At 46.7% G+C, this 57,671-nt stretch carries 53 protein-coding genes, 1 tRNA gene and 1 pseudogene (2 of these 55 cut by a window edge); 26 read left to right on the forward strand and 29 right to left on the reverse strand.

Going from position 1 to position 57,671, the window contains the following annotated elements; translation table 11 throughout:
- On the reverse strand, positions 1-1,443 hold the 5' portion of the coding sequence (locus QUA57_RS05675) for a WD40 domain-containing protein (RefSeq protein WP_333059984.1). Its footprint begins 714 nt before the window's first position; 1,443 of the gene's 2,157 nt are visible here — the first part of the coding sequence; it begins with the start codon at positions 1,441-1,443; its stop codon lies beyond the left edge, outside the window.
- A gap of 378 nt (positions 1,444-1,821) precedes the next feature.
- Here QUA57_RS05675 and QUA57_RS05680 point away from each other — a divergent pair, with 378 nt between their 5' ends.
- From QUA57_RS05680 to QUA57_RS05700, 5 genes are all read left to right on the forward strand, one after another.
- Complete coding sequence (locus tag QUA57_RS05680) at positions 1,822-2,982, forward strand: sulfate ABC transporter substrate-binding protein (protein ID WP_333059983.1); 1,161 nt, start codon at positions 1,822-1,824, stop codon at positions 2,980-2,982.
- Between the two features lie 89 nt (positions 2,983-3,071).
- Complete coding sequence (gene cysT, locus QUA57_RS05685; protein WP_333059981.1) at positions 3,072-3,932, forward strand: sulfate ABC transporter permease subunit CysT; 861 nt, start codon at positions 3,072-3,074, stop codon at positions 3,930-3,932.
- On the forward strand, positions 3,922-4,800 hold the full coding sequence (gene cysW, locus QUA57_RS05690; protein ID WP_333059979.1) for a sulfate ABC transporter permease subunit CysW: 879 nt from the start codon (positions 3,922-3,924) through the stop codon (positions 4,798-4,800). The genes cysT and cysW overlap by 11 nt, the downstream gene beginning before the upstream one ends.
- Before the next feature lie 157 nt (positions 4,801-4,957).
- Positions 4,958-5,317: an NIL domain-containing protein gene (locus QUA57_RS05695; RefSeq protein ID WP_333039208.1), complete on the forward strand. Its 360-nt coding sequence runs from the start codon at positions 4,958-4,960 to the stop codon at positions 5,315-5,317.
- 669 nt (positions 5,318-5,986) lie between these two features.
- Positions 5,987-11,263 carry a DUF4347 domain-containing protein gene (locus QUA57_RS05700; RefSeq protein ID WP_333059978.1) on the forward strand — a complete coding sequence of 1,759 codons (5,277 nt, stop codon included), beginning with the start codon at positions 5,987-5,989 and terminating at the stop codon, positions 11,261-11,263.
- Between the two features lie 145 nt (positions 11,264-11,408).
- On the opposite strand, the gene QUA57_RS05705 is transcribed toward QUA57_RS05700, so the two are convergent.
- Positions 11,409-11,789, reverse strand: a complete 381-nt coding sequence (locus QUA57_RS05705; RefSeq protein ID WP_333039203.1) for a cytochrome c — start codon at positions 11,787-11,789, stop codon at positions 11,409-11,411.
- Positions 11,790-11,969: 180 nt separating this feature from the next.
- Here QUA57_RS05705 and petG point away from each other — a divergent pair, with 180 nt between their 5' ends.
- Complete coding sequence (gene petG / locus QUA57_RS05710; protein ID WP_006632329.1) at positions 11,970-12,089, forward strand: cytochrome b6-f complex subunit V; 120 nt, start codon at positions 11,970-11,972, stop codon at positions 12,087-12,089.
- Between the two features lie 234 nt (positions 12,090-12,323).
- Here petG and QUA57_RS05715 read toward each other — a convergent pair whose 3' ends face one another.
- The 10 genes from QUA57_RS05715 to QUA57_RS05760 all read right to left on the reverse strand — a co-directional run bounded on the left by QUA57_RS05715 (position 12,324) and on the right by QUA57_RS05760 (position 21,558).
- A complete protein-coding gene (locus tag QUA57_RS05715) occupies positions 12,324-13,406 on the reverse strand; it encodes a glycosyltransferase family 1 protein (RefSeq protein ID WP_333059977.1) in 1,083 nt (360 codons plus the stop codon).
- Between the two features lie 94 nt (positions 13,407-13,500).
- Positions 13,501-14,571 (reverse strand): glycosyltransferase family 1 protein, encoded by a 1,071-nt coding sequence (locus tag QUA57_RS05720; protein WP_333059976.1) that lies wholly within the window; start codon positions 14,569-14,571, stop codon positions 13,501-13,503.
- 164 nt (positions 14,572-14,735) lie between these two features.
- Positions 14,736-16,865, reverse strand: coding sequence for a glycosyltransferase (locus tag QUA57_RS05725; RefSeq protein WP_333059975.1), 2,130 nt, complete (start codon positions 16,863-16,865; stop codon positions 14,736-14,738).
- Between the two features lie 10 nt (positions 16,866-16,875).
- Complete coding sequence (locus QUA57_RS05730) at positions 16,876-17,409, reverse strand: hypothetical protein (RefSeq protein WP_333059973.1); 534 nt, start codon at positions 17,407-17,409, stop codon at positions 16,876-16,878.
- A 346-nt stretch (positions 17,410-17,755) separates the two neighbouring features.
- The gene (locus QUA57_RS05735; RefSeq protein ID WP_333059972.1) at positions 17,756-18,826 is read right to left on the reverse strand and encodes a glucose-1-phosphate thymidylyltransferase; all 1,071 of its coding nucleotides are present in this window, start codon (positions 18,824-18,826) and stop codon (positions 17,756-17,758) included.
- 283 nt (positions 18,827-19,109) lie between these two features.
- Positions 19,110-19,820, reverse strand: a complete 711-nt coding sequence (locus tag QUA57_RS05740; RefSeq protein ID WP_333059971.1) for a M15 family metallopeptidase — start codon at positions 19,818-19,820, stop codon at positions 19,110-19,112.
- A 9-nt stretch (positions 19,821-19,829) separates the two neighbouring features.
- Positions 19,830-19,973, reverse strand: coding sequence for a DUF433 domain-containing protein (locus QUA57_RS05745; RefSeq protein WP_333059970.1), 144 nt, complete (start codon positions 19,971-19,973; stop codon positions 19,830-19,832).
- A 240-nt stretch (positions 19,974-20,213) separates the two neighbouring features.
- On the reverse strand, positions 20,214-20,876 hold the full coding sequence (locus QUA57_RS05750) for a class I SAM-dependent methyltransferase (RefSeq protein ID WP_333059969.1): 663 nt from the start codon (positions 20,874-20,876) through the stop codon (positions 20,214-20,216).
- 88 nt (positions 20,877-20,964) lie between these two features.
- The gene (locus tag QUA57_RS28630; protein WP_445304457.1) at positions 20,965-21,267 is read right to left on the reverse strand and encodes a hypothetical protein; all 303 of its coding nucleotides are present in this window, start codon (positions 21,265-21,267) and stop codon (positions 20,965-20,967) included.
- 138 nt (positions 21,268-21,405) lie between these two features.
- Entirely contained in the window at positions 21,406-21,558 is a 153-nt protein-coding gene (locus QUA57_RS05760) for a hypothetical protein (protein WP_333059968.1), read from the reverse strand.
- 22 nt (positions 21,559-21,580) lie between these two features.
- Here QUA57_RS05760 and QUA57_RS28635 point away from each other — a divergent pair, with 22 nt between their 5' ends.
- From QUA57_RS28635 to QUA57_RS05810, 11 genes are all read left to right on the forward strand, one after another.
- Positions 21,581-21,811, forward strand: coding sequence for an HlyD family secretion protein (locus QUA57_RS28635; RefSeq protein ID WP_445304458.1), 231 nt, complete (start codon positions 21,581-21,583; stop codon positions 21,809-21,811).
- A gap of 281 nt (positions 21,812-22,092) precedes the next feature.
- Positions 22,093-22,230, forward strand: coding sequence for a 50S ribosomal protein L34 (gene rpmH / locus QUA57_RS05765; protein ID WP_006632320.1), 138 nt, complete (start codon positions 22,093-22,095; stop codon positions 22,228-22,230).
- A 42-nt stretch (positions 22,231-22,272) separates the two neighbouring features.
- On the forward strand, positions 22,273-22,677 hold the full coding sequence (gene rnpA, locus QUA57_RS05770; protein WP_333039176.1) for a ribonuclease P protein component: 405 nt from the start codon (positions 22,273-22,275) through the stop codon (positions 22,675-22,677).
- Positions 22,649-23,041, forward strand: coding sequence for a PH domain-containing protein (locus tag QUA57_RS05775; protein ID WP_333039175.1), 393 nt, complete (start codon positions 22,649-22,651; stop codon positions 23,039-23,041). The genes rnpA and QUA57_RS05775 overlap by 29 nt, the downstream gene beginning before the upstream one ends.
- A 203-nt stretch (positions 23,042-23,244) precedes the next feature.
- Positions 23,245-24,393 (forward strand): membrane protein insertase YidC, encoded by a 1,149-nt coding sequence (yidC, locus tag QUA57_RS05780; protein ID WP_333039172.1) that lies wholly within the window; start codon positions 23,245-23,247, stop codon positions 24,391-24,393.
- A gap of 11 nt (positions 24,394-24,404) precedes the next feature.
- On the forward strand, positions 24,405-24,878 hold the full coding sequence (locus QUA57_RS05785; RefSeq protein ID WP_333039170.1) for a R3H domain-containing nucleic acid-binding protein: 474 nt from the start codon (positions 24,405-24,407) through the stop codon (positions 24,876-24,878).
- A 97-nt stretch (positions 24,879-24,975) separates the two neighbouring features.
- On the forward strand, positions 24,976-25,488 hold the full coding sequence (locus QUA57_RS05790) for a YceD family protein (protein ID WP_333059967.1): 513 nt from the start codon (positions 24,976-24,978) through the stop codon (positions 25,486-25,488).
- 18 nt (positions 25,489-25,506) lie between these two features.
- Positions 25,507-27,015: an AAA family ATPase gene (locus QUA57_RS05795; protein WP_333039166.1), complete on the forward strand. Its 1,509-nt coding sequence runs from the start codon at positions 25,507-25,509 to the stop codon at positions 27,013-27,015.
- Between the two features lie 197 nt (positions 27,016-27,212).
- The gene (locus tag QUA57_RS05800) at positions 27,213-27,674 is read left to right on the forward strand and encodes an SH3 domain-containing protein (protein ID WP_333059966.1); all 462 of its coding nucleotides are present in this window, start codon (positions 27,213-27,215) and stop codon (positions 27,672-27,674) included.
- A gap of 456 nt (positions 27,675-28,130) precedes the next feature.
- Positions 28,131-28,307 carry a hypothetical protein gene (locus QUA57_RS05805; RefSeq protein WP_242724391.1) on the forward strand — a complete coding sequence of 59 codons (177 nt, stop codon included), beginning with the start codon at positions 28,131-28,133 and terminating at the stop codon, positions 28,305-28,307.
- A 529-nt stretch (positions 28,308-28,836) separates the two neighbouring features.
- Entirely contained in the window at positions 28,837-30,414 is a 1,578-nt protein-coding gene (locus QUA57_RS05810) for a peptidoglycan-binding protein (protein ID WP_333059965.1), read from the forward strand.
- Between the two features lie 177 nt (positions 30,415-30,591).
- Here the strand turns inward: QUA57_RS05810 and QUA57_RS05815 are convergent, their stop codons facing one another.
- The 4 genes and pseudogenes from QUA57_RS05815 to lipA form a co-directional block, all read right to left on the reverse strand.
- Positions 30,592-31,119: a transcriptional repressor gene (locus QUA57_RS05815; RefSeq protein WP_333059964.1), complete on the reverse strand. Its 528-nt coding sequence runs from the start codon at positions 31,117-31,119 to the stop codon at positions 30,592-30,594.
- 270 nt (positions 31,120-31,389) lie between these two features.
- Positions 31,390-32,655: an RNA polymerase sigma factor SigC gene (sigC, locus tag QUA57_RS05820; protein ID WP_333039158.1), complete on the reverse strand. Its 1,266-nt coding sequence runs from the start codon at positions 32,653-32,655 to the stop codon at positions 31,390-31,392.
- Positions 32,656-33,161: 506 nt separating this feature from the next.
- Entirely contained in the window at positions 33,162-33,347 is a 186-nt protein-coding gene (locus QUA57_RS05825; protein ID WP_333059963.1) for a hypothetical protein, read from the reverse strand.
- Positions 33,348-33,439: 92 nt separating this feature from the next.
- Positions 33,440-34,315, reverse strand: a pseudogene (gene lipA, locus QUA57_RS05830) (lipoyl synthase); the annotation flags it as partial.
- A gap of 91 nt (positions 34,316-34,406) precedes the next feature.
- On the opposite strand from lipA, the gene QUA57_RS05835 reads away from it, so the two are divergent.
- Positions 34,407-34,480: transfer RNA gene (locus QUA57_RS05835), tRNA-Pro, on the forward strand.
- A 478-nt stretch (positions 34,481-34,958) separates the two neighbouring features.
- Positions 34,959-36,080 (forward strand): EAL domain-containing protein, encoded by a 1,122-nt coding sequence (locus QUA57_RS05840; RefSeq protein ID WP_333059962.1) that lies wholly within the window; start codon positions 34,959-34,961, stop codon positions 36,078-36,080.
- Between the two features lie 75 nt (positions 36,081-36,155).
- Here the strand turns inward: QUA57_RS05840 and QUA57_RS05845 are convergent, their stop codons facing one another.
- Both QUA57_RS05845 and xth read right to left on the reverse strand, forming a co-directional pair.
- Complete coding sequence (locus QUA57_RS05845) at positions 36,156-37,031, reverse strand: SDR family oxidoreductase (protein ID WP_333059960.1); 876 nt, start codon at positions 37,029-37,031, stop codon at positions 36,156-36,158.
- A gap of 172 nt (positions 37,032-37,203) precedes the next feature.
- Entirely contained in the window at positions 37,204-37,989 is a 786-nt protein-coding gene (gene xth / locus QUA57_RS05850; protein ID WP_333059957.1) for an exodeoxyribonuclease III, read from the reverse strand.
- Positions 37,990-38,405: 416 nt separating this feature from the next.
- On the opposite strand from xth, the gene QUA57_RS05855 reads away from it, so the two are divergent.
- Positions 38,406-40,919 (forward strand): GTPase, encoded by a 2,514-nt coding sequence (locus QUA57_RS05855; protein WP_333059954.1) that lies wholly within the window; start codon positions 38,406-38,408, stop codon positions 40,917-40,919.
- A 14-nt stretch (positions 40,920-40,933) separates the two neighbouring features.
- Positions 40,934-42,691, forward strand: a complete 1,758-nt coding sequence (locus tag QUA57_RS05860; protein ID WP_333059951.1) for a GTPase — start codon at positions 40,934-40,936, stop codon at positions 42,689-42,691.
- Positions 42,692-43,103: 412 nt separating this feature from the next.
- On the opposite strand, the gene QUA57_RS05865 is transcribed toward QUA57_RS05860, so the two are convergent.
- The 3 genes from QUA57_RS05865 to QUA57_RS05875 form a co-directional block, all read right to left on the reverse strand.
- Positions 43,104-43,532 (reverse strand): heavy metal-responsive transcriptional regulator, encoded by a 429-nt coding sequence (locus QUA57_RS05865; protein WP_006632299.1) that lies wholly within the window; start codon positions 43,530-43,532, stop codon positions 43,104-43,106.
- A 103-nt stretch (positions 43,533-43,635) separates the two neighbouring features.
- Entirely contained in the window at positions 43,636-43,929 is a 294-nt protein-coding gene (locus tag QUA57_RS05870; RefSeq protein ID WP_333059948.1) for a hypothetical protein, read from the reverse strand.
- Between the two features lie 354 nt (positions 43,930-44,283).
- Positions 44,284-44,454 carry a hypothetical protein gene (locus QUA57_RS05875; protein WP_172186391.1) on the reverse strand — a complete coding sequence of 57 codons (171 nt, stop codon included), beginning with the start codon at positions 44,452-44,454 and terminating at the stop codon, positions 44,284-44,286.
- Positions 44,455-44,621: 167 nt separating this feature from the next.
- Between QUA57_RS05875 and QUA57_RS05880 the strand changes: the two genes are divergently transcribed.
- The 3 genes from QUA57_RS05880 (at position 44,622) to speA (ending at position 48,846) form a co-directional block, all read left to right on the forward strand.
- Positions 44,622-45,212: a DUF3611 family protein gene (locus QUA57_RS05880; protein ID WP_333034942.1), complete on the forward strand. Its 591-nt coding sequence runs from the start codon at positions 44,622-44,624 to the stop codon at positions 45,210-45,212.
- Positions 45,213-45,370: 158 nt separating this feature from the next.
- Entirely contained in the window at positions 45,371-46,519 is a 1,149-nt protein-coding gene (locus tag QUA57_RS05885) for a helix-turn-helix domain-containing protein (protein WP_333059945.1), read from the forward strand.
- Between the two features lie 317 nt (positions 46,520-46,836).
- Positions 46,837-48,846: a biosynthetic arginine decarboxylase gene (gene speA / locus QUA57_RS05890; protein WP_333034940.1), complete on the forward strand. Its 2,010-nt coding sequence runs from the start codon at positions 46,837-46,839 to the stop codon at positions 48,844-48,846.
- Between the two features lie 122 nt (positions 48,847-48,968).
- Here the strand turns inward: speA and QUA57_RS05895 are convergent, their stop codons facing one another.
- The 8 genes from QUA57_RS05895 to QUA57_RS05930 all read right to left on the reverse strand — a co-directional run bounded on the left by QUA57_RS05895 (position 48,969) and on the right by QUA57_RS05930 (position 56,110).
- A complete protein-coding gene (locus tag QUA57_RS05895) occupies positions 48,969-50,132 on the reverse strand; it encodes an NDP-sugar synthase (RefSeq protein WP_333034939.1) in 1,164 nt (387 codons plus the stop codon).
- A gap of 318 nt (positions 50,133-50,450) precedes the next feature.
- A complete protein-coding gene (locus QUA57_RS05900; protein ID WP_333059942.1) occupies positions 50,451-51,266 on the reverse strand; it encodes a segregation/condensation protein A in 816 nt (271 codons plus the stop codon).
- Positions 51,267-51,339: 73 nt separating this feature from the next.
- Entirely contained in the window at positions 51,340-51,729 is a 390-nt protein-coding gene (locus tag QUA57_RS05905) for a LapA family protein (protein ID WP_333034937.1), read from the reverse strand.
- A gap of 201 nt (positions 51,730-51,930) precedes the next feature.
- Positions 51,931-52,755, reverse strand: coding sequence for a DUF3153 domain-containing protein (locus QUA57_RS05910; RefSeq protein ID WP_333059940.1), 825 nt, complete (start codon positions 52,753-52,755; stop codon positions 51,931-51,933).
- Between the two features lie 242 nt (positions 52,756-52,997).
- Positions 52,998-54,302: a metallopeptidase TldD-related protein gene (locus QUA57_RS05915; RefSeq protein WP_333059938.1), complete on the reverse strand. Its 1,305-nt coding sequence runs from the start codon at positions 54,300-54,302 to the stop codon at positions 52,998-53,000.
- A 196-nt stretch (positions 54,303-54,498) separates the two neighbouring features.
- On the reverse strand, positions 54,499-54,978 hold the full coding sequence (locus QUA57_RS05920; RefSeq protein WP_333059935.1) for a hypothetical protein: 480 nt from the start codon (positions 54,976-54,978) through the stop codon (positions 54,499-54,501).
- Between the two features lie 203 nt (positions 54,979-55,181).
- Positions 55,182-55,703 carry a tetratricopeptide repeat protein gene (locus QUA57_RS05925; RefSeq protein WP_333059932.1) on the reverse strand — a complete coding sequence of 174 codons (522 nt, stop codon included), beginning with the start codon at positions 55,701-55,703 and terminating at the stop codon, positions 55,182-55,184.
- A gap of 47 nt (positions 55,704-55,750) precedes the next feature.
- A complete protein-coding gene (locus tag QUA57_RS05930) occupies positions 55,751-56,110 on the reverse strand; it encodes a single-stranded DNA-binding protein (RefSeq protein WP_190663675.1) in 360 nt (119 codons plus the stop codon).
- 330 nt (positions 56,111-56,440) lie between these two features.
- On the opposite strand from QUA57_RS05930, the gene QUA57_RS05935 reads away from it, so the two are divergent.
- Together QUA57_RS05935 and mreC are read left to right on the forward strand one after the other, a co-directional pair.
- Positions 56,441-57,448, forward strand: coding sequence for a rod shape-determining protein (locus QUA57_RS05935; RefSeq protein ID WP_006632285.1), 1,008 nt, complete (start codon positions 56,441-56,443; stop codon positions 57,446-57,448).
- Positions 57,449-57,535: 87 nt separating this feature from the next.
- A protein-coding gene (gene mreC / locus QUA57_RS05940; RefSeq protein ID WP_333059930.1) for a rod shape-determining protein MreC crosses the window boundary here: on the forward strand, positions 57,536-57,671 show its beginning. 671 nt of this gene lie beyond the right edge of the window; 136 of the gene's 807 nt are visible here — the first part of the coding sequence; the start codon lies at positions 57,536-57,538; its stop codon lies beyond the right edge, outside the window.

Genomic DNA, 57,671 nt, shown 5'->3' on the forward strand with positions numbered 1-57,671 from the left:
GAACTTAATTGTTTCGTCGGAACTGCCACTGACCAACATTTTTCCATCATAGCTAATAGCAACCGAATTTACGCGATCGGAATGTCCCGTCAGAGTGCCAATTAATTCCGCTGTTTCTAAATTCCAAATCTTAATAGTTTTATCCCAACTACCGCTAGCCAAAATTTTGCCGTCAGGGCTAATCGCCAGAGAATTCACAAACGATGAATGTCCTGGCAGCGTATATACACACCGCCATTTCTGATGTTTTAATTTGTGAGCTAATTCCTTCACCCGCTTAGCTGCCGCCTCAGCTTCCTCTCTGCGTTTGAGTTCAGCCTCCTCCAAACGCTGCCGTTCCGCCCTAGCTTTCGCCTCTCGCAGCGCCAGCCGCCGCATCTCTCCCTTATAGACTATTCGCTGCTGCTCCTGAATTTCTTTAAGAGTTTCAATATACGGTTGAGCCCAATCTTTAGAAAACCATTCCTGAGCAAATTCCGCCTCTAATTTAAATAACTCAGGTTCGTGAGTAAAATCGATATTTAAATAATACAAATCCGCTAAAAAAGCTGCCAATAACTTGTGAATAGTCACAATTATTTGCCGAATAATCCGCAGGCTCAGCTTTTTATCTTTCCCCTCCGCCTCCAACTGGTTATAAACCTCTTCCCAATTCCAAGGCTGCATCGCCACCAGAGAAACGCTCTGATTGATTACTCCCCAAAAACCAACATGAAAATTAACTTCATAATCGCTGATATCGCTGTACAGTATAGCTGTCGGTACGGGAGACAACACCGTCTGCAACCGCTCCACATCAATATCAGAAATCGATTTTTTGAAATAGTCTCCGTAAAACTGAACCGGGCACAACTCTCCATGGGGGGGGTAGTGCTGGTTCAAAAAAGCTCTTAACTTAGCCGGCAGCTCGATATTCAGATTGTGGCGAAACGAATCGGGGCAATCTTCGCTAATTTTTGCGGGAGCAACTAACAGCAGCAATCGGTGCTGTTGCTGCTGCAAAATCTGTTCAGTTTCCTGCCTGCTCAAATTAGAAAACCAGTTGTCCCTGTCCCAAATAGTTTGAATTTCGCTCAGCTTAACTCGAATTGCTTCTGATTGAAACTCCCGCATTAAGTCGCGGCAAAGTCGGCTAATTGCCCGCTTATCTCTTACTTCTTGTGCCTTAATTCGATTAGCCCGTTCTTCCTTTACCCTTTCTTCTGCGCCGGCGATCGCGATTAATTCTTGTTCTCTGGCCTGCTGCCGCTGCAAATATCGCACTTGGGCTTTAATCCAGCGCGGGTCTTTTTTGATTTGCTGGTTCAAAGCTGAAGAACCAGACGGCTCAATTTCTGCATACCGTTCGTTGACAGCGCTTGCTCCCAATCTTTCTCCCAATTCAGAGGCTACAGGCTTCAACAGTTCAATTAGGGTGTCTGAGACTGGGCGGGGTAAGGACATACCAGTTAAAACTTTTTCTTACTTAAGGGCGATCGCGCGAGTCAGGCATATCTCGCTGGGGCGGGGACTCTTGGCAGGGCTATTAGATTTGGGCGATCGGCCGATGGTATATGTAAGGCGTATCGTGCAGGCGTATCGTACAGCCGCGCCAGCTTAGCACCTTAACTCAATAATAGTATTTATACGCTTTACATTTTACCCCAAATCTGGATCGAAAGCACCGAGGGAAAAGACATCAGAATATGCGATCGACCCTGAGTTCCTCCAATTCTTTTTTTTTGTTGCCTTTTGACTCGCTCTTGTCTATAATCGTACTTCACAACCATAATTACGGTATTCCGACCCAATAACCGTACTTTCTCTAGAGGAACAAATATAATGAGTCCGTGGCAACGCCTAAATCAACACCTTCGCTGGCGACAACAGTCATCAGCCAGCACAAATCAATCATTTACTGCCCTGAAAAGATTTGTGTCCCTATTTTTAGTCGGAATAACATTAAGTCTGGCCGTTGCATCCTGCGGCCAGGGAACCACCAACAACCCCGCAGCCACTCCAGGAGGTACTACTCCAGGCGGTGCTAGCCCAGCAGCCAACAAAGGCAACGTAGAATTAACCCTAGTATCCTTCGCCGTCACCAAAGCCGCCCACGAAGCGATAATTCCCAAATTTGTAGAACAGTGGCAAAAAGAAAAAGGTCAAACCGTCACCTTCAACCAAAGCTACGGCGGTTCCGGTTCGCAAACTCGGGCCGTAATTGATGGTTTAGAAGCAGACATCGTACACCTAGCCCTCGCCCTCGACACCGCAAAAATCGAAAAAGCCGGACTAATTCAACCTGGGTGGGAAAAAGAAGTTCCCAACGAAGGCATAGTCAGCAAATCGGTAGGAGCAATAGTTACCCGCGAAGGCAATCCCAAAGGCATCACAACCTGGGAAGATTTAAGCAAAGACGGAGTAAAAGTGATTACTGCCGATCCCAAAACATCAGGCGTTGCCCGTTGGAATTTCCTCGCACTTTGGGGCTCGGTTGTTAAAACCGGAGGAGACGAAACCAAAGCATTAGACTTGACTACTAAAGTCTACAAAAACGTCCCGATTCTGACTAAAGATGCCCGCGAAGCCACTGATGTATTTTTCAAACAAGGGCAAGGCGACGCCTTAATTAACTACGAAAACGAGATTCTTCTGGCAGGTGAGAAAGGCGAAAAACCGACTTATAGTATTCCCGAAGTCAATGTTTCGATCGACAATCCGATTGCCATTGTCGATAAAAACGTTGATAAACACGGTACTCGCGAAGTCGCCGAAGCATTTGTCAAATTTCTCTACACCCCAGAAGCTCAGCGAGAATTTGCCAAAGTAGGCTTCCGCCCAGTAGATGCGACAGTAGCCGCAGAACCAGAATTTGTCAAAAAATATGCCCCCATCAAAACCCTATTTACAGCTCAAGACTTAGGAGGTTGGGGAGATATTCAGCAGAAATTCTTCGATGACGGAGCTGTTTTTGACAAAATCCAAGGTTCAATTAAACAGTAAAAAAACAGAATGCCCAGAGCCCCGACTTCCCGGAAGTTGTCGGGGCTCTAAAAGATTCACTATTCTTGACAACTCAAAACTATTCACTTATGGCTGTATCATCTCCAACCAGCAACCCTGAGTCTCCGATCGAAAATATCAAAAGGGCGATCGGCAAAATAACATTACCTTGGGGAATCACCCTAGGCTACCTCAGCTTAATGCTATTGCTCCCAGTTGCAGCAATGCTGCTGAAAGCCAGCACAGCAAACCCCGCCGAATTTTGGGCAATTGCCACCAGTCCGATCGCTCTTTCCGCCTACGATGTCACCTTCTTTACGGCCTTAATGGCGGCATTAATTAACGGAGTATTCGGGACATTAATTGCCTGGGTATTAGTCCGCTACGACTTTCCCTTAAAACGGGTTGTCGATGCAGCAGTCGATTTACCTTTTGCACTGCCCACCTCCGTCGCGGGTTTAACTCTCGCCACAGTTTACAGCGATAACGGCTGGATCGGCGGGCTGTTTGCACCCTTGGGAATCAAGATCTCATTTACTCGCTTGGGCGTAGGAATAGCCATGATCTTTATTTCCTTGCCCTTTATCGTGCGGACTGTACAGCCAGTTTTAAACGAGATGGAAAAAGACATCGAAGAAGCAGCTTGGTGCTTGGGTGCTTCTCAATTTCAAACTTTCTGGCGAGTAGTTTTACCCCCGTTATTTCCGTCTATTTTAACCGGAGTTGCCCTCGGATTTTCGCGAGCGGTTGGTGAGTATGGCTCTACTGTAATTGTAGCTTCTAACATACCCTTCAAAGATTTAATCGCTCCAGTATTAATTTTTCAAAGATTAGAGCAGTACGACTATGCAGGAGCAACAGTTATCGGCACTATCCTGTTAGGTATTTCCCTAGCAATGCTGTTCGCAATTAATCTATTACAAGCATGGAGAAGACGCTATGACGGCTAATATCAATTCACCCGCTGATTACAAATTTCCGCCTGCAGGTTCTAGTCGGAGTCAGGAGAAAGCCTGGGTAAAACCAACTTTAATCGGAATTGCGAGCGGCTATCTTGCTCTCGTCTTATTCATCCCCATGCTCAACGTTTTTTACCAAGCTTTCCGAAAAGGATTTGAGCCATTTCTTTCTAACTTAACCTCGCCCGATTTTCTGCATGCAGCCCAACTTACCCTGATAATTTCTCTGATAGTTGTGCCTGTAAATACAGTCTTCGGTTTGTGTGCAGCCTGGGTAATTGGTCGCAATAAATTTCCCGGCCGCACGCTATTAATCAGCATTTTAGACGTGCCGTTTGCCATATCACCCGTAGTTGCAGGTTTAATGATTGTACTGCTTTACGGTCGGGTGGGATGGTTCGGGCCGTGGCTGGAGGGGGCCAATATCAAGGTTATTTTTGCCTTCCCTGGAATGGTGCTGGCTACTGCTTTTGTTACCTTGCCTTTTGTGGCCCGCGAAGTAATTCCTGTTTTGGAAGAAGTGGGTACAGATCAAGAAGAGGCGGCGAAAACTTTGGGAGCAAATGACTGGCAAATTTTCTGGAATGTCACGCTTCCCAGTATTCGCTGGGGGTTGCTTTACGGAGTAATTTTGACCAATGCTAGAGCAATGGGAGAATTTGGAGCCGTCTCTGTGGTATCGGGAAATATTGCTAAAAAAACCCAAACTTTGCCTTTGTTTGTAGAGGATGCTTACAAGCAGTACGCGACGCAAGCAGCATTTTCAGCGGCGGTCATTCTAGGTTTTTTAGGAGTTATTACCCTCGTGCTTAAGGAGATTTTGGAACGAAAAACTAGCATTAAGGATGTTGAAGAATAATCATCAGTCATTAGGGTGTAGGCTAGACGCAGTTGTTAGTCATTAGTAGGGTGCGTGGCTATCGACAATCTGCTTGAAATCTCGAAAATTTCGCAGATCCGCACTCTACAAGATATTGCTGCAAAATGTAAACTGAAACAAACATTAGGAGGCCCAAATGTTAGCTCACAACACTAGCGAATCTGAATTTGAGGCGATCGGCAATTTTCACAGAACCCAAGAATCAGATATTCCCAAATCTGATAGTGGTGACAGCAGACCAACTCAAACCCGCATTCGCATTCGTGTTCCTAAAGAGTACCATCAGGAACCTGTGATATCTAACTTGATTTCTGAATACGGTTTGACGGTGAATTTTAATGCAGCTTTGTTAGGTGTCAAAACTTTAGATGATGGCTGGTTTGATTTGGAGCTTAATGGTACAAGTAAACAGATTGAAAGTGCTCTGCTTTATCTCAATGATTTAGATGTGGAAATCTGGAGCAATTCCAATAATCCCGATGAAGAAACTTGGTAATTAGTGAGTCTTGCACGCACCCTAGTGGAAGAGGACTTAATATTCTGGACTGCGACGCCAAATTTTCTTTCTTCGAGCCGGTTTATTGAGTCTAGTAGTCTCCAGGAATGTTAGTCATGAGCCAGCATATCTATTCCGGTAAAATAACCGTTATCAAGCTTCTAGTGAGGAATGCAAGCCTTCATAAAACTCAGAGGACTTGCATTCCTCCCTACCAAGCAATTTGATTGGGATTGTTTGATCGCACATACTGATAATTCAGCAGCTAACAACTACCCAATAACAGCAGCTTACAGCTAATAACTGTGACTGATTACTCTTGACTAACAAATATCGATCGCCATCGGTTCATTATTCGATTGACAATTTTTATAAAATCTGGTATTTTATCCCTCTCTGGCATATCAATAAACAGCGCGCAAGTCTTCTCCAACATTGTTGTAACAGCCGGAACAATATCCCCCTTTAAAACTTCTAAACAATCAAACTAACTCAGTTAGGGCAGGGGAGCATAAAAAAAGGTTTTTGTCAATATTAAATTTAGGTCAAAGTTAGGTTAGGTGAAATTAGGGGCGATCGACTCTCATCCGCCCTGGAAAAAGATCGATCGCTGCTGCGGTTGCTTTGTGCTATGAATTTGATGTGTGCGTGTACCAGGAGAATTTAAACGTGGAACTCTATAAAGAACCGAAACACCAGATAGTTTTTGCAGATTCACAAGTTAAAGATTGCGAAAGTTTAACAGAAACGGTCACTCCCGATACAGAAATTGTTATTCTGAAAGGCGATCGCGACGGCATCGAGCAAATCGCCGAAACACTTAAACAGCGGACAAACATTGCAGCCGTCCACATTTTGTCTCACGGCGCAGCAGCCAGCTTGCAACTGGGAGCCACAGAGCTTAATCTCAGCAACATTGAAACCTACCGCAATTATTTAGAAACCTGGTTTGCTTTGCCAACAACTGAGGCAAACTCTAACTCTCCAATTACAGCTAAACCCGAAATTCTGCTTTACGGTTGCAACGTCGCCGCCACAGAAGCAGGTGTGGCTTTCGTGGAAAGGCTGAGCCAGCTCACGGGAGCAAATATTGCCGCTTCCGATAACTTGACCGGCAGTGCGGCACTGGGTGGAGACTGGGTGCTGGAAGTGACTACGGGCAAAATACAAACACCTTTGGCATTTTCTGCAGAGGCCAAGGAAGCTTACAGTGGCGTGTTAGCAACCTTTACCGCTACCGACTTTACCAGTCTCAACAACGCCATCCTTTTTGCTAATGTCCTGCCGGATGCTGATGATATCAACATCACTGGTCCTATCACCTTCAGTCCCGGACAAGTTCTGCCTGTAATTAGTAACCCTGTTAACTTTGTTGGCAGCACTACAACTGGGATTACGATCGACGGCGGTGGTAATAGCCGACTATTTTTCGTTGACACCACTGCCACAGTCACCTTATCTAACCTCACACTTCAAAATGGAGTAGCAATTGGCAAACCGGGAACTCTTGGTGGTGGTGGTGGCGCTGGCTTAGGTGGCGCACTTTTTATCAACAAGGGTACTGTCAAAATTGACAGCGTTACCTTTGCTAGCAATACAGCAACAGGTGGTGCAGGTGCAGCCGGAAACGGTGGCGCTGGTGGCAACAGCGACTTAAGCACTGGTAGCGTAGGCGGTACCCCTGGTGCGGCCGGGGCTGGTGGTCTGGGTGGTACTCCCGATGGTACTGGTGGTAATGGTGGCACCGCTGGTAATGGTAGCTCAGGCTTCCCTGGTGGCGCTGGTGGCACTGGTGGCATTGGTGGTACTGGTGGAGCCACCAACGGCGCTGGAGGCAATGGTAGTGTTGGTGGTACTGGCGGTACTGGAATCTTCGGTGGTGGCGGTGGTGCTGGCGGTATTGGTGGTGCTGGCGGCCCTGGAGTTGGTACTGGTAACGGTGGTAATGGCGCTATCGGTGGTGCTGGTGGTGCTGGTGGTTTCGGTGGCGGTGGCGGCCCCGGTGGCCTTGGTGGTGCTGCTGGTACTGGTACTGTTCCTGGTACCGCTGGTACTGTTGGTGTCGGCGGTGCTGGTGGCTTTGGTGGTGGCGGTGGTGCAGGAAGCACTGGTGGTGCTAGTGGTGGTGGCGGTGCTGGTGCCGGCGGTACTACTGGCGGAGGCGGTGGATCGGGTCTAGGAGGTGCTATTTTCCTCAATACAGGCAGCATCTTAAATGTGAGCAACAGCACCTTTAGCGCGAATACAGTGACAGGTGGTGCCGCTGGAGGCAACGGTACTGCCGGTCAGGGCTTAGGTGGCGCGATTTTTGTCAACACAGGTGCTACAGCTAACCTAGCGAATACGACCATTACCCTCAACACTGCCAGCACCAATAGCGGCGGTGTTTCCTACGCTGGGACTTTCAACGCCAATAACACAATCATCTCAGGTAATACTGGCGGTGCTAATCCTGACATCACAGGTAACGTCGTATCAACAGGTGCCAACAACTTAATTGGCGGTGCGGCTTTACTTGGCCCCCTGCAAAATAATGGCGGTGTTGTTTCAACCCACGCCTTACTTCTTGGCAGCCCCGCGATCAATACTGGCAACGCAGCCACTGCCCTCAACGCAATAACTGGTGCGGCTCTGACTACAGACCAACGTGGCACTCAGTTCGGTCAGCCCTATGCACGCACTGTCAACGGTACTGCTGACATTGGCGCTTACGAATACGGCCCCACTGTAACGGGTCAGAAATTTAACGACAGCAACGGTAATGGCGTTAAAGACGGCACTGATGGAACTGCCACAACTCCAGCGCAAAACTTTGTTATCTATGTAGATGACAACAACAACAATGCGCCGGACACCACTGAAAAACAAACTACCGTCGCCATAGGCGGTACTTACACCCTCGCCGACACCAAGACTAACAGCCCGATTAAGGAAGTGGCAGTCACAGGTTGGGAGCAAACTCTCCCCGCTACAGGCGCAACTCCCTACAGCACAGGTGTTGCTGATGCTGCTACGGGCCGAGACTTCGGTAATTTCCAGAAAACATCGATCGCGGGCAAAACCTACACCGATGTCGCCGGCAACAAAGTCCTAGACATTGCCACCGACACCACATTCAACGGCGTCACGGTCACTTTATACAAAGACACCAACAACAACAACACGCTAGAAGTCGGCACAGATACGGTTGTGGGCGCGCCGGTAACGACTGCGGGAGCCGGAGATTACACATTCTCGGATATCGGCCCCGGCAATTACCTGATACAAGCCACTGCTCCAGCCAACTCCAGCATCTCTTTCCCCGCTACCCCAATTCTAGTTAGTGCCCAAAGCGGTACTCCCGTCACCGGTCAAAACTTCGGCATTTTCCAAAACATCACCGTTAGTGGCACCAAATTCACCGACCTCACAGGCAACGGCTTCTCTCCTGACGACACCCCCCTCAACGGCACTATCGTTCGCTTGTTTAAAGATACTAACGATAACAGCACTTTAGATAGCGGTGACGCGGAAATCTCCTCTCAAGTTACGGGTACAGCGCCAGCGGCTGCTGGGACGTATAGCTTTGCCAACGTAGGCTCGGGGCGGCACTTTGTGAGAGAGGACGTGCCGACGGGATTCTCACAAACCGCCGGCCCGCCTTTTTATACAATTAACCCGGTCAGCGGCACCCCCATTACGGCTCAAGACTTCGGCAACCTCCAACTAGGCAAAATCGGCGGGATCAAATTTAATGACCTCAACAAAAATGGCACTCAAGATTTGCCAGCAGAACAACCCCTAGGAGGCTGGACAATTTACTTGGATGCCAACAACAACGGCGTGCAAGACGCAGTACCAGCCGAAACAGGCACCAACGCCACCGTCACCGATGTCGCCGGTAAGTACCAGTTCACCAACTTGCCAGCCGGCACTTATACAGTGCGGGAAGTGCCACAAACAGGGTGGACGCAAACGGTGCCCCCCGTCAATGCAGCCACGCCTACTCTTTCCGGCGCGTTTACGATCGCCGTCACCAGTGGCACCGACTCCCAAAACAACAATTTCGGCAACTTCAAGCCCAACTCGATTAGTGGTCTGAAGTTCAATGACCTCAACAACAACCGGGTACAAGATACCGGGGAACTAGGGCTTGCCAACTGGCAATTCTTCCTCGATACCAACGATAACGGCACTCTCGACACCGGGGAACCGAACACCCTCACCGATGCCGCCGGTAACTACCAATTCCTTGATTTGTCAGCAGGAACCTACAAGGTGCGGGAAGTCTTGCAGCCTACTTGGACGCAAACTACCCCCGACCCGGATGACATCACTGTCACCAGCGGTCAAGACATCGCTAATATCAACTTCGGCAACTTCCAGTCGAGCACTATTAGCGGTCAAAAATTCAATGACCTCAACAACAACGGCGTTAAGGATGCCGGAGAATTGGGGCTAGGTAACTGGCAAATATTCCTCGACAGTATCACTCCGGATGGATTGTTTCAGCAGGGCGAACCGACTACCATCACTGATGCAGCGGGCAACTACACTCTCCGAGATATACCCGCAGGTACTTACCAGGTAAGGGAAGTCCAGCAAAATGGCTGGACGCAGACGACCCCCAACCCCGCCCCCGTTACGGTTAATCCCTCTGATAACATCACAGGCATTGACTTCGGCAACTTCCTGCCGCAACCCGGGGCGATCCAAGGTCTGAAGTTCCAAGACACCAACAACAATGGCACTCAGGATGCTGGAGAAGCGGGTTTACCCAATTTCCAAATTCAGTTAACCAATGTCGTAGCTGGAACTGCTCCTGATCCTGTTACTACTACCACAGACAACAGTGGCAACTACCTGTTCGCGAACCTAACGCCGGGAACCTACCGCATCAGGGAAGTCAACCAACCTGGGTTCACCCAAAGCACACCCGAACCCGCCGACATCGCCCTAACTTCAGGCGCTATTGTCACCGGCATCAACTTCGGCAACTTCCCAGCGCCGACGCCGACGCCGACGCCGCCGCCGACGCCGACGCCGCCACCACCGCCACCTGTACCGACGCCGACGCCTGCACCGACGCCGACGCCTGCACCTGCACCGACGCCGACGCCTGCACCTGTACCGACGCCGACGCCTGCACCTGTACCGACGCCGACGCCTGCACCTGTACCGACAGATTTGGTTTGCCCTGAGAACTTCCCCAGGATCGCTACTCCCAATGAGCCCGGCACTTCTTCAGCGGGTAATGTGATCAATGGCCCTAACGGCGACGATACGATCGTGGGTAGTGTCGGCAATGACTCTATCTTAGGGTTGGGCGGCAACGATTTGATCTTTGGTCGAGGGGGCGGCGACTACATCAATGGCAATATTGCCAACGATACTGTCTACGGAGGCATCGATAGCGATACTCTCTTCGGTGGCAAAGGCTTTGACCTGATTTTTGGCGATCGCGGTAACGATACGATTTATGGCAATCGTGGCAACGACTCTCTTTCTGGCGACGAAGGCAATGACTTATTGTACGGGGGCAAAGCCGATGACGTAATTTTGGGAGGCGCTGGCGACGACGTGCTAATTGGCGATCAAGGCAATGACACTCTCTGCGGCGGCGAGGGTAACAATACCTTAATTGGCGGCAGCGGCGATGATTTGCTCTTTGCTGACACCGGCGATGACTTGCTCTTTGGCGGCATTGGCAGCGATACCCTCGTCGGCGGCAGTGGCAGCAATGGCTTTGTCTTGTCAGCGAGCGGAGGAATTGACACCATTATCAACTTCACCGAAGGAGTGGATTCGATCGAGTTGGTGGGAGGCTTGGACTTCAATCAACTGTCATTGACCGAAACTAATGGCTCGACGGCGATCGGGCTTGCCAACAGCGACCAGATTTTGGCTATACTAACGGGCGTACAGCCGAGCCAGTTATCGGCTCAGAGTTTTAGCTTGTTGGTTTAGTCCGCAGATTAAACTCGGCAGTTAAAACCGAGCATACACTTGCCTGCCGTCCCAGCAGAGAGGGACTAGCGGCAAGCAGAATCTCTAAGCATGGGTTTCGAGGCTCTGCCAAAGAAGGGGAACGAATTCCGTTCCCCTTCTTTGGTCAAATTTGTTCGAGATACTTCAGCAAGTCGGCCATTTCTTGCGGACTCGGTTGAAACTGCGGCATTGGTGGGGTTTGCCCGCTGGTGACTTGCCGGATCAGATCGAATTCGGATTTGCGCTCGGACACTCCGTGCAAGTTGGGCCCGACTTGACTGTCTGAAACGGAGATGTGACACCCCGCACAGTTCATTTGAAAGATGGCGGAACCCTGAAACGGGTTGCCCGTTAGGGATAGTACGCTTTTGACGTAAGGATCGGCGACTTGAAATTGACGTATTGTGAGAATCGTCAACATGATGGCAAGCAACACCGCTAGCGCAAATATGGCAAGTCGCTCGATCGGGTTTTTAATTTCATTCCTGGCAAGTTGGTTATTCAAAGGAGTTCAATTAAAAATAGTATCTACAAGAAAATTTATTTCTCATAACATAGCTTAATCGTTCGCAGCGGGGAGAGCAAGCTCTGAGACCCACGGAAGGCTGCTTTTGGGAAAATTCATCTGTATAAGTGCTGGTAATATTAAAAATAGGTTGTTAAATCTTAACGTTAAGGAGCTCTCATGGTAGAACCGCTACTTTCAGGTATTGTTCTGGGTCTAATCTTTGTTACTCTGGCGGGGCTGTTTTTTGCTGCTTATCAGCAGTACAAGCGCGGCGATCAGTTGGGTATCAATAAGTAAAAGGGGTCTACAGTCCCTAACTCAGGCTGTCAGGGGGAGGGGGAATTGGGAATTGGGCATGGGGCATGGGGCATTAATCTACCTACTGACTTCTTCCATCTTCCTTCTTCCCTCTTCCTTCTTCCATCCGTTACATCCGTTACCGAATCCGTTGCCGAACTTCCCTCTTCCTTCTTCTCGACATCCGTTACATCCGTTACATCCGTTACCGAATCCGTTGCCGAACTTCCTTCGTTAAAGATATCGATCGAGAATAGCAGCAGTTTCCAAGCCTGTTTTTTCCCAGCTAAATTGTTTTGCTCTGGCTAAACCGAGCTCCCGCAAGTGCGATCGAACTTTGGCATCAACTGCAAGCTCTTGCATAGCAGAGGCAATTTCCTCGACGCTGTAGGGGTTGACTAATAAGGCTGCACTCCCCGCAACTTCGGGCATTGAAGACAGGTTAGAGGTGATGACAGGAGTGCCGCACGCCATTGCTTCGAGCACGGGGAGGCCGAACCCTTCCCAAAGACTGGGAAAAACCAGCGCGATCGCTTGGTTGATGACTTTGGGCAAGTCGGCTGCGGGGAGGTAATCTAGGAATGTTACTCGATCGACCAATCCCAATTCTTGAACCTGCGCCTTCAGCAGCGGCGTATAGCGTTTGTCTTCCGAACCGGCTATCCACAATTCGTATTCGGAATTATGATGCAAAGCAGCAAACGCTGCTACCACTCGCTGCACGTTTTTATAAGGATTGTGGCGGCCGATATAAAGAAAATAATTGCTTGTTGGTAAGTCTAGAAAACGGAAAAAACTGGTATCATATCCAGGGAAAATTGGCGTAATTAAATTAGTAGGAATCTTGCAAAAATTAGCGATATCTTTGGCAGTTGATTCAGAGTCGCAGATGACGTGTTGAGCCTGCCGCAGCACTTGGGGAATGTAGTAGCGGTGGTAAGGTGTCAGAGGATCGAAGCGACGGGGAAATCGCAGCGCTATTAAGTCATGTACTGTAATTATATAGCGGCAACCTGCAAATAAAGGAGCTTCGGGAATTGGGGAAAATAACAGGTTAGATTTTAGCTGTTTGTAAATTTTTGGGAGTTGGGTTTGTGTCCACAGCAATCGGTTGATGTGTCCTTTGGTTCCTTGTTCTGGTGTTAGGTTTTCGGGGATTTGGTAGCAGTTGTTATTGGGAAAATTTTTGGCTGTTAGTAATGTGGGATTGAGGGATTTTAGGTGAGGAAATAGGTTTTTGGCGTAGATGGCTAAGCCAGTTGGTTTTGAAATTAGGAAAGAGAGGTTGATTAGTAAGTTAGATTGGGGATTGGGCATGGGATAAGATGTAGATTGCGGTTTTTTGGTGGGAGTTTTTTTAACCGCAGACGGCGCAGAGGACGCAGAGAGGAGAAAGGAAGAGAGGGGAGATTTAAAGATATTGTTGTAATATGTTGGCGGTTGCTTTTCCGGTTTTGTTCCAACTAAATTGAGATGATCTGGCTAAACTAGCAGTTTTTAAGTTCGATCGCACTTTTGAATCTGTGGCTAGTGTTTGCATGGCTTCGGCTATTTCTCCGACGCTGTAAGGATTGACTAATAATGCGGCATCTCCGGCTACTTCTGGCATCGATGACAGGTTGGATGTGATGACGGGTGTGCCGCAAGCCATTGCTTCTAAAATTGGTAAGCCGAATCCTTCCCAAAGTGTAGGGAAAACTAGGGCGATCGCCTGATTCATCAGTACGGGCAATTTAGAATAGGGAACGTAACCGAGAAACTTTACCAAAGATTGTAAACCTAATTCTTCAACTTGTGCTGTCAACTGCGGTGTGTAGGCATTGGGAGGCCCTGCTAGCCACAATTCGTAATTTGCGCGATCGGGTAAACTAGCAAATGCAGCAATTAATCTTTCTAAGTTTTTGTAAGGATCGTGTCTACCTGTATAAAGAAAATAATTTTTGGCGGGCAAGTCGAGATATCTAAAATTAATATTATCGCAAGCTAGGGGAATTGCGGTCATCTTTTTAGGCGAAATTTGGTAAAAGTTAGCAACATCTGCCGCCGTTGCTTGAGAATCGCAAATAATGTGTTCTGCTTGTCGCAAAACCTGCGGTATGTAGTAGCGAAAATAAGCTGTTAATCTAGAAAACCGTCGGGGAAATCGCAAAGGAATTAAATCGTGAACTGTGACGATGTAGCGGCAGCCGGAATACAAAGGTGCTTCTGGAATTGGGGAAAATATCAGGGTAGACTGTAATTTTTGGTAAAGTTTAGGTAATTCAAACTGAGTCCACAGCAGCCTGCTAATTTGTCCTTTCGGGCCGCGATTCGGTGTCAGAGTGTCGGGGATTTGATAGCAAGTATAATTGTCAATTTGCTGGGAAGCGAGTAATGTTGGTTTTAGCTGTTGCAGTTGCGGGAAAAGATTAGCGGCGTAAGTCCCGATTCCCGTTGGTTCGGGTGTTAAAAAGGACAAATTGATTAACAGTGAATTAGACATGATTTTAGAGTTCCGGCGACTGGAAGTCGAGACTACACATACAAAGTCCGCCTGCGCGGACTGAAAAAAACGGTAATAAAATCGACTTTGATATTAGTCTTATGCAAGAGGACTTTAGCTTTTGGTTAGGGGTTTTAAGCCCTGGTGGACTATTTAATTAGCCTTTAAGTTCGATCGAGCATTTGAGCTATATCGGCAGGATTTGGCAGCCGAATTGTAGCATACTCTTGGTGAAGAATATCAAAAAAACTATTGACTTTTTTCTCAAAATGTGCAATTCTAAAGTTCTGACTGCGTTGCTGTGCACCAGCTTGAAGTTCTGCTAGCAAATCAGGATTAACAATTAGTTGATGTGAATGCTGGCACAGTTCCTCAACGGTATTGAACACAAAGCCCGATCGCCCATGTTCGACAATTTCCGGTTGGCCGCCACCGTTGAAAACAATCGGAGCACAACTATTTTGCATTGCTTCTACAGTCGCCATCCCGAAATGCTCAAATCTTTGAGGATTGACTTCACCCAAACCGCAGCCATGCCAAAATATACTTGCTCTAGCATAAAGTGATTTTACCTCATCAAAGTCAACATTGACTTTGAGCTCGATCGCCCTTGAATCTTGCTTCAATAAATTCTGAACAGTCTTTAAATAAGGATTTTTCGGAATGCTGCTGCCAACCAAAATTAGTCGCCATCCTTGAAAATCTTCGGGATAATCTGCTAGCAAACTGCGGAAAGCTTTAATTAGTTCAATTTGCTTTTTTGTTCCCCCAGCTTCAAACTGTCCCACAGCTAAAATGATGTTTTCTTTCGGCACTTTAACTGTTGCCATTTCCACGGGGGGATAAAGCAGAAAAGTTGGCTGTAGGTTCCAGCGTTTCTCCAACCACTTGACGGTAAATTGACTGTTGACAATAATGAAAGTGTAATCATCGACAGCAAAGTGACGGTTGCGGAAGGTATTGGGAAAGTGGCAGAAAAATACTGAGATCGGCGACAGTGGTTTTACTTTTTCCAGTTGGTTCGCATTGATAAAAATATCGTAGTTTTTGCTTTCTCTGGCAATTTCATCAAAGGGATTTTCCATATCTTCTACGATGATGCTGGAATCGATGCACTGCATTCCGCGTTTCTCGTAAAACGCCAAGGGCATAATTTTAATTTTGCATCCTGAAAGGTTGAGTCCGTACCACGATTCTAAGTCGGAAACAGCAACTGGTTTGTTGGCGATAAAAGTAATGTCAAATTCATTTTGTAGCAGCGAGGCGAGGGTAGCGACGTATTTTTGACCGCCACCAATAAAATGCAGTCCGTGATCGTAAATGGCGATCGACATTTTGCGATCGCCCCGAACCACCTGTAAGCGAGACAAAATGCGATCGATCTTCATCCGACTGTAAATCACCGCCAACTTTTCCGACAACTGTGGCAATACTGTTTCGATGATTTCTGGTTTCTGATAATCTAGCAGTTTTTTAATCGCTACAAATAAACTCTCGAACAGCAAATCGTACTGCTTGTTAGTAAAAAAATCAGAAGTATGAATTCCTTTGACTAATTGCAACGGTTCATGTTTGGCTAAATACAAAAACCGATTGCGGTTGCAGAAATACTCGGTAAGTTTGCTGCCTTTACTCGAACCCCTATACTCGTGATGGGCGATAGCTGCGGGAGTATAAAGCATTTTCCAACCGCGTTTGTGGCAGCGTTTAGCAAACTCTACATCCTCAAAATACATCACAAAATCTTCATCTATTGGCCCGACATCTTCGAGACATTTCCTGCGGAAAAGCACCGCTGCCCAACAAAGCCCTTCGACTTCCCGTTCTGTATCGTACTGTCCCGAATCTTTTTCGGCAAAGCCGACATCTTGCCAATAAAAGTTAGGTAATTGCTGAATACCAGCGCTGTTAATTCGCCCGTCTTTAAACAGCAATTTGCCGCTAGTCGCACCTACTTCTTTATTAGTTTCTAGCCGTTTTACAAGAATCTCTAACCAGCGACTGTCAAGGGTAGCATCGTTATTTAGAAACCCGATATATTCGCCTTTTGCTTCGCTGATGCCGAGGTTGAGGGCTTTAGCAAAGTTGTTGGCGGAGTTGACAAAAATCCGAACTTTGGGAAATAGTTCGCACAGGGAATTAACGGAATCGTCTTGAGAACAATTATCAATTACAATTAAATCGAGTTGCGATTCGGGATACGCAAGTTTTTGTAGAGATTTTAAGCAATCTTTCGTGTGGCGCAGACCGTTATAGTTGACTATAATTAACGAACATATGGGCAGTGTGGTCATCTTTGATGCTTTATTTTTGTCGATCGAGCAATTGAGCGGTAATCTTCTCTAAAATAGCAGTATGTTGCTGCTGCACTGCTTTAATTTGCTCTATTTCAGACTGAAAATTTGCGATCGCTCTTTGTTGAGTCTCAAGCTGTGCTGTAACTTCGGGATATTCGCTGCTGAATTCCGATTCAATTTTTTCAAAGAGAGTTTGTTGATTTTCTTGCAATTTTTGCAATTGTGTGCTTAATGTATGCACGACCCGCGTATTAGCAAAATTGTAAATTACTTGTCGTTCGAGTACGGGTCTGAGCAATTTTCGGACTATTTTCCTAACGACGATGACTGCGGAACCGAGTCGCCTTTGGTAAGAGGTAATGGGGATGTTATAAATGTCGAAACCTGCCTTTAAAAGGGCGATATCTTCATCATCTTCATTTTGGGCGATCGTACTATTTTCTGTTCCCAACAGCGACAGCTCAGCTATACCAATTCGCGGCTCCAAAGTTTGCCGTAACTTATGTATTATCTGTTGAGTTGGTATTTCTTCGTACTCCAAACTTTCCTCTCCTTGAGATAACTTACTATGACTTAATTATGGAACAGGCATCTTTGCTGTTGCAATCATTGTAACTAATTGTGAACAGGCAGCTTTGCTGTGTGATTAATTGTAATTAATTGTGGAACAGGCCGGAAAGCCTGTTCAAGGGCAGGCAGGATGCCCAACCCCTATTCCCCACAAAACAATTTATTTCTTGCTAAATCAGGATTATTGCTTCCGATATTGGCAATATCTCAATTTAAGCTATAGCAATCCTCAATCATTTGTGAATTTCTTACTCCCTCCCCGAACCTGCGGGGAGGGTTGGAGTGGGGTAAAAAGTTTACGACTCCTGCAAGGATTGCTATAACTCAATTTGACTGTCATCACCAATCATAAACCGCAGAGCTTTTGGACGAGCCGGCGCATTGGTGAGTTGAGCTCGCTGCCCGATCACGCTGTCAACAATTCGCTGGTGAATGCCAACTATTTTCGCCCCTTGCAATATTACACTGTGTTCGATATCAGCATCAATCATCGTCACGCGATCGGCAATACTGCTGTAAGGCCCAATAAAGCAATTTTCAATGTGGCAATTTTCCCCAATTACCACTGGCCCGCGAACTGTAGAATTAATGATTTCCGTTCCTTCTCCTATTTGCACTCGCCCGATAATTTGACTTTTTGCATCTACTGTTAATTCAGTTGAAGCTACGATACGGCTATCTAAAATGATTTGGTTTGCACTGAGCAAATCGTCTTTTTTCCCCGTATCCAGCCACCAGCCCTCTAAATTGCAGGCTTCTACGTGTTTTTCCTGATTGATGAGCTGTTGAATAGCGTCTGTAATTTCGAGTTCGCCCCGGGGCGAAGGTTGAATTTGATCGATCGCCTCGTGGATAGTAGGAGCAAAAAAGTAAATCCCCACCAGTGCTAAATTTGACGGCGGAACTTTGGGTTTTTCTACTAACTGCAAAACTCGTCCTTTCTCATCAACTTTTGCCACACCGAAAGCCGAGGGATTGGAAACGGGACGCAGCATAATCAGAGCGTCTAGTTTCTGCGTGTTAAAAATCTCTAAAAACGGATCTAACTGATTTTCAATTAAGTTATCTCCCAAATACATAATAAACGGAGAATCGCCCAAAAACGGTCTGGCAACTTTTACCGCGTGAGCGAGCCCTGCCGGCTCTGCTTGCAAGATATAAGTAATTTTCGCACCGAAGCGAGATCCATCTCCTGTTTTCGTCTTCACCTCTTCCCCGGTTTCGGGACTAATAATAATCCCAATATCCGTAATCCCGGCCGCCACAATTCCTTCAATTCCGTACCACAGTATCGGCTTATTTGCTACAGGAACCAACTGCTTAGCACCCGTATAGGTGAGGGGACGCAAGCGTGTTCCTTTACCGCCAGAGAGGATGAGTGCTTTCATTGGGTGAACTCTGAGTTATGCTTTAGGGTTTGCGGTGCAGGCAAATATTGCCTGCACTTGTTCGCTCTCATTGATTTTAAACCACCGCTACCCCGCTGGCAATAGTTGCAGTGTATCCTGACACAAATGATTTATTTTGCTCATATTTTTATAGTGCGGGAGACAGAGAGTATCAGAAACCAGGTTTATTGGCACAGGAAGCAGTTAAAAGCTGAGTTTTTTGTCAAAAAACCCCTTTCTTAATGTTGCAAGTGCGCCAGTTCCGATTTAATTCCGTACCGTTTTAATAGCGACCGTATCGGGCAATCAATCGACTACCACTATTGTTTTGATTTGTCAACCAAGCCCACATCTGATCGCCCAGACAAAAATGCCACCATTCGTTAGGATGTTGCTGAAAACCCGCAGCTATCATCACATTTTTTAATATTTGCCTGCGACGGTGATATTCCTGTTTTTGCGGCTCCTTGCTATTACAAAAATAATCGGGATAAGAACGTTCTGATATTTCATCAATCGGAGAACCCATATCAATTTGCCGATTGTTTTCATCCACTAAAGTTAAATCTAAAGCGGCACCTGTACTGTGAGGGGGAGGCGTTGCGCGATCGAGGCTCGGCACTGCCCAAAATTGATATACGTGTTCTATAATCACTTGGCGTTTGTCTTCGGGAACAGGAAATTCGCAGCCTTGAGCTAGGGCAATTTGATTAAAAGTATAATCTACCATAAATTGCTGGACTTCCACTGGCCGATAAGCGTCAAATATCAGAATTTTCCAATTTTGATAATTGTGCTCTAGCTCCGTTTGAGCGGCGATTAAACTATCTACAACTCCTTGTCGCAAATAGTAAGGCGAATCTGCTTTGCTATTGTGATAGGGAGCACCCAACTTTTGATAAGGGTGCGGCGTTTCAAAGACAAAATGTTGTGCTGGAATAGGGACTAAAGGTTCGCCGCATTCGTCGATAGCTATTTGCTGATATGGTTTCATATCAAGGTGTTACCGTACTTTATTATTAATGATGAAATACAATACTCTGTATATGCTTTTCACTGGAGTCAGCCGCGCGGCAAATAGCAAAGCAGCTAGAATATCCTCATGTTCTAAATCGTCATAGTCATCTATAATTTCTTTAGCATTCATACCAGAACTGAGAAGTCAAAAATCAGTTTTAGTGGATATCACAGACGGCGAATACAGGGTTTTCCCTGACAGATATTTGGATCGAGTGTGATGCGCTGCCCAAGTTTTTTTTCCCTATTTTAGGAACAAATATTAAATATATCCTAACCTAAAGAGCGTAGCTTTCGATTGGTTTGTAGTAAGGACTTTAGTGCTTTCAATCTCCACCTAAAGTCCTAAAGTCCTTACTGCCAAAAAATCCTAACTTTGGCGGTAAGCAACTACCGCATAAAACGGATCGCCGCTTGGTATTCGCAGCATTTGCATAAAACTAGGCAAGTTAGGCTTGCGAACAATTACTTCCGGCTTGCTAAACCCGGGTATGTTCGCTCCTTTGACAGAATCAAAGTAACCCTTGACTAATTCTACCCGATTGCCCTCGGAACCTTCCCGCCAAGCCGCGATCGCCTTTTGATAAAACATCCGGTTGGAAAAGCTCATAATTGCTACGCCACCCGGCTTCAATATCCGGTGAATCTCGGCAAAAATCGCATCTGGGTGCTGCAAATACTGTACCGAAACGCAGTTGACAACGGCGTCAAACTCTGCATCCGGCAGCGGCAATTTGGGATTTGCGTTCAAATTCTGCACAAAATAATGATTCAGTCTGCGATTCTTTGCCAACTCGTCTTCATTCATGCCGTGCCCTTCTACATGGGCAAATTGCATCTCGTCGGGCAAGTGAGAAACCCAACTGCTCATCATATCAAATATCCGAGTATTCGGTTTCAGCCGTTCCCGATATAAATCGGTGAGTTGCTGAATGAATCCATCGTCTACGTGAGTCACAAACCGGGGAGCCGAATAGAACAAATTGTCGTCGGTGTCGTCTAACTTAGTGCGTTGGTCGGCTGGAAGCAACATAAATTCTGATCGCGAACTAGATTTACTCTTTCTAGTTTAAGAACAATAAGAATTGTTAACATATCCGGCAGAGGGCGGATTCCCGCTTTTAGCGTAGCATTCGATAGCCAAAAAACCGACTTGCACCCTTTGGGGCTTGTGGCAAGAAGACGGTTTGCCGACTTCCAGCATTGGCGACAAACTGCAACAGGTAAGCGGGACGCTGACAGGCACGATCGATCGCACGGAAGAAAGAGGCCTCTTCCGCCGAGAGAGAGACACTCGCATTTGGCGCATTTGACTGACAAACTCCAGTACACAACTGCAAGACGTATTGCCCCCGCTGGTAGCGGAAATCCGAGATCGACCTGTCGAGGGCTTTTAACAGGCCGATCGAGAACTCTTTTCTCAACTGATCGATCGGGCGATCGTCAATCTTTCCTAAACCGACAAATCAATCTTTTGAGTGAAGCGCAGCAGCCTCTACCTCCAGTACATTACAAATAATCGTAAAATACTAGCCACTCTTAAAAAAAGCAGTACAACTTTACTACACAAATAGCAGCGCACCCGCCGCCGGACAAATCGCTCGCAAATCCTTTAAATTCGGGCAGCGCGTGCAGCCGGCAACTCCGTTAAGGGCGATGGTCAGTAAAGATTTGTGGGTAGTTGCTAACTTTAAAGAAGCGCAACTAGCAAACATGAAACCCGGTTAAAAATTAGAAATCAAATTAGATTCTTTTAGTGGTCGCAATTTTGAATACCGTCTCGATAGTTTCTCCCCTACTTCTAGCGATAAATTCTCCTTATTGCCTCCCGATAATGCTACGGGTAACTTCACCAAAGTTGTGCAACGGGTTCCGGTAAAATTTGTGTTTGGTGCCGAAAGCATTAAAGGCTATGAATCACGGATTGCACCGGTGATTTCGGCTACAGTAAATGTTGAATTGAAATGAGGAAAGGCACGACACGGATACACGGATGAATTTAGGAGTCGGGGATTTGATTGGGTTCGGTTAAGGGCGATCGCTCTTGCAATATCATCTTAGAAAGTTAGAGATATGGTAGTGAGAACTAAACCGAAATCTCGTTCACCAGCTCGAACAGGGGTTGTTGCTTTGTGATGAGTGGCGATCGATTCAAATAGGAAAAATATTGCCAACAAAACAACTCTATGGTATACTAGAAGATTGTGAATATTAATCAAAAGTAAAGTAACAAGCCGGGAGAAATCAAAATGACACAGCAAACCCTGCACGGAACCAGCCGCAAAAGAAAAAGAACATCCGGTTTTCGCGCCAGAATGCGTACCGCAACCGGTCGATTGGTAATCAAAGCTCGCCGCAGCAAAGGTCGCCACCGCCTCGCAGTCTAGCACTGCATCAAGGTTGAGAGGCCTCAACGATCGCCCTACGCCATGTTGCCCGATACAAACCGACTTAAGCACCGAAAAGACTTCAGCGCCGTATACCGCAAGGGAATGCGCCGTAACTCGGCCCATTTCAGCTTAAGAGCTCTGCGTAAACCCAAAAGCGTCGAATTAAGCAAACCGACAGCCGAGAAATCCTTGCAGCCGACTCGCACAGGCATTTCTATCAGCCTGAAAGTCAGCAAACGCGCTGTAGTCCGCAACCGGATTAAGCGTCAGATTCGGGCAGCTTTGCGACAGCTATTGCCCCGATTAAAATTCGGGTGGGATTTAGTAATTGTCGTGCGTCCGATCGCACAAGAGTGCAATTATGCAGAAATTCTGCAAGAATTAGAGCAGTTGTTGGTAGAAGCCGAGGTACTAGATGGGAATTCGAGAGGAAGTATATTATGAAGGCGGCCCCGCGCCGGGAGACTTGATCCTCAATTTACTCCTGGGGCTGACTGTGGTGGGAATCCCCCTAGCAGTAGGAGCAATTGTCCGGGCTCTGTGGCTGCGCTACCGGATCACGAGTCGCCGAGTCTCGGTAACTAGCGGTTGGATGGGGGGCGATCAGACAGACGTTATCTATTCAGATATAGTCAAAATCGTCACAGTACCACGCGGTTTTGGGACTTACGGAGACATGGTGCTCACCATGAAAAATGGCAGCCGCTTGGAACTCAGAGCTATGCCGAAATTTCGAGCAATGTATGACTACATTAACGAAAAACTGCCCATAGCCGCTCAAAAAGCAAACGCGGCCCAAGCTAAATAACCGAACAGCTTCGCCCTAAAATCAGGGTAAAGTGAGTGCGATTATTGGCAAACTCATTAAAACAAACCCGCAGACCGGGCGGTCGATCGACGGGCAATGTCCTAAGATAGAGACAAAACCCTAAAAATTGAGGCGGCTCGCCTTCAGCGGGTAAAAATAGTTCTCAACAGCAAACATAGAGCACCTAAATTAACTCAAAGCGAATGGATTTCGGTATCTCGTTTCTCTCCAACAACCTCATGCTCCCGATCCTAGATTTTTTCTACGGGATCGTGCCAAGCTACGGTTTAGCGATCGTAGCACTGACGCTCGTGATTCGCTTTGCTCTTTATCCTCTCAACGCAGGCTCTCTTCGCAATATGCGGCGCATGAAAGTAGCGCAGCCGTTGATGAAAGAGCGAGTAGATCAAATTCAAAAACTCTATAAAGACAATCCTGCCAAACAGCAGGAGGAAATGAGCAAAGTATACAAAGAATTTGGTAATCCTCTAGCAGGATGCTTCCCCTTGGTGCTGCAAATGCCAGTGCTGTTTGCACTGTTTGCAACGCTCCGGGGTTCGCCGTTTTCTGACATAAATTACAGCGTTAACGTTCAAGTTTTGCCCAAAGAACAAATCGAAACTGTTCAACCGCAAGCTTTTGCTACACCGCCACAAAATATTTACGTCACAGGTACTTTTCATGCTCCTGTTGTGGGGGTAATTCCAGGCGGCGACAAACTCGCAGTCGGCGACACAACCAAGATTAATTTTCAAACCCCAGAGGGCAAACCTCTCAAAGTTTTAGCTGCAGAAAATAAGAGCGAAATCGACTTTGAACCCGGCTGGAAAGTCATCAAAGGCGAAGATCTGATCAAGGTAGATGAACAGGGAAACATCACGGCCTTAGCGCCCGGTGAAGCCACAGTTCAAGGCACAATCCCTGGATTGGCTAGTAACAAAGGATTCCTGTTTATTGAGGCTCTAGGCCGCGTTGGCGCGATCGACTCAGACGGTACAATCCACTGGGATATTTTGGTAATGATCCTGGGCTTCGGCATCAGTTTGTACATCAACCAAACCCTTTCAGGGCAAGCACAAGGGCCAAACGACAACCCCCAACAGGCTACAGTCAACAAACTGACGCCAGTCATATTTTCAGGGATGTTTTTGTTCTTCCCGCTGCCCGCCGGCGTGTTGATGTATATGCTGATTGCTAACATCTTCCAAACAGTTCAATCGTTTATTTTGTCGCGAGAACCGCTGCCCGAAAACCTGCAAAAAATAGTGGACGAAGCAGAGGCGAAAACCCAAAAAGAACAAGGATTAGATGCACTTCCCTTTGAGCCCAAGCGTTCTAAGAAAAAGGCTTGATTTTAACAACAATGAAAGACTCTCAAATGCAGCGCGGACAGGCATGGTTAGAAGAATTGCTACAACTGTCCGCAATTCCTTCAAAAGTGGTATGCGAACAACAAAAAGATTGCTATTGGATGACAATAGATGAAAGCAATCTGACTCCAGAACAAGTTGCAATCTTAGTCGGGCCAAACGGTAATGTAATAGATGCCATTCAGTACCTCTGTAACACGGTTCAGAATATAGGTCAGGAAGTAGAGGAGTCAATTCCTTATACAGTTGAACTAAATGGCTATCGCATCCGCCGCCAAGAGGAATTGCGATCGATGGCAGAGTACGCAGCAGATCAAGCCCGCTCAACGGGAGTTGAAGTTGAAATAAAATCGCTGTCTTCGGCAGAACGCCGTCAAGTCCACAGCTTTTTGAGCGAATGTGAGGACATAGAAACTTACAGTCAAGGGCAAGAACCCGATCGCCGTTTGGTAGTGCGGCTGCGCTGACGCTAAAGAAGGAAGAAGGAAGAAGGAAGAAGGAAGAAGTTAAAAATTAACTATTCCTTTTGACCTTTGAATTCAAGAAGTAGGAAGGCAAAAGATTATGGAGACAATTTATATCCCTCATCTACTCACAAAAAGTGAGCGAAAAGAGGTAATTGATTTTGAAGAATTTATCCCCGATTTAGAAACTCTTACTCCGGTGCGAGGACGACTGCAAGTAACTCACCAAGGAAATTATCTTGAGGTGAAGGCAAAAGCAGAAACAATTGTTACTCTCACCTGCCACAGATGCTTGAAACAATACAATCATCGTTTGGCACTCAACTCATCGGAACTAATCTGGCTCGAAGAAACAGCAAATCAAACAGATTCAAGTTCAGCAGAAATAGAAGTGGCTTTAGAAGATTTGGTGGAAAATTTGTCCCCCGGTGGCTATTTCTCTCCGGGCGATTGGGTATACGAGCAAATGTGCTTGGAACTGCCGCACAAACAGATATGCGATACAGAATGTCCGGGAATTTCTTTAACTGATGATGCAAATACAGAAAGCTCAGAAACAATCTCAGACAGTCGCTGGGCGTCTCTGGAAGCACTTAAACGGCAATTGCCTTAGTCAGTTGACTAATAACTAATGACTATTTTTAGCGACGAGTTTGAACTACTGCTGCGATCGCGCTACCCCCTAATTTACATTCCCACACGGGAGGAAGAGCGCGTAGAAGCGGCGATCGCCCAAAGTGCCAAAAAACAAGGTTCTCGCGCCGTCTACATCTGGGATTTTGTTGATGGCTACCAAGGCAATCCCAACGATGTCGGTTTTGGCAAGCGCAACCCGCTGCAAGCTTTGGAATTTCTCGAAAAATTGCCCGCCTCCGCGCCGGCAATTTTTATTCTGCGCGACTTTCAGCGGTTTTTGGAAGATGTCTCGATTTCCCGCAAGCTGCGGAATTTGGCGAGACTCCTCAAATCAGTACCCAAAAATATTGTCATCGTATCTCCTCTAATTTCGATCCCGGAAGACCTCAGCGAAGTGATGACTGTTTTGGAGTTTCCCCTGCCTGCGGCGGCGGAAATCAAAATTGAGGTAGAAAGGCTGTTAGGGGCTACCGGACAAGCCATTGAAGGGCGTTTGCTGGACGAAACAGTGCGCTCCTGTCAAGGGCTGTCGCTCGAACGAATCCGCCGAGTTTTGGCAAAGGCGATTGCCACCAGAGGCGAACTCCATCCCGACGACGCGGAACTGATTTTAGAAGAAAAGCGCCAAACAATTCGGCAAACTCAAATTCTGGATTTTTACCCAGCCCGCGAAAATATATCCGATATAGGTGGTTTGGACAATCTCAAAGAATGGCTGCTGCGGCGCGGCGGTGCTTTTTCCGATCGAGCCCGCCAATACGGTTTGCCGCATCCCAGAGGTTTGTTGTTAGTGGGAATTCAAGGAACCGGAAAATCCTTAACAGCAAAGGCGATCGCCCACCACTGGCATTTGCCTTTGCTGCGCTTGGATGTCGGGCGCTTGTTTGCCGGATTAGTCGGGGAATCGGAATCCCGCACCAGGCAAATGATTCAGCTAGCCGAAGCTTTGGCCCCCTGCGTGCTGTGGATTGACGAGATTGACAAAGCTTTTGCGGGATTAGACGGTAAAGGGGATTCCGGGACAACCAGCCGGGTGTTCGGGACATTTATTACTTGGTTGGCAGAAAAAACTTCGCCGGTGTTTGTGGTAGCAACAGCCAACAACATCCAGTCTTTGCCGCCAGAAATGCTGAGAAAAGGCAGGTTTGACGAAATATTTTTTGTGGGTTTGCCCAGCCAGGAGGAACGGCGGGCGATTTTTGAGGTACATTTGTTGCGGTTGCGATCGCACAGCATCAAAAATTACGATTTAGAGCGCTTGGCTTACGAAACTCCCGATTTTTCAGGGGCCGAAATCGAGCAAACTTTGATTGAAGCAATGCACATTGGGTTTAGCCAAAATCGAGACTTTACCACAGATGATATTTTAGAATCAGCTAGTCAGATGGTGCCTTTAGCCAGAACGGCTCAAGAACAAATCCAGTTTCTCCAAGATTGGGCCGCTGCGGGGAAAGCTCGCCTTGCTTCTAGGTACGGCAGTTTGAGCCGCCGGATTCAGGGGTAAGCTTTTGAAGTCAGTAGTCAGTAGTTAGTAGCCAGTTGTCAGTTGGCAGTTACCAGATTTTACTCAACATTCAGCAGTCAACACTCAACAGTCAACCTTGTGCCTTCTGCCTTCTGCCTTCTGCCTTCTGCCTTCTATCCGTTACATCCGTTACAGAATCAGTTGCCGAACTTCCTTCTTCCTTCATTTGCGGTTTTATGAACACTGTATATAGCGTTTTCAAATTTTTAGTAGGTTTTCTGCTCGCGATCGTCCTGATGGCAGGTGCTAGCGTGGCGGCTGCACTTTACTTTGCCGCTAAGCTAACTACTGTGCCCGAAAAACCTGTTTTTCCCAACGACAAAACAGCAGTTCAGGTTGCAGGCGCTGCGTCGAAGTCAACAGCCCAGGCTAGCCCTGTTTCTACATCTAGCGATGCCCCGTCTCCCAAACCGCTGGAACCGGGAGCTTACCGCGCGATGGTGACTCAGCCGATCGGCTTAATTCTCCGGGATACAGGTAGTCGAGACTCGAACCGCATTGGCGGTGTTGGTTACAGGGAAAAAGTCGTAGTTTTGGAAGAGTCGCCCGACAAAGAGTGGCAGCGAATTCGGATTGAGGATGACAATCGCGAAGGTTGGGTCAAAGGTGGCAATACTGAAAGAGTTGAGGGCGAATAGGAATTAGACAAAATAGACAAAAAATATACTCCTCTGATTGTGAGGGCAGCGAAGCAATTGTAGTGTGCAGGTTGTTTACCAACCCTGGGTTTTTTCCTGTCTCTGGCTCCAAATATCGAGGTACATATTTATAAATAAAAGTCAAGTTAAATTTATTTACGATATTTGCGATGGCAGTTTGATGTGCTGAGAGTGCGGGTGCGATCGCCCCTGCAAAATCCTGAATTTGACATAAAAGCCCAGCAGACAACAGGTTTCAAAAGCTAAAACTCAACAGAAAAACTCGAAAATACATAATCCCAACTTATGTTATTCAGGAGAGTATGTTAAGAAAATTAGCAAAATTTTAAGGTTAGTTGCAAAACCCAGGCGGTTGTCACCGCCGCAGAGGCAAGAGTGGTAGCTTGGATTACAAGATGTAAGTTTTCAGCTTAACAGCTACCAACAATAAAAAATATGTACGACAAACGTCCCGATCGAGATTTGGCGACTGCTGCTGTTACTGCGGCTTTGGGAGCTGGGGTCGTTACCTCTTTTGCGGTTAGTAGAGGCCAAAACCCGCTGGTAGCCATCGCAATTACTATTTTTGCAGCGGGAGTAGCTGTAATTTGCGATCGGTTCGGCTTAATTTAAACGATCGTCGATTTTTTAATACAAAGTCAACTTATCAAAAAATCCCCGCCCTATTTGCAACTTGCAAAAGTGGGGATTTTTAGTGGCTAGTTTTTTGGTTAATCAGCGGTACTTTCCCAGACGCACTCGCCACATGAAGAAGCCGCGTTTCTTAACAAAAAATCTGCGATTTCAGGCTCTTTACCCGACAACCAATTAAGGTGAAGAGAACCTGCTCGCAAGTCTTGTGGTAATTTCTGCGGCAGCCAGATAAAATATTAGCCAGCACTACCCCAGAACTTATTCTCTTTCGGCCTTAAAGGCTAAGACGTGCCTGCAAACTTTTTTGCTGAGTCTCGCGCCTCTAGAAGCAGCGATGCTATCTTGGTTATTACCTGTAATTATTATTGACGGTAAATTTTTTAGAAACACGGGTGCTTCGCGCTTTCCAAGTAGAACTTAGCGTTGATAGAATCCAAGCCAAGCGTGCCAAAAATCATTTTTGGAAGTTTGCTCACACAACCCACCCACAATTTCACACTAAAAAATTATGGAATCTCTTGCTTACCTCGAACTTGCTCTTGTTTGCGAAGCACCCGCAGAGTCGAAAATTTTTGATCAGCCCAAGTGGCAAAGCCTATCGAGTCAGACTTACGTCCGTTTGCTGTCTCTGGCTTTGATGGTGTCGGTTTTGAGTGCAGCCGGTTCGGCTTTTGCTCAAATAGATCCGGGATATCCAAATTTGCGCTCTGTTCAAGACAGGTTGCGGGAACTCGGCTATTTTCCCAGATCTTCGACAGGTCAACTCGGCCCGGTTACTCAACAAGCTCTGACTAACTTTCAGCGAGACTATCAACTGTCGCTGACTGGTAGGCCCGATCGAGCTACTGTGATAGCACTCAACAGTTTTGCCGGGGATGACGATCGACCTTTTAGAACTATTAATACCAATTATCGGGAACTGGGTTTTGGAGACGCAGGTGCAGATGTTTCGGCTCTCCAGCGCAGGTTGAAGCAGCTAGGCTACTTCAGCGCGCATCCCACAGGGAGTTTTCGCGAAGTTACTCAAAATGCCGTTAGATATTTCCAGCGAATTAATCGCCTGCGGGTGACGGGAGTTGCCGATAGGCAAACTTTAGCTTTGCTGTTTGGTTCCACCCGGCCAGTTCCCCCGGTTACGCTTCCAGGGAATATTTCGGGAAATGGCGGTTGCAAGGGGCTGCGGTTCGGGGACAGAGGGGCGACGGTAGACTTGATCCAGCGGCAATTAAAAGCTTTGGGCTATTTTGAAGGTGGCGTTGACGGTAAGTTTCGGGAACGCACTCTCTACGCTGTGACTCGTTTTCAGCAAGATTACAATCTGGTTTCTGACGGCTGCGCTGACACTGCTACTTTGACTGCTATCGATGCCCAGATGAGGCAAGTTGAAATTAGCTCATGGACTGAGGAAGATGACCAACAGAGTAATGGCGGAGATTTTCTGGAGTTGGGCGACAGAGGCCGACAAGTAGAATTTGTGCAGCGGCGGCTGCAAGAATTGGGTTATTACAGGAGCCAGATTCACGGTTGGTTCGATCGACCAACTCAGGCAGCTTTGATCCGCTTTCAGAGGGATAGGGGGATGTTCGGGACTGGAAGGGTCGATCGCAGCACTCGATCGGCTTTGCGGCAAGGCAACAGGCAGGCAGCAGCGCCTGTGCCGCAAATCGCCACTGGTCTGCGACGGGGCGATACTGGGCCTGCTGTCCGACAACTTCAGTCTTCGCTCAGAAGTCTGGGCAAAAACCCCGGCCCGGTGAACGGAGTATTTGGAGCCGAGACCGAGTTTGCGGTGCTGTCGTTTCAGCAAGAACGCAATTTGTCACCGGCGACGGGTATTGCCACTCCGGCGACTTTGGCTGCGCTCCAAAACGGATTAGCTGGCCGGATAGCTGTTCCTGCTGTTCCAATTAGCAGCAGTTTCAACTCTCGATCGAGCATTCAGCAATTACAAAGGCGGCTGCAAGACCTCGGTTTTTACACAGGCCCCATCGGCGGAGTTTTCGATGCTTCGACGAGAGACGCCCTCGATCGAGCTCAGCGCAGTTACGGGGTCAGCAGCGACGATTTGTTGAGCCAAACTTTTTAGCCCCAGGCTTGCGGACGCTACATCAAAGAAATCGGGTTTCTGGTTTCCGACTCATTCCTGAAATGATGTATTTTTCTGAAGAAACCCGGTTTCCGCGTAACTGCGATCGCACTTGGGCTACCAATTTTTGTTAAAACTTGTAACAAGCGGTACTTGGAATGCGAAAATAGTGTACTGTCACTCGATTGAATCCGGGACGCTGCTGCCGTTGTGGGCGATCGACCTCGGACAAGACCAATTGCTGGAAACCAAAGACGGCCATCCCATCCGCAAAGCTTCGTGGCACACCGTATGAATCGTTAGCTGGCAGTCTAGCAGGTGCAACCCAGACTTTTCAGCTTGCTTCAGGCCAATTTTCAAAATCGAATCGTTGTTAAATTCGATCGTTCTGTTGCACTGAACGCAGACTAGGTGGTGGTGGTGATGCGGGTAAGGCTGGTTTATTTCATAGTGTTTGTGACCTTCTGCTAGTTCGAGTTCGCGGAGGAGGCTCATCCTTGCCATTAACTTTAAAGTTCGGTAAATGGTGGACAAGCTAATGTTTTCTCCGCGATTTTTTAACAAAGTGTACAAATCCTCCGCACTCAGGTGATTGCCTTTGGGGAGGTTCTGAAACACGTGCAAGATGGTTTCCCGTTGGGGAGTCATCCGCCAGCCTTTGTCATTGAGTTCGGATTTGAATGAGGACGCGGTGTAAAGTGCCATAGTGACCCTCTCAAGAAAGTCTGCCTATTGACAATAATACACAACGATCGAGAGATTTTGCAAATATCGCAGCTTATTGAAAAAAGATTGAGGAAAAAATTTGGTTTTTGATATTTTTTGACTTTTAACAAGCTTGATGACTTGCTGCAGAGGACAGAGAAGTTGGTTAGAAGTAAATATTGTTACTTCTGCCGAATGCCTCATGCCTTCTGCACAAGTGCCAAATGCCTTGCTCCCTGATTAATAATCGCGCTGACTGACCGGCCAAATTTAAGTCAGAGACTCCAGATAGTCGCGGACGCGGTTGCGACGCTTAGGTTGGCGGAGTTTTTGCAAAGCTTTGGCTTCAATTTGGCGAACCCGCTCGCGGGACAAGTCGAGGGCGCGACCGATTTCTGCCAGCGAATAGGGGTGTCCGTCACCCAAACCAAAGCGCATCAGAATTACATCTCGCTCGCGGCTGGTCAAATCTGCCAGCAGTTGCTGCAAGTCGCGGTGCAGAGCTTCTCGCATCAGCATTTCTTCTGGGGAGATGCTGTCGGTTTCAAGCAAGTCGCCCAACTCTGTATCTTTTTCGTTGCCCACTTTAGTTTCCAAAGAAACAGAACGGGGGACTCGCAGTAAAACTTCTCGGACTTGGGGCGCCGTCATTTCCAACTCGACAGCGATGTCTTCGATCGTAGCTGTCCGACCTTTTTCTTGAGAAATTTTGCGCTGGGCTTTCTTGATTTTGTTAAGTTTTTCGGTGATGTGGACGGGGAGGCGAATTGTGCGGCTTTGAGTGGCGATAGCCCGCGTAATTCCCTGCCGAATCCACCAGTAGGCATAGGTGCTAAACCGATAGCCCCGCGTCGGGTCAAACTTTTCTACAGCTCGCTCCAGTCCCAGAGTACCTTCTTGTATTAAGTCGAGCAATTCTAAACCGCGATTTTGATATTTTTTCGCCACCGAAACCACCAGGCGCAGGTTCGCCTTAATCATGTGGTCTTTAGCTTCGACGCCTTCAGCTTGAATTCTTTCGATCGTCTCGACCGTCATCTCGGCTAACTCGGCCCACTGGCGCTTGCCTTCGGACATAATTCGCTTGAGTTCTGGCACGTCACTGACACCGGCGGTTAATGCCCAGCGTTCCAGGGAAGGTTTATGTCCCAACTGTGCGGCTAACCGATCGCGCACTTCAATTAAATGCACGAAGCGCCCAATTAGCCCTTCTTCTTGGGAGGCGACGGTGTTGCGTAATTCCAGCAATTTGATATAGCGCTGAACTTTTTGAGCTTCCGAGACTTCTTCGTCTCTACCCAAGAGACGAACCCGACCTATTTCTTGGAGGTACAGACGGACTAAATCTGTAGTGCGACGGTTGGCATTTTTTTGCAATTTGGCTGCTGGGTCTGCATCTTCTGTCTCTGCTGGGTCTTGGTCAAGCAGTTCGTCTCCAGCTTCTTCAGCATCTTCATCCAACACATCACCTTGCAAGGGATTGACTCGCAGTTGTTCGTCGAATTCAGCTTCAGCGTAAAAAGAGGTGGCTGGCATAGTGATTTTCTCAGTGGCTCCGGTGAAAAGATGCTACGCTTAGCGGTTATTTATAATTAAGATGCCCACTTGGTTAAGACGAAGCATCACCGCTTTGTGTTTCTTTAGTAACTTTCCTGACTTTTCTGCTGTTGTTCGATCGAACTTTTGCTGCCCCACTTGTTTTACCAAGATTCTGGAAAACGCTAAGAACTTTCTGATGTAACAGGTTGAAGGCCAGAAAAGTGTGTTGTACTTCTTTGTTTATGTAGCTAGTATAGATAGTGACTGGCTAGAAACAAGTGACGTTAGTCAGAAGTTAAGTTAATCTTCATCACCGATAACCTGGTTCCCGATCACTTCGGAAAATTAGCCATTTTTTTAATAAAACTTTATATAACTCGGCGCTGTTGATTAAATACGCGGCAGTGAGCGCAGAAGTTTAATCCATTATAGAATATGGGTTTCAGAGTTGTTAGAGTCCCCAGTACCGAGTTATTGGCTGACGCAAAAACCGGGTTTCTTCCTCAAATTTCTGGATTAAAACCTAGAAGTTTGAGGAAGAAACCCGGTTTCTGGATCTCTTTTGCGTAAGTCGCGACTTGGAGGCGACGATCGACCGATAATTGTTTTGCTGTTGGCTGCTGCTTCCCGCTTAACATCACGCCCGAACACCAGCATCTGAAACCGGGTTTTTTGCCCAGGGCTTGCATATCAAGCGCAAGTTTTTCCTCGCTGTTACCCGGTGGATCTGGTTTTAGTGAGAATGTTGCGATCGGGCGCGAGTCAACTCAAATTAAAATTGCTAGCGTGGGTAAAGTTTCATCAGTTCCCTCACCTGTTCGGCGTGATAGGAACTGCGAGTTAAGGGAGAAGCGACAACTTGCAAGAATCCCAAAGATTCGCCAAACTTTCTCCAAGCATCAAACTGTTCCGGAGGCACAAAGTTTTCTACGTTCAAGTGCTTTTGAGTCGGTTGCAGGTACTGTCCAACTGTTAAAATATCGCAGCCGACAGCCCGTAAGTCCTGCATCGCCTCCCGAATTTCGGTGTCTGTTTCTCCCAGTCCCACCATGATGCCGGATTTGGTGTAAACCCCAGGTGCGAGTTCGCGGCTTCGCTGCAATAGTTCCAAGGTGCGATCGTACTTTCCTTGCGGCCGAACCTTGCGGTAAAGTCGCTTTACGGTTTCAGTATTGTGGTTGAGTACCTCTGGGCGGGCTGCGAGAATGATTTCTAAAGCTTGCCAGTTCCCGCACAAGTCGGGAATCAAAACTTCTATAGTTGTATCGGGCATCGCCGATCGCACTGCTTGAATGCACTCGACAAACTGAGACGCGCCTCCATCCGGCAAATCGTCCCGGTTGACAGAGGTAATGACGACGTGATTGAGTTTGAGCCGCTGCACAGCTTGCGCCAATCTTTGGGGTTCCGTGGGATCTAAAGGTTGGGGCTTTTTCTCAAAATCGATGTCGCAGTAAGGACAGGCGCGGGTACAAGCCGGACCCATAATTAAAAATGTCGCAGTACCTGCGTTGAAGCATTCGCCGATGTTCGGACACGAAGCCTCCTCGCAAACCGTATTCAGGGATAAATCCCGCAAAATTTCTTTGACGTTGCCGACGCGCTCCCACTGGGGGGCTTTAACTCGCAACCACTGGGGCTTAACTGTCACGTCTGTCTCCGCCTGAGTAGTATTTTACAAATAATTATATACGAGCTTGCTCAATTTTGACTTGAGTGTGATAGGCTAAAAATATAGTGACTAAATTCGGGATGTAGCGCAGCTTGGTAGCGCACCTCGTTCGGGACGAGGGGGTCGCAGGTTCAAATCCTGTCATCCCGATTATAAAATTAAATTGGATATTCCCCAGCAAGTGAGTTTGTTTTGGACGATCGTCCGGGTGTGTATATTTGTGGTACGCATAAATTAGTCGAGGGGGCGATTCCCTACGGGATAGCTGCGCTTCACGGGCGTGTTAATTTGCCTTTGCTAAAAAATTAACTGTAGCGACTGTTTTGGCAAAGGGAATTAGAGAATAAGGCGTAAAGAATCACAACAGCAGTAAAGAGTAGCCAACAAGTCTTTGCCTTCTCCCTCTGTGATGATTTGGGACGGTGTTTAATCACACGTACTTGCTCAAAACTGAGAACTTTGACCAAAGTTTAAAACCGGAGGCAAGTATAAATACTGCAATAATTCTTACATACAATTTTATTAAAATTTACATCTTCAGATAGATGTATTAATAGGTGAATGAGCTTATAATAAAACTTAATTGTTAGCGTGTCTAAAATTAACCCAAAAACCGGAGGATATTCCAATGCAAATAAGTGGCAAAGCCTTCGGCTCCTGCTCTCGCTGCGAAACAGTACCCGAAAAAATAGAGGGCAGGGGAGGTCTATACCTGTGGTTTCCAGTATCGCACACGCTGACCAAGGTTATTTCTGCACTAACCAAGGCTGAACTTGAATTTCGGCTGTTAGAAGAGAGCAAGTGTTTGTACATTATGCTTGAGGGAATAGCAAAAGAAAAGTTTAACGCCCTAGCCTCATCGGCGCTGACAACTCAAGAGTTGAAAGAGACAAAAGTTTTGTGGATGCGCGAAGTTGAACAGCCCAAACTTAGCGATTTTTATCGCAGCACTTCCTTAGACTCTTTTATTAATTTGAGTAACTCTGATTGGCTGTTAGATTTATTGTCCGAAGAACGCATTACTACACATTTTCAGCCCATTGTTTATACCTCAGATACTTCTAAAATTTTTGCCCACGAAGCGCTGCTCCGAGGAATTGATGAGCAAGGAAAGTTAATTTATCCGGGTCGGATTTTTGCCCAAGCAGAATCAGCAGGCCTAATTTTTCAACTAGATGTTTTAGCCCGGACTCGCGCTATCCGCGAAGCCCATGTTTACGATATCAAAGAACTACTTTTTATTAATTTTTCTCCGACTTCAGTTTACGATCCCGCTACGTGCCTGCGAAGAACAGTACAAGCTATTGATGAAGCGGGAATTCCTCACAGCAATATTGTTTTTGAAGTAGCGGAATCTCAGCACCCTCCTGATATCGATCACTTGATTAATATTCTGAGGTTTTACCGAGAGGCGGGATTTTTAATTGCCCTGGACGATTTTGGCAGCGGTTCTTCTAATTTAAATTTGATGCACCAACTGCGTCCAGATTTTATTAAGTTAGATATGCAATTGATTCGCAATGTCCATCAAGATTATTATAAGGCACTCATTACGGAAAAGATGTTAGAAATTGCCGCTCAATTAGAAATTAAAACAGTTGCTGAAGGTGTGGAAACTTTGGAGGAGTTTGAGTGGGTGCGAGAACGGGGAGCAACTTTTGTTCAAGGTTATTTGATTGCTAAGCCGACTTCTCCGCCGATCGCAGTTACGAGCTATATTGGTGCTGAACCACTACCTATTTCTGCTTAAATTGTTTTCAGTTGCGATTTGGCGCTACATTTGCTCGTTCCCAGGCAGAGCCGGGGAACGAGAATAACTAGCATTTTAAACGCTCAAATTGCGCCGCAGAAAGCTTTCTAAGGATTCCATTCTCATGCCGTAGATTGATTCCAAGTTTTGCACTTCTTCGGGAGTGCAGAAATACTCGTTACCAAGCAATACGCGCAAAGTTCCTAAGTCTTTTTGAGCTTGAGGATTCAATAAACCCAAGGCATTTCTCAAACCGTCAAACACAACCAGCGGCGGATTGATTACCATCGGTTCCCGATTAAATAAGCGTCCAAAAATGCGGGGAATGTCGTCTCTTGTCAGCACGTCCGGCCCACCCACTCGCAGAATTTGGTTGCGGGCGCCTTCGACTGTTGGCGAGTCTGCGGCAATCTTTGCTAAGTCGTCGGTACTGACAACAGATGTGCGGTTTTTGCCGTCGCCAATCAGCAGGTAAAGTCCGGTTTCTCGAAATCTTTCTGCTAGGGGTAACAAGCTGGAAGCAAAACCGGCAGGCCGCAAGATTGTATAATTCAATCCGCTGTTTTGCAGGTATTTTTCAACTTCTCGCTTGGCTTTGAATACTGCGGAATCTTCGTATCCCCGATCGACTCCCAGTACCGAAACAAAGACAAAGTGCTGCACTCCGGCTTCTTTGGCGCAGTCGATCAATTCTATGTTAGCGCGGTAGTGTACTGCTTGAACGTCGCCGCCGGTGCCGTGGCTGCTGATGATGTATTGCACTCCTTGGCAGGCTTTTTTAATATCTTTGTCTTGTTTTAAGTCGCCGATAAAAATTTCGGCGCCTCGGTTTTCTAGTTCTGAGTAGCGAGATGCGAGGCGAACGAATGCGCGGACAGGCTTTTCTTGCTGTCTGATTTCTCGTACAATTCGGCGGCCTAGTGCGCCTGTTGCTCCGGTTACTAAGAACATGATTTTTAGTTGTTGGTTGTTACTTACATCTTGCACCTTTCTCAATAACAGGCTGTCCGGCCTGTTCCACAAAGAATGAGTTTTCTTGTGGGGTGGGCATCATGCCCGCCCATAAAAGGATTATTGAGAATGGTGCAAGATGTCAGTTGTTATTAACCTTATAACTTATAAATCAAATTTCGACAATTACGGGGGCGTGGTCGCTGGGTTTGATTAATTTTCTGGGAGCAATGTCTATTGTACAGTTTTTTGCTTGTTCGTACAGGGGAGGGCTGAGATAATGGTGGTCGATTCTCCAGCCGTTGTTGCGGGGAAATGCGGCGGCGCGGTAGTCCCACCAGCTATAATGGCCGCCTTCTGAGGTGAATTTGCGAAAGGGGTCGTTTAATCCTAATTCTAGGATTTCTGTGAGTGCGAGGCGCTCGGCTACTGATAGGCCGACGGAGTTAGCATTGGCTTTGGGATTGTGGATATCTCGATCGTCCGGGACGATGTTGAAGTCGCCGCAAATGCACAAGTTGGGGGATTTATCTAGTGCTATTTTGAGGTATTCTTGGAGGAGTTTGAGCCACTTTAGTTTGTACTCATATTTCTCGCTGCCAACTTCGGAACCGTTGGGAACGTATACGCAAATAATGCAAATATCGTCTATAACCCCGGCTATGAGGCGTTTTTGTTCGTCAAAAATACCTGCGGTTTCGTCGCCGAGAAGGGGGGCAAATCCGGTGCTGATTTGCGTGAGGGGCGATCGACTAAAAATGGCAACGCCGTTGTAGGATTTTTGACCGGAAATGTAGCAGTTGTAGCCGAGGTTGGTGAAGGGTTCTAGGGGAAAGTCTTTGTCTGTAACTTTGGTTTCTTGGAGGCAGAGAACGTCTGGGGAGTTTGTTTGCAACCAGCTAGTAACCTGTTCTAGGCGGGTGCGGATTGAGTTGACGTTCCAGGTGGCGATTTTCATTTTTTGTTTGTTATATACTCTCTGATTACTGGCGCGATCGTAAAGTGCGATCGCCCATTTTGTTGTACTGTTTCAACTAATGACCGTCGTCCTAAAGATTGCATGACATTTAATAGTTCTGCCCGTGATAGTTGCAGGTTTTCTGGTATTTTTGAGATGTCTGCTGGTTCCGGGGTACTTGCTAGCCAAGCGATAACTTGTTGTTCGGATGCGGTTAGGCGCTCGCAGTGCTGGTGCAGCAGAGATTCTAAGTCACCTAAGAATAGGGTATCATAGGATAGAAATTCGGAAACGCTGTCGCCGAATAAGTCTTGAATCTATGACTTTTTCGATAGCAACCAGCTAAATGTGACTTTTTATGGTCGAGTGGGGATGCAAAAACCTACTAAATATGACTTTATATTGAATAAGTTAAGATGTCTGACATAACTTCAAGTAGCACCGAACACTTAGACTACCCATTCCTATTAGTCACCCACATGGTCTGCGCGGATCAGCAGATTCACAGTGAAGAGTCGAAAGCACTACGCGAACTAGCAACGCAGATCGGCGCATCTCAACGCACTCTCGCTGAGATGGAAAAAATTCTTGCTCAAGAAGAAAACCAGCTTTCTGTAGAGGATTTAGCTCCGAAAGTGTCGCCCGGTGAGCAAAGTGAGGCCATGTCGCAAATGTTGGCGATCGCCTATGTTGACGGTTTCTGTTCAGCATTAGAACGCCAGATGGCGGAACAAGTAGCACGAATTTGGAACTGGCCAGCGGGAGAAGTACAGCGACAGCTTGTAGAAGCAGGAGCCTTCACTGATACCCGATTCCTAGGCGAACACAACCAACAACAGAAAGTTTCTTTCGGTGCGCGTTTCCTTAAAGGGGCTGATTCTCTCCTTTCACGCGCATTGGTGGATAATGTAGCAAAGCTCACTGGGAGCGAGCAAAAAGTTGAGCAAATACGCCGGGAAATCCTGTTAACTGGGCCAGAATATGACGAGGCAATTCGTCAGTGTGCAGTCATCGCTGATGAAGATTACAAATTTGCAGAATTGGCACTTCAAAGAGCTTTACTAGCACTTTCCAATTTGGGGAAAAATATTCAACTGGCTATCGAAGACATCAAACATAAAACAGATGGTAAAGGTCAAGCTACCACTGCTAAGGAAGTCGCCAAGCAACTTGAGGATACTAGAAACTCTCTGAGTGCCGAGATTATTAAAGAAATTGAGAGTGTACGGGAGTCGCTTCGGGCAAAGGAACGCGCTCTCAATCATTTCAGCATCACATTTATGGGCAGAACTAAGGCTGGGAAAAGCACTCTTCACGCCATCATTACAGATGATGGATGGGATGCGATCGGTGTAGGCAAGCAGCGCACAACTCGCTTTAATCGGGTGTGCGAGTGGAAGAATATCCGCATCATTGATACTCCTGGGATTGGCGCTCCGGGTGGCAAAAGTGATGAAGAAATTGCTAAAAGTATTATCGACGAGTCAGATGTGATTTGTTATGTCGTGACAAATGACAGTATCCAAGAGAGTGAGTTTGCTTTCTTGCGGTTACTAAAGGAAAAAGCCAAGCCATTAATTATCCTCCTGAATGTCAAGAATAACCTGCGGGACTCTCGTCGGTTGGAGCATTTCTTACAGAACCCTGATAAACTGTTTGAAATGGATGGTCAAAGTGGTATAGGTGGACACATTGAACGTATCCGTCGCTACGCTCAAGAGCATTATGCTAATGACTACTTCGATATTGTTCCTGTGATGCTGTTAGTGGCGCAGCTTTCCCGCGAACCAGAACACGAAAAGAAGAAACAGGAGCTTTTTAAGGCAAGTCGGATGCAGGATTTTCTTGATTCAATTCGTGAATCTCTGGTTAAGCATGGCGCAATCCGCCGCTCTCAAACTCTGCTGGGTTCTACCGTAGGCGCAATTGATAATCCTTATAAGTGGGTAAATCAACAAGCTTTAGTCTATGAAAAATTGACAGAAACTCTAAAAAATAAACGTGAGGGAATCCAAAAGGATATCCAAAAAACAGCTAAGGATGCTAAAGACTCTTTCCTGCAACAAATCGAGAAAATTTTTCAAGATGCTATAGAAGCTGTTCCATCTTTTGCAGAAGATTATTGGAACCGTAACGAAGCTACCCAGAAGCATGGATGGGATCAAAAACTAAAAGCACTTCGATTTGAAGAACGCTTAAAAATAACTTATGAACAGGCTAGCAAAAATTTTAATAAGGAAGTTCAGGAAGCTCTTGAGGAAATAGGAAATGAATTACAGCTAATATCTCAACTTCGCAGCAGTGATTTCAGCTTTAATGAGCAGGATTCAAACAATTTTCAAGATTTTGTCCGAATTGGTGGAAGCCTTCTAGGGATAGCAGGAATTATAGCGTTCGTCGTCGCCCTTCCTTTTGCCCCCGCTATCGGGATTGTAACTGCTGTTGTTAGCGGGATTGCCGGAATGTTTAAATCCAGAGATGAAAAGCGACGCGAGGCTGTTATCAATATCTCAACTTCATTGGAAACTCAGCTCAAGACTCAGAAGCAAAACACTCTACAGCAGGCTCAGCGCGAATTTGGTAAGTATTCTGATTCTGTAACCACTAATATCAACATCTATTTTAAAGAATTGATTGCAGGACTAGAGGCGATCGCGACTCATCTTGAAGGAGCAAAAAAGAAGTTATCAGGTACAGAAAATTATCTAAATCGTGCTTATGCCAAGCGAATCATTGACTGGTGTACTGAAGAAAGCGAAAGTCTCACAGATGAGCGGATCAACGAAACCATTGCCAAAGTTCAGCGAGATTTCGGGCGTAACATGAAGATTGTCACAAAATCGCAAGTTCAGCGACAAAAATCACTAGAGGATATTAAACACATCCTTCAAGAGGATATTTCCTTTAGCAATCTCAAATCTACCAAATAAGGACTATAACGACCATGACTCAGAACAACGTCAACTTTAAAGCTGCCGATGTCGGTGCATCTTTCAATAAAACGCTAGGAAAATTTGACAACTTACTGGCTCAGGGAAACACACCGGAACTAACAGCTATCCGCAAAAAAGTGCATGAGAAATTAAAAGAGTATCAAGATCAGGGGATTCTCGGCCTAGCTTTTGTCGGGCAATACAGTGCTGGTAAATCAACCATTATTTCTGCCATGACAGGGCGGCGCGATATCCGCATTGATGCTGATATTGCTACTGATAAAACTACCAATTATGACTGGAACGGCATCAAGCTAATTGATACGCCTGGACTTTTTACAGACCGCCAAGATCACGATGAGATTACTTATGAGGCGATAAACAAATCAGACTTGCTAGTTTTTTGCCTCACCTATATGCTCTTTGACTCATTGACAGCAGAGAATTTTAAGAAATTAGCCTATGAAAAAGGCTATCGCTGGAAAATGATGTTGGTCATCAATAAAATGTCTGATGAAGCAGGAGAAGAAGAGCAAAAAATTGCCAACTACCGCACAAGTCTTGCCGAGGCAATGAAGCCTTACAGCCTTGATGAATTTCCGCTCAGCTTTATCGATGCCAAAGACTACTGTGAAGGCATGGACGGCAATGATGATTTTCTGACGGAAATCAGCCGTTTTCCAAGCTTTATTGATGCTCTCAATCAGTTTGTAGAGCGTCGTAGTTCCCTTGCTCGTTTTGATACACCCGTCCGAATTGCTCTAAGCTGCGTTGATGAGGCTCAGTTGAGCTTTACTCGCAACTCTAGCGAAGATTCTGCTTTTTTTGAAGTGCTGACACGGTTATCTCGCACAGTGCGTAAAGAGCGCGATCGCCTGCGAACCAAGGTTAAAAATATAGCCCTGGAGATGTCATCAGGAGTTGCTAGCGAAGGCAACACTCTTGCCGCAGCTGCAGGTAGCGATCAGAACTTTGAAAGGCTGAATAAACAAGCTGAACTGAATGTGCAGAAGCATTATGAGAAAGCAGAAACCAAACTGCAAGATGGTGTAAACGTAGCAGTTGAAGATATCCGGCAGGAGGTTGAAGAAGTGCTAGAAGGTAATCTAGTCAAGAGTTTTGTTGCTTGCCTAGATAAAAATCCAAACATATCAGCCCAAAATCTGGGGGCTGGTATGGATGTAGAGCGACTTAAAAGCCAAGTTGGTTTGCTTAAAAACATCGGTGAGACGGCCGGGGTGAAGCTGACCACTTTGGCATCGAGGAGTTTTGCAAAAACCGCTGCTGAACAAGGATTTCTCCGCTCGATAGATGTAGCAGGAAGCGGTTTACATCAAAGTGTTGTCGCTGTAGGAAAATTTGTCGGCTTTAAGTTTAAGCCTTGGCAGGCGGTTGGTATGGCCAAAAATATCGGCAATGCTGCTAAATTCCTGGGGCCGGCTCTAGCACTTGTTTCGGTAGGAGTAGATCTTTTACAAATGCAACAGGAACGGGAGCGAGAAAGTAAAATGTCTGATGTCCGTCGCGATATTACGAGTCAATTTCAATCAACAGCAAAAGACTTGGAAAATCAAATTGAAATACAGCTATTTGAATTTGAGCAACAGGTTTACGGAGAGATTGATAAGCAAATTGCAGCCGCTCGCCAGAAGGAAGAGGAAGTGATTTATGCTTCTAATACTTGGGTAAAACAACTGGCAGAAATCCGTAAGGATTTTGACGGGATTATCCAGTACATCACGCAGGGAACAGCTAATCCGAATACTTGAATCTGAAAAAAAGCGATCGCCCTTACATCCCAAATTGTCAAAAAGCGCGTAGGTGTAACTAGCCGCAGGCAATGGGCGTAGCATCGCTATGTCTGTAGCAAATCCCCATCAGTCAAAAGTTGACACTAGGAAATATCGCTCTAAAAAATACTTGACAGTGAAAATCTGGCGGTGTAGTATAGAAGTAGTGCATAGAATGAAAAACATGAGACTAAAAAGTTGGGAGTCTCCTCGCAGCGAGGGTAGAAACTCCAAAGGTAAAGGCGGCTCAGCCAGGGCTCGGCAACTCAAAAAGCAACAGCAAACTCTGCGAAAACAGTTAAAAGCTCAACACGATCGACAAAACCACCAACAAAACCATCAAGGGAAGGAAACCGATAATTCCTTCCCTTTTTTTGTATCTTTCTGCAGCTCAATCCCGCTGAATGTTCGGACAAATGGTGCGAGTAATGCTCGCCTGCGAGGGTTGCTCTTGCCAGCAGTTGAGAATGCCTTGCAACTCCCTCTTCAAAGTTTCTAAGGCTGCAATTTGCACGGAAATTTCCTCTACCTTAGCCGTGAGATGCTGCTTCGCTTCAGAGCAAGGCAACTCTCCCCGATCGCGAACTTGTAAAATATCCTTAATCTCCTGAAGGCTCAAACCCAGAGTCTGAGATCGTTTAATAAACGCCAACCTGTTAAATACCGTTTCGCCAAACAAGCGATAACCAGCGGGCGAGCGCTTTACCGCAGGAGACAGCAAGCCCATCTCCTCATAGTAACGAACAGTTTTCACCGACAAACCACTACAGGCAGCTACAGAGCCAATTTTGTACAGTTTCTCGGCAACAGAAATATTCATAAACCAAGCATCCAAGATCGAAAGACTTTCTTGCCCTATCTTTTAGTGCCTCAGATCCAGGGAGTCGATCGGCACCTCGCCCAGTCACCATTGCCCGGTAATCTTAATAAGGAGGATTTTTTTTAGACACGTTAAGCACGGGCAACTGAGGTCTAGAAGACTGAGGAGGAAGATAGTATTCGGGAGCAGGTGCGGGTTGTTCGGCTGCAGAGCGGTAAAATTGCCACCAGCGGAGAGCCATCGCCACCCCAGCAGTCCCCAGCCCAAAAGCCAATAAAGAGCCACTCGCACCCATGCTGCCGATAGCTGCATCGACAAGACCCACTGTCACAATAAAGCTGGTAATTGGTTCTCTACGGTAAGCTGACCTCAAAAGTCGCGTCCACGAAGCATTCATTTGGTTTTACTCTGTTCTATATTTATTTACAAGCTCTAAAACTTAGAGTTGGCGGAACGATCGGGATTTCTAGCTCAAAGACTAGCTTCACCTAAATTAATCTTCTCGCCTGTGGGGAATTGTACGGGAGCGAGGCAAAATTGCCAAGCTAGTCAAATCAAAATTCCACCCCATATACACCTCCAAAAGCCAGCTATTGCATTCGGGAACAGATCTCTCTCGACAGAGAAGTCGCTGGGCTTGTTTCTAATTAATATTTTAATCAATTCCCGAATTTGTCGCGGTCAGCAGAAGTCACACCCGCTGCCGTTCGAGTCAAGACAAAGTGTAAGGCTGACCGCGCCATTGCTAAAATTAGTTGAGACCTAACCAGGACAGCAAGCCCTGGCCTGTGACATACTCGATAATTAAAGTTAGAGAAAAACCGATCATCGCGGCTCGACCGTTAAGGCGTTCCGCGTAGCTGTTGAAGCCAAACTTTGGCTGTTCCAGTTTGGGAGTGACGGTGGGTTGTAGTTGTGTCATTGCTGTGGGTACCTGGCGATCGACGCTATTCAAATGTGAAATCCAATGTTAGTTACAAATCTTAAACATTGCTACTTCTATTATAAAGAGGGTTAACCGCCGTCAACCGTCCCCGAAGAGAAAAAACTGCCGCCAACTAATGCCAATTAATTATACCCGCTCAAAATATGACTAATCAGTTAGATAACGATAAGCTTCCTGTCGCCGTACAGCGAGTTGCCTTTGCGCTTCGTACAACAGGCTGGGTTTGCTTCTGGGTACAGGTAGTGCTAGGGGTGGTAGCGGCGATCATTTTGCTCTTTGCCATCCCCTTCGCCATCCCCAGGGCTAGCGCCGCTGCTGGTTCAACCAGTGCCGGTACCGGCGGCGGCGTATTTTTTGCCATTTGCGGGCTGGCCGTACTCGCTTACAGCGTATATCGCTCTTTCCGCTTCACCCGCTTGTCGAGACAACTGCGATCGCCCGCTAACGCTGTCCGCCCCAAAAAAGCAGACACCATCAAAGAAGTGCGGCTGGCACTTTGGAGCAACTTATCGGGTATGGTGCTGACGCTGATCGGTGCAGAAGCCATCAGCGGTACGCTTTTAGCCAAATCTCTAGCTCAGCCGCAAGCCTTGTTCGGTGCCGCAGTTGATTTGGGTCGATTTATTCAGCCGCTAGATATATTTGTGGTACTCGCCAATACTCACGCCACTGTTGCCCATTTTGTCGGGATTTTCGGGGCTCTTTTTTTGCTCGATCGCATCCACAAGCAATAGACGATCAATAAGTGGGAATTGCGCCTCTCCCACTCTCCCACTCTCTCTTTCTCTCACTCTCCCTCACTCTCCCACTCTCCCCCAACCGACATCCGGAATCACTGCCAACCTGTCGAAGAACGTACTCAGATACCTTCTACTAAGACAACATGAATATCATGGCACTGAAACCCGAGGCTTATTTTGGGGTGACAGATCACCCAACTATTGAAATTTCTCAAGAAAGTTTTCGTTCTGTCCTAGGTCAAATAGAAACTGAACTCCTCTGTAGCGACACCTATAGCCACGCTCTAGCTAGCCTGCAAACAATGTTGGGCGAAGCAGCCTCCGCTGCCGAAATTTTAATTAGAGCAGTTAGCAGAGAAGCGGTCAAGCTCGCATTCGATCGATTTCCCAAACAAAACAAAATTGAACCGCAAGTAACCCAAGAGAGTTTTACTACTGTAAGTCCCGTCATTGAGACGGTGACAGAAATTCAAGAATTGGAGCCACCAGTCACTGCTCCTGTCTTCTATTGGCGCAGCGCTAGTGTGGAAGCGCCGCCCCAAACCGAGTCCGAAACTGAAAATTCCGATCGAGACACTAACACTTCTGAAGACAGCAAACAAGCGCCCCAAGACGAAAATAAAGTCGATTCGGCTGCACCTGCACCTGTCACAGTCCCCGGAAAATCCTTCCCAGGGTTCGGTTTTCCCAAAAAGCCAAAAAAACTCACCAAGGAAGAAGAAGCAGCTTTAGCCGTTCAACAGCGAGAAGAGTGCTTGCAGGAGTTGGGTAGAGAATTGCGTAAGGGACGGCAAGTTCGCTCCTTATCCCTGCAGCAACTCCACAGTCAAACTCTCGTGCCGTTGCACCACATCGAATCGATCGAAAATGGGGAAATCGACAAACTGCCCCAAGATATTTACGTTAGAGGTTTTATCCGCAGACTCGGCGACGCCTTGGGACTAGACGGCAGCGCTATGGCGAATGCTTTGCCCAAACCCGCTCCGACTCCAATTCCCAGTATGTATGTGTCTGTTTCCGATTCCGACTCAAGCGAAGGCTTTCAAATGCGTCCGGTGCATTTGTACATCGGCTACACCGCTTTGATGGCTGGGGCTGTAGGGGGTTTGGGTTGGCTGTCGCAGCAACCCGTGGTGCCAGGAGCACAGGCAGTACCTCCAACGCAGGTGACACCGCCAGCCTCAGTTGCACCGGCTCAGAAGACCCCAGAAAAAGCGCCTCAACCAGGCTTGAAGAAGTCTAGCAACGGGGGAATGAATGTGGGGGCTGACATGGCGCCGCCGGAGGTGATTTTTGGTTAGTGTGTGTCGGGCGATCGATCGTCCGACCACTCTCTTGGCGCAGGTGAACTCGGAAACCGGGTTTCCGAATTCACCTCCATACGGATATTTGTTTGAAGAAAGGAGTCCTGGAGAGCAATTAGGGTTGAGATTTTAGTTAAATCCCCCACATTCATCCATCTGTAGAGTCAATTCTAAAATCTAACATCTAAAATCTAAAATCTAAAATCTAAAATCGCCAGCCCGTGTACCCAAAGTGATTTTTCAACTGCATCAGGAAACCCGATATGTGCGATAAACTATCTATTTGACCACTCCTCAAAGAGGTTTCCGATAAGATGAGTTCCCCAGCCACCGCTGCTTTCTCCGATCTCGATCCGCTATCGACTCACTCGCCAACAGCCACGAGTTTGGCGACACCAGACAGTGCCTTGGTAACGGCAGCTCAACTGCCACAAGCATCTTGGACAATAGAAGATAGTGAGAAACTCTACCGAATTCAAGGTTGGGGTGAACCGTATTTTTCGATCAATGCAGCCGGTCACGTTACAGTCTCTCCCAAGGGCGATCGCGGCGGTTCCCTGGACTTATGCGAACTGGTAGAATCCCTGAAACAGCGAAATTTGGCTTTGCCCCTGCTGATTCGATTTTCTGATATTTTGGAAGACCGGATCGAGCGCTTAAATTCGTGTTTTGCCCGAGCGATAGCTCGGTACAATTACAAAAATGTTTATCGCGGTGTCTTTCCAGTAAAATGCAACCAGCACCGACAATTAATTGAAGATTTGGTGCGTTTCGGTCAACCCCATCACTTCGGGCTCGAAGCCGGCTCGAAACCGGAATTAATGATAGCTTTGGCGACCTTAAAAAACCCAGGCGCTTTATTAATTTGTAACGGTTACAAAGACCGCGAATACATCGAAACTGCTATTTTGGCGCAGCGGCTAGGGCAAACTTCCGTAATTGTGCTAGAGCAAATAGAGGAAGTAGAACTCGCAATCGCCGCGAGCAAAGCATTAGGAATTAAACCGATTTTGGGAGTGCGAGCAAAACTCACTACCAAAGGGGTTGGCCGCTGGGGAGGTTCCACGGGCGATCGGGCAAAATTTGGCTTAACAATTCCAGAAATTATGCGTGCAGTCGGCGAACTAGAAAAAGCTGGAATGCTCGATTGTTTGCAGTTACTGCACTTCCACATCGGCTCTCAAATTTCCTCAATTAGTGTCATCAAAGACGCCATTCGAGAAGCCAGCCACATTTATGTAGAATTAGCTAAATTGGGAGCTAATATGAACTACTTGGACGTAGGCGGCGGACTCGGCGTTGACTACGACGGGTCTAAAACAAACTTCCACGCTTCCAAAAACTACAATATGCAAAACTACGCTAACGACGTAGTAGCGGGAGTGAAAGATGCCTGCGACGAGCGCAAAATCCCGGTTCCAATTATCATTAGCGAAAGCGGGCGGGCGATCGCTTCTCACCAATCAGTGTTAGTTTTTGACGTACTCGGTACTAGCGATGTCCCCAGAGAAGTAGCAGAACCAGTAGACGAAAACGCGCACCAAATTCCGCGCAATCTCTACGAAATTTACCAATCTATCAGTCCCGAAAATTACCAAGAAGTTTATCACGATGCTATCCAGTTCAAGGAAGAAGCAGTCAGTTTATTTAACTTAGGCTATTTGGGAATTGCGGAACGGGCGAAAACCGAACAGTTGTACTGGGCTTGCTGCGATAAAATACAGACGATCGCGCGGCAAAAAAAATATGTATCGGAGGATTTGGAAGACTTAGAAAAGGTGATGGCGTCCATTTATTACATCAACTTATCTGTTTTCCAGTCAGTACCGGACAGTTGGGCAATTAACCAATTGTTCCCAATTATGCCGATTAACCGACTCGACGAAGAACCAACTCAACGCGGTATTTTAGCCGATATTACCTGCGACAGCGACGGCAAAATCGACCAATTTATCGATTTGCGAGATGTGAAGTCTGTTTTGGAACTGCATACTCTCAAACCTGGAGAACCTTACTATTTGGCGCTATTTTTGGGAGGTGCTTATCAAGAAATTATGGGCAACCTTCACAACTTATTCGGCGATGCTAATGCAGTTCACATTCAGCTAACACCTTCTGGCTATCATATCGAACACGTTGTGAAAGGAGACACTATGAAAGAAGTCCTTAGCTACGTACAGTACGATTCAGAAAATTTGGTTGAAAGCATCCGCCGTCAGACAGAAGCAGCTTTGCAGCAAAATAAAATTACTCTTTCCGAAGCCCAACTTTTGCTGCAAAATTACGAGCGGAGTCTCAGCAAATATACTTATCTTCAGTCTTAAAATGTAGGGTGCAACTTAAGCACATTACCATAATTGAAAGCTGAGATCATAAACGTAAAAGTAGGGTGCGCCTAGCGCACCTTACCTTGAGCAATTAGCAATTGCCACTTAGCAATTAACAATTATGCACCATGACCGAGAATTTCAGATATCGCCCGCCGCTCTTCTCCGTGTTGAGTCGGTAAAACTTGGCGAGCGTCAGTAATCAGCCAATCGAGAGCAGCCGCTTGCAAATCGATCGCAGCCCCGGTTTTATCAACGCAGTAGCGCCCAAACACCAGTTTGTCAACCAACCGCACCTCCGGGCCCAAACGAGAATACTCAAAAATCACGCTGTTTTCCACAGTAGCGCCACTGCAAAGCCAACAATTTGGGCCGATCATTGTCGGGCCGACAATTTTTGCTCCATCCTCAATGATCGTCATCCCCCCAATGTAAACAGGCCCTGTAATATCAACCTTATCCCAGTTGACAGCTACATTCAAACCAGCGTAAATGCCGGGGCGCACTTCAATTCCCGGAATCGAAACATTTTTAACTTGTCCCAGGAGTACGCTCTGAATTGCCCGCCAATAGTCAGGAACTTTGCCGATATCCACCCACTCAAAGTCCATGCTAATCCCGTAAAAAGGCGCGCCTATTTTTACAAGGTGGGGAAATAATTGCGAACCGATATCGTACTCTGTATCAGAGGGAATATAATTGAATATTTCGGGTTCAAAAATGTAAATGCCAGTGTTGATATCGGTACTCAGAGCTTCCTCTACAGAAGGTTTTTCTTGGAAATCTTTAATTTTGCCAGACTCGTCTGTTACCACCACTCCATAACTAGGAACTTCCTCGCGGGGAACCGATTTCATAACAATAGTAGCGATCGCCCCTTTTTCCCGGTGCCACTTCACAGCAGCAGTCAAGTCCAAGTCAATCAAAGCGTCGCCGCACAGCACCACAAAAGTATCGTCAAAAAACGGCGAGAAGTCCTGAATTCGTTTCATGCCACCAGCCGAACCGACAGCCTCTCCAATCATTTCTCCGTCCTCAATTCGCCCTTCAAAAGAATAGGCAATTTGTACCCCAAACTTTTGACCGTCACGGAAGTAGTTTTCAATCACGTCTGCCAGGTGGGAAACATTGACCATAATCTGGTCAAATCCATGCTGGCGGAGCAATTCAACCAAAAACTCCATCACTGGCTTTTGCAGGATGGGAATCATCGGTTTGGGTATTGTCTGAGTAATAGGACGGACGCGAGTGCCTTTACCGGCCGCCAGAATCATCGCTTTCATTCTTAACTTCCTCAACCCTCTGTTAACTGATATCAACTGAACAATTAGATGCTAGCGGTTGCGATCGTCGAATCGATCGAGCACAGCAAAATCCTGACCTCTTTATAGGCGACATCGTACCAGGCTATCAATCATTTATTCCGAATTTACCTGGATTCTAAGAAACCAGGTATCGGGAACCAGCAATAACTTCACGCTCCCGCTCTCCGCATCCCAGACTCAGCAACAGAATGCCATAGAGCGAGATTCTGCCTAGAATCTTAACCGACGCAGTGGCATAGTTATTAGTTTCCCCCGAGAACCTAATACCGTGCAAGCTCAAAGCGCGCGGATTTTCAGGTCTTGGTAAAACTCCTCTTGAAGCAACTCTACTTTAGACTGAGCCGATAGGAGCAACAACGCCCAAAAAATACCCACGCGGTCATGATTTGGCAAGTGAACTTCCGCAGTCGATACCGGGAGTTCTGGGTTGACAGGAGAGTGCAAATCGTTATGGTGCCAGAGCTCTAGCAATGTGTCCAAGTCCAGCCAACCCTCGTCAATTTCCGCGCCCCGCTGAGCCAGAAACCGTTCGAGTTCACTAGCAGTTTCTACGAGATTTTCTTGGTGAGCTAGCTCAAAGATAGCTTGGGCCGCTTGCGATCGCATTTTTGAGGTAGGGCGACGGCGGGGGGTAACTGTCTGCTCCATTGCTGCTTTCATTAGCTGCAACTGCTCAATCAGTTCTGGGAGAGTCACCGGGCGTTTTTGCGGTAGTTGAGCTACACCGCGACGGCGCAATTGCCGCTCTAAATGCTGCGGCAAGTGTCGCCCGCCTGAGTGCTCTGCGTCTTCTACTGCCGGCTCGTCGGCCGAGTCGGGATTCGCGGGGGGTTCTGAGAGGACGATACTTTCTGCTTTGAGCAACACCAGCATTGAAGCGTACAAAAACGCTTGGCCGGAGTGGGACAAATCGGAGAAATCCTTACTCTGATCTGCATCGGAGGCGTTCGTAAGCTTGCTCAGACATCGATCGAACACTTCAATTACCTTAACGTCCCAAGGATCAATTTCTCCCCGTTCCGCTAGGTCAATTAAAATTGCGATCCCCTCGGAAATCGTTTCTAAGCCATCTTGGTCTCGGGAAACGGCCATTCGATTTTAGATTTTAGATTTTAGATTTTAGATTTTAGATTTTGCCTCTGGGAAAACGAGAGAGCATATCAAGTTAATTGGCGGTTATTTCAGCAGCTTTGCCCTCAATGGCTGCTATTTCTAAACTTATCGGTTCTCCACTTTCTAACAAAGGTTGTTGACCTTCTACTTCGGCTTTATAGCGTTCAAGATTTTGTTCTAATTCCTGAATCCGCTGCTCTTTTTCGCGAACTTGGCGAATCTCTTGGCGCAACGCGAGGGTTCGCTGCATTCTCGACCACAGACTGAACAGCCACGCTAGTGTGGCCCCTAATCCGGTCGCTACAATTAGTTCTACGCACAGCGGAGCTTTAACTTGGACGCCTTGGATAACTTGAATCGCGACTGGCTGTGTATTTTCGATGCTGAATAATACTAGAGCCAAGCAGATCAGAAAGATGAAGAAGAAATTTAGCGATCGCATTTTCTCTGTTCCTAATTCTTAATTCAGGTCAAGCAAATTATTTACTATTTGTCAACTGTTTTTTGACAGATGTTCTCAGTCTTTTTTGATAAGATCAAATCTGGTCAATTAACCATAATATCCGGGGAGGGCCGGGTTTATTGGAGTTCTGAGAGCTGAGTGAAGATATTGGTTAACCCGCCCCTCCAGGACATATCCTCTTTAGGTATGACCGATGTTTTGTGGTTTCTTGCCGATTCCGAGTGCTGGCAATATTTGATATTTCAAAGCAATGCCCGCGGCTACAAATAAGGCAATAATCAGCGCCCCAATTCCTACCGGGCTGGGAATCCAGAATATCGCCTCCAAATAGTTAACTTCTCCGGGTTTGAGCTTCCAAACTAACTGTTTTCCTTGCTGATAGCTTTCGGGAACCAGCGCACCGGCGACAGTTTCAATACTTTCGGCGCCCCAAGGCGTGTTCAAGCTAAAGTCTAGCTCCAAAAGTCCCCCCGGACTCAGCAGCAGACTGCCGTTAGAAGAAAGCAGTGAAAGAGAGCGCAAATCCAATTCCAAACTCAACCGATTTCGCAGCACCAATAACAAATTATTCTGCTTGATATTCAGGTGAGATTCAAACTTCGGCAAATCTGTTTCTAGGGGACTTGCGGCCCGATATTTTGTGGTTGGTGCGATCGGATTGTAAAATTGGTTGAACTTGTCTTGCAACTCGGCTCCATTATTGAAAGGAATCCTCACTAGAACTTCTGTGGGGGAAACCCGTTTAGTTTTTCCGTCCAGCAACCTCACCCGGCGTTCTACGCTTTTCAACCATTCTGCAACAGTTTCGCTGCTGAAGCTCGTCAACCTTTCCCCCAGTTTAATGTGCTGCACGATTTCGCCACGAGTTTGACTCTCAAAGTTAACCCCGACATCGTACTGAACGCATCCAGTCACTAGAGTTAAAAGGCAAAAAACCAAAGGTAAAAAAAAGAAAAAGTGCTTTTTCTTCTTCCGAGTTCCATCCTTGACATTTTGCTCTTTCATTGTACCTTTTTCCCTGTTTTTCCCTATTTGCATGAATTAGCAAAGCGTTGAATTCGCGGCACTGTTTCTGTGTTTCTATTTCCACGTCTGGACTTGCGAACCGCATACCATAAACGCGGTTTATGGGCTACCGAAGGGCAATTTCACAGATGCTGCGTGGCCGAAACCGGGTCTTTTTGAGGTGAGTGCTAAGATTTTTCTAGCAACAGTATCAGTGTCACCTGGAATTAACCGCACTGAACTTATTGCCTAGAAGCTACACCCAACTGTTGAAACAGCATACTCGGCAAATAGGCTGCACCGCCTACCCATTCGGCTTCGCTACTCAAATCTGCCAAATTTTTAAATGCTTCAAAAATGCTGCCTGCCACCATTGTATTCTTGACGCGACCCACAATTTTGCCTTTTTCTACTTTATAGCCTAAGTCCAAATTGACAGAAAATTCGCCAGCTAACTGATTGGACTGACCGGCTCCTAAAACCTGCTCTACTATTAGACCTTCGTCCATGCTAGCAATCAAGTCTTGAGTGGCGGTATTTCCTGGAGAAATGCAAAAGTTAGTCAAATCAGGGCCTGGGCGAGACAATCCGCCACGAAAACCGTTGCCGGTTGATTCTACACCGGCGCGAGCCGCCCACCTGCGATCCCAATAAAATCCGGTGACAGTACCTTTGTCTATCAAGATTTTGCGGGTGGTGGGCGTACCTTCGTCGTCAAAGGGACAAGCAGAAGGGCCTAAAGTGGGGTCTTCAAAAAAGGTAAAGCGTTCGTCAAATAAGGTTTCGCCGATTTTGTCGGCTAGGGGAGAGGCTTTTTGAACTACTGCTTGACCTGAAAGGATGGTATCAAAGAGGCCGCCGAGGGTGCTAGCGGCTGCTCTGGGGGTAAATAATACTGGGTAGGAACCGCTGGTGATGGTGGCTGAATGTTCGGCGAGGCGGTATTTTTCGAGGAGTGATTGGAGGATGCTGTCGGTGTCCAGGGGACGATCGCACGCTACGTCGTAACTGTATGCTTGCATAAAGTCTTCTCCCTTTACCAAATTTCCCGCGATCGTCCCGCTGATTATTTGGCTGCTTCTTTCGGCATAGAGGTCTTGCGTCGTAGCAATTTTCACGCGGCCGCTGCGGACGTGGAAGCCGACATCTACCATAATATCGGGATTGTAAGCGTGAACTTGCTCAATGAGGTTTTTGCCGTTTTCCACTAATTCTTGAGTGGTGGGCGGAGTGTAGGTGGTTTCCGGGCCTTTTAGGTGAAAGTTGGAGGCGAGTTCAAATTCTGCGGGGTCGCCGATTTCGGCTGTTTGAATCGCTGCATCTACTAAATCGTCTATCCGCGTTAAATCTGTGGAACTGGCAAAACCGATTTTGCCTTGGTAAATCAGCCGGAGTGCTACGCCTTGCAGTGCTTTGGTTTGCAGGGATTTGAGGCGATTGTTTTCAAATTCTATGGGGGTGTCTTGACTCGACAGGTAGTATACTTCAGCGGCATCCGCGCGTTGAGATGCCAATTTCAAAATCTGTTCTATGGTTGAATCGCTCACAATAATCGCCTTTCTGGTTTGGTCTTTTTTTTATTTTAGCAATTATCGCTATTCAACATCTGACTCCTGCCTCTTGCTCCATAATTAATCGTGTATCGGTGTCAAAACTACTGGTGGTGCCTTCCTTATTCCTTCTTCCTAACCTCAACTACATCCGTTACATCTGTTAAATAACCCGTTGCCGAACTTCCTTTTCCTATAATAGTAATTCACACTGTTTAAAAACATAGTTAACGGCTGCAAACAGTCGGTCTAAGTCCTGAATTGTATAGAAAAATTTATTTTGAGTAAACATTTCTAATTTCAGCTTGCCAAACTGCCACATTGCCCCATTAGAAACAATCCCAAAGATAGTTTGTTTGGGTTCATTGTTAAGTCGCTGCACGGCGATCATTTCTGCCAAAAACTGTCCCCATTCTTCATCAAATGCGATCTCTTTCTTGGCTTCAACTAATATGAAATAGGGCTTGTCAAAAACTACTGTGCCGAGGGGGGAGCGCTTCGCCAATATATAATCTGGCATTCCTAACAGATTCTCCTTATAGACTAAGGTTTTGTCACTCCAGAGGAGAAAATTAGTTCGATAATTTTTCCAAACTTCTTTTAATACAGGATAAATGATATTTTCACAAATGGCTATTTCCGAGTTGTCAAATACTCCCTCATTGAAAATCACTTCTAATTCATTCCGAAAAACTGCGCTAACTACAAATGCTTTATCGACAATGAAATTATCCGATAGGTAATTAATTTGGAATTATTTCGCGACCGCGCTGATACTTTTATAATTGCTAAAAGGCATTGCTTAACTTCTCTCAGTAGGGGTGAGGTGAGCCTCGGCGCACCCTAGAGATAGAGTTTGTGCGAATGAAAAAATGATTAATAACTAATAAATAATCCGCCTAAAATTAGCCCGATCGCAATTAACGCCACCCAGATAAACCTATTATCTTTCGTATTAACCTGACTCAAATCTACAGGCTCTGGTACGACTGGCTTTGGTTTAGCGTACTTGATATCAGCGTTCGGATTGGCTTGAAAACTGATTGATTGATTTTCATCTAAAGCTGCCAAATCAGGGATTTTCACCATCCATTCAGGAGGGATAGTGAGTTTGGGAGCTTCGAGAATGAACAGCAAGCGTTTTGCTTGTTGGCGGGTTTCTTGGCGGGGATGGCGGGTGAGCTTGCGGCAAAGCTCGATCGCCCTTTCTGTATTGCCAGAGGCTTCGTAGGCTGTCACTAACCACATTTGTACCTCACCGCCCAACCGGGAATTTCGATCGACTAAACCGGTAGCTGTTTCTAAACTCTGCACAGCTTGAGCATACCGCCCACTCTCAAAAGCTACTTGCCCAGCTTGGTACTCAGTTTGAACAATTTCTAACTTTTCTGAAGTCACAAGCACCCACCCAATTCACAAATATTACTTCCTAAATTCCCCAAACGCTAGAATTCGCTGTTGTGTTGCGACATACCCGACTCGTTGTCGCGTTTGGAACCCAGCAAGTCTAAATGGTCTACCTTAATTACCGGCTTCGAGCGATTTGAACCCGTATTGCGGTCTTGCCAGCGATCAAACTTCAAAGAGCCTGTTACGCCAATTAGAGAGCCTTTACGAACGTAGTCAGCCGCAATCTGCGCTGTTTTGCCCCAGATTTCCAGATTGAACCAGTCTGGTTGATCGCTGTTCTTGGTTCTGCGATTCACTGCCAGCGTCAAACTACACTTAACTGTACCCGACTCAAAATACTTAACGTCCGGGTCGCCGCCGACGCGGCCTACTAAAGTCACAACATTAAGACTCATAAACTTTTTTGGGAATGTGGTCGATCGGTGATGTAGTTAAACAGTCCACACGCGCATTAGCCTCCAAACTGAACTTGGAACAACGCTTGTGAGGCTTCATCCTGATTGTACACCCAGTTAGCAGAACATATTGATAGTGGATGATTGGCAAGTCTGCGCTCAACCTGAGCTCGACAATGTACATTTCTGACTAGACTCAGGATGAAAAACGTAATAGAATCCACCTCGGTTACACTTTTGTAACAACATTATTGCACACAATAGTATTTTAGTTTTTGGGGGGGGTACGAATCAGTGGGTCTTCTCAATCGATTTTCGTTATCTAGAGATATGGGTATCGACCTCGGTACTGCTAACACGCTCGTTTATGTATCGGGCAAAGGTATTGTTCTGCAGGAACCTTCTGTAGTGGCGATCGACCAAGATTTAAAAATACCGCTGGCTGTTGGAGAAGAAGCAAAAAAAATGCTCGGCCGCACGCCAGGGAATGTCATAGCACTGCGCCCGCTTCGGGACGGGGTAATTGCAGACTTCGATACGGCAGAACTGATGCTCAAGACTTTTATCCGCAGAGTTCACGAAGGCCGAAGCTTAGTTTCGCCGCGGATAATTATTGGCATCCCCAGTGGTGTCACCGGAGTAGAGAGGCGTGCTGTCATTGAGGCGGCGACTCAGGCCGGTGCTAGAGAAGTACGGTTAATTGATGAACCCATCGCTGCGGCGATCGGGGCTGGACTGCCTGTTGCTGAGGCGACTGGCAATATGATTATAGATATAGGCGGAGGTACAACGGAAGTTGCGGTTTTGAGTTTGCAAGGTACGGTGATCAGTGAGTCTGTGCGGGTAGCCGGCGACGAACTCAATGAGGCGATCGTCCAATACATGAAAAAAGTTCACAATTTGGTCATCGGCGAACGCACTGCTGAAGAAATTAAGATTCAGGTTGGTTCTGCATATCCAACTCCAGAGGATGACGATGTAATGATGGAAGTGCGGGGCTTGCACTTACTGTCGGGTCTGCCACGAACTGTTACTATCAAAGGCCCAGAAATTCGCGAAAGTATGTCGGAACCGCTTTCAGTAATTGTGGAAGCTGTCAAGCGTACTTTGGAACGCACCCCCCCGGAATTAGCAGCAGATATTATTGACAGGGGAATTATGCTGGCTGGTGGTGGCGCGCTAATGAAAGGTTTAGATACTCTGATCAGTCACGAAACAGGAATTGTCACTCACGTGGCAGCAGATCCGCTGTGCTGCGTGGTTTTGGGAACTGGTAGGGTATTGGAAAACAAACAGTTGGAACGGGTTTTCAGCGGGCAGTCGTCGCGTAATATGTAGTTAAAAAATTTGGGATTGTGGATTTAGAAATACGGCTGCAATCTCAAATCTAAAATCCTGACTTAACAATTTTAGATTAGTGAAATTATGCTAAAAAATACATTCCGAAAGTGGTGGGATCTGCGGCTGCAAATTGCTCTTCTAGGTTTAGCTGTAACTGCCGCTTGGGGAGTTCGGCAAACACAAGGTGCGGCAGTATTTGAAGTTTACAATTGGGTGACTC

The organism is Microcoleus sp. Pol7_B2, assembly GCF_036701035.1.
Lineage (GTDB): Bacteria > Cyanobacteriota > Cyanobacteriia > Cyanobacteriales > Microcoleaceae > Microcoleus.

Coding starts and splice junctions, on each gene's coding strand:
- QUA57_RS05680 (WP_333059983.1), top strand. CDS start 1,822: ATGAGTCCGTGGCAACGCCTAAATCAACACCTTCGCTGGCGACAACAG.
- cysT (WP_333059981.1), top strand. CDS start 3,072: ATGGCTGTATCATCTCCAACCAGCAACCCTGAGTCTCCGATCGAAAAT.
- cysW (WP_333059979.1), top strand. CDS start 3,922: ATGACGGCTAATATCAATTCACCCGCTGATTACAAATTTCCGCCTGCA.
- QUA57_RS05695 (WP_333039208.1), top strand. CDS start 4,958: ATGTTAGCTCACAACACTAGCGAATCTGAATTTGAGGCGATCGGCAAT.
- petG (WP_006632329.1), top strand. CDS start 11,970: ATGGTAGAACCGCTACTTTCAGGTATTGTTCTGGGTCTAATCTTTGTT.
- QUA57_RS05715 (WP_333059977.1), bottom strand. CDS start 13,406: ATGCCCAATCCCCAATCTAACTTACTAATCAACCTCTCTTTCCTAATT.
- QUA57_RS05720 (WP_333059976.1), bottom strand. CDS start 14,571: ATGTCTAATTCACTGTTAATCAATTTGTCCTTTTTAACACCCGAACCA.
- QUA57_RS05725 (WP_333059975.1), bottom strand. CDS start 16,865: ATGACCACACTGCCCATATGTTCGTTAATTATAGTCAACTATAACGGT.
- QUA57_RS05735 (WP_333059972.1), bottom strand. CDS start 18,826: ATGAAAGCACTCATCCTCTCTGGCGGTAAAGGAACACGCTTGCGTCCC.
- QUA57_RS05740 (WP_333059971.1), bottom strand. CDS start 19,820: ATGAAACCATATCAGCAAATAGCTATCGACGAATGCGGCGAACCTTTA.
- QUA57_RS05745 (WP_333059970.1), bottom strand. CDS start 19,973: ATGAATGCTAAAGAAATTATAGATGACTATGACGATTTAGAACATGAG.
- QUA57_RS05750 (WP_333059969.1), bottom strand. CDS start 20,876: ATGTTGCTTCCAGCCGACCAACGCACTAAGTTAGACGACACCGACGAC.
- QUA57_RS05760 (WP_333059968.1), bottom strand. CDS start 21,558: ATGTTTGCTAGTTGCGCTTCTTTAAAGTTAGCAACTACCCACAAATCT.
- rpmH (WP_006632320.1), top strand. CDS start 22,093: ATGACACAGCAAACCCTGCACGGAACCAGCCGCAAAAGAAAAAGAACA.
- rnpA (WP_333039176.1), top strand. CDS start 22,273: ATGTTGCCCGATACAAACCGACTTAAGCACCGAAAAGACTTCAGCGCC.
- QUA57_RS05775 (WP_333039175.1), top strand. CDS start 22,649: ATGGGAATTCGAGAGGAAGTATATTATGAAGGCGGCCCCGCGCCGGGA.
- yidC (WP_333039172.1), top strand. CDS start 23,245: ATGGATTTCGGTATCTCGTTTCTCTCCAACAACCTCATGCTCCCGATC.
- QUA57_RS05785 (WP_333039170.1), top strand. CDS start 24,405: ATGAAAGACTCTCAAATGCAGCGCGGACAGGCATGGTTAGAAGAATTG.
- QUA57_RS05790 (WP_333059967.1), top strand. CDS start 24,976: ATGGAGACAATTTATATCCCTCATCTACTCACAAAAAGTGAGCGAAAA.
- QUA57_RS05795 (WP_333039166.1), top strand. CDS start 25,507: ATGACTATTTTTAGCGACGAGTTTGAACTACTGCTGCGATCGCGCTAC.
- QUA57_RS05800 (WP_333059966.1), top strand. CDS start 27,213: ATGAACACTGTATATAGCGTTTTCAAATTTTTAGTAGGTTTTCTGCTC.
- QUA57_RS05805 (WP_242724391.1), top strand. CDS start 28,131: ATGTACGACAAACGTCCCGATCGAGATTTGGCGACTGCTGCTGTTACT.
- QUA57_RS05810 (WP_333059965.1), top strand. CDS start 28,837: ATGGAATCTCTTGCTTACCTCGAACTTGCTCTTGTTTGCGAAGCACCC.
- QUA57_RS05815 (WP_333059964.1), bottom strand. CDS start 31,119: ATGGCACTTTACACCGCGTCCTCATTCAAATCCGAACTCAATGACAAA.
- sigC (WP_333039158.1), bottom strand. CDS start 32,655: ATGCCAGCCACCTCTTTTTACGCTGAAGCTGAATTCGACGAACAACTG.
- QUA57_RS05825 (WP_333059963.1), bottom strand. CDS start 33,347: ATGCAAGCCCTGGGCAAAAAACCCGGTTTCAGATGCTGGTGTTCGGGC.
- QUA57_RS05840 (WP_333059962.1), top strand. CDS start 34,959: ATGCAAATAAGTGGCAAAGCCTTCGGCTCCTGCTCTCGCTGCGAAACA.
- QUA57_RS05845 (WP_333059960.1), bottom strand. CDS start 37,031: ATGTTCTTAGTAACCGGAGCAACAGGCGCACTAGGCCGCCGAATTGTA.
- xth (WP_333059957.1), bottom strand. CDS start 37,989: ATGAAAATCGCCACCTGGAACGTCAACTCAATCCGCACCCGCCTAGAA.
- QUA57_RS05855 (WP_333059954.1), top strand. CDS start 38,406: ATGTCTGACATAACTTCAAGTAGCACCGAACACTTAGACTACCCATTC.
- QUA57_RS05860 (WP_333059951.1), top strand. CDS start 40,934: ATGACTCAGAACAACGTCAACTTTAAAGCTGCCGATGTCGGTGCATCT.
- QUA57_RS05865 (WP_006632299.1), bottom strand. CDS start 43,532: ATGAATATTTCTGTTGCCGAGAAACTGTACAAAATTGGCTCTGTAGCT.
- QUA57_RS05870 (WP_333059948.1), bottom strand. CDS start 43,929: ATGAATGCTTCGTGGACGCGACTTTTGAGGTCAGCTTACCGTAGAGAA.
- QUA57_RS05875 (WP_172186391.1), bottom strand. CDS start 44,454: ATGACACAACTACAACCCACCGTCACTCCCAAACTGGAACAGCCAAAG.
- QUA57_RS05880 (WP_333034942.1), top strand. CDS start 44,622: ATGACTAATCAGTTAGATAACGATAAGCTTCCTGTCGCCGTACAGCGA.
- QUA57_RS05885 (WP_333059945.1), top strand. CDS start 45,371: ATGGCACTGAAACCCGAGGCTTATTTTGGGGTGACAGATCACCCAACT.
- speA (WP_333034940.1), top strand. CDS start 46,837: ATGAGTTCCCCAGCCACCGCTGCTTTCTCCGATCTCGATCCGCTATCG.
- QUA57_RS05895 (WP_333034939.1), bottom strand. CDS start 50,132: ATGAAAGCGATGATTCTGGCGGCCGGTAAAGGCACTCGCGTCCGTCCT.
- QUA57_RS05900 (WP_333059942.1), bottom strand. CDS start 51,266: ATGGCCGTTTCCCGAGACCAAGATGGCTTAGAAACGATTTCCGAGGGG.
- QUA57_RS05905 (WP_333034937.1), bottom strand. CDS start 51,729: ATGCGATCGCTAAATTTCTTCTTCATCTTTCTGATCTGCTTGGCTCTA.
- QUA57_RS05910 (WP_333059940.1), bottom strand. CDS start 52,755: ATGAAAGAGCAAAATGTCAAGGATGGAACTCGGAAGAAGAAAAAGCAC.
- QUA57_RS05930 (WP_190663675.1), bottom strand. CDS start 56,110: ATGAGTCTTAATGTTGTGACTTTAGTAGGCCGCGTCGGCGGCGACCCG.
- QUA57_RS05935 (WP_006632285.1), top strand. CDS start 56,441: ATGGGTATCGACCTCGGTACTGCTAACACGCTCGTTTATGTATCGGGC.